Annotated in this window: 48 protein-coding genes and 1 pseudogene (2 of these 49 cut by a window edge); 42 read left to right on the top strand and 7 right to left on the bottom strand. The window is 28.1% G+C overall.

The features are described from left to right. From AVBRAN9331_RS00550 to AVBRAN9331_RS00465, 18 genes are all read left to right on the top strand, one after another. Positions 1-399: the final stretch of a flavocytochrome c gene (locus AVBRAN9331_RS00550; protein WP_336612208.1), read on the top strand. It extends 1,089 nt beyond the left edge of the window; the window shows 399 of its 1,488 coding nt (coding positions 1,090-1,488); its start codon lies beyond the left edge, outside the window; the stop codon is at positions 397-399. Further along, positions 400-744 (top strand): cytochrome c3 family protein, encoded by a 345-nt coding sequence (locus AVBRAN9331_RS00545; RefSeq protein WP_336612207.1) that lies wholly within the window; start codon positions 400-402, stop codon positions 742-744. Beyond that, positions 741-1,256: a cytochrome c3 family protein gene (locus tag AVBRAN9331_RS00540; protein ID WP_214115838.1), complete on the top strand. Its 516-nt coding sequence runs from the start codon at positions 741-743 to the stop codon at positions 1,254-1,256. Before AVBRAN9331_RS00545 ends, AVBRAN9331_RS00540 begins: the two co-directional genes overlap by 4 nt. Then, the gene (locus AVBRAN9331_RS00535; RefSeq protein ID WP_214115837.1) at positions 1,253-1,912 is read left to right on the top strand and encodes a response regulator transcription factor; all 660 of its coding nucleotides are present in this window, start codon (positions 1,253-1,255) and stop codon (positions 1,910-1,912) included. The genes AVBRAN9331_RS00540 and AVBRAN9331_RS00535 overlap by 4 nt, the downstream gene beginning before the upstream one ends. After that, complete coding sequence (locus AVBRAN9331_RS00530) at positions 1,875-3,506, top strand: sensor histidine kinase (RefSeq protein ID WP_336612206.1); 1,632 nt, start codon at positions 1,875-1,877, stop codon at positions 3,504-3,506. Before AVBRAN9331_RS00535 ends, AVBRAN9331_RS00530 begins: the two co-directional genes overlap by 38 nt. Continuing rightward, entirely contained in the window at positions 3,499-4,731 is a 1,233-nt protein-coding gene (locus tag AVBRAN9331_RS00525) for an FAD-binding protein (protein WP_336612205.1), read from the top strand. Before AVBRAN9331_RS00530 ends, AVBRAN9331_RS00525 begins: the two co-directional genes overlap by 8 nt. A 44-nt stretch (positions 4,732-4,775) precedes the next feature. Then, entirely contained in the window at positions 4,776-5,129 is a 354-nt protein-coding gene (locus AVBRAN9331_RS00520; RefSeq protein ID WP_336612204.1) for a diacylglycerol kinase, read from the top strand. After that, on the top strand, positions 5,126-5,851 hold the full coding sequence (locus tag AVBRAN9331_RS00515) for a Nif3-like dinuclear metal center hexameric protein (RefSeq protein WP_214115833.1): 726 nt from the start codon (positions 5,126-5,128) through the stop codon (positions 5,849-5,851). Before AVBRAN9331_RS00520 ends, AVBRAN9331_RS00515 begins: the two co-directional genes overlap by 4 nt. Positions 5,852-5,860: 9 nt before the next feature. After that, positions 5,861-6,565: a zinc ribbon domain-containing protein gene (locus tag AVBRAN9331_RS00510; protein WP_214115832.1), complete on the top strand. Its 705-nt coding sequence runs from the start codon at positions 5,861-5,863 to the stop codon at positions 6,563-6,565. A 68-nt stretch (positions 6,566-6,633) separates the two neighbouring features. Then, entirely contained in the window at positions 6,634-7,713 is a 1,080-nt protein-coding gene (locus tag AVBRAN9331_RS00505) for a glycosyltransferase N-terminal domain-containing protein (RefSeq protein ID WP_336612203.1), read from the top strand. Beyond that, positions 7,700-8,458 (top strand): pseudouridine synthase family protein, encoded by a 759-nt coding sequence (locus AVBRAN9331_RS00500; protein WP_214115830.1) that lies wholly within the window; start codon positions 7,700-7,702, stop codon positions 8,456-8,458. Before AVBRAN9331_RS00505 ends, AVBRAN9331_RS00500 begins: the two co-directional genes overlap by 14 nt. Before the next feature lie 147 nt (positions 8,459-8,605). Continuing rightward, entirely contained in the window at positions 8,606-9,049 is a 444-nt protein-coding gene (fabZ, locus tag AVBRAN9331_RS00495) for a 3-hydroxyacyl-ACP dehydratase FabZ (protein ID WP_214115829.1), read from the top strand. Then, positions 9,046-9,837, top strand: a complete 792-nt coding sequence (gene lpxA, locus AVBRAN9331_RS00490; RefSeq protein ID WP_214150290.1) for an acyl-ACP--UDP-N-acetylglucosamine O-acyltransferase — start codon at positions 9,046-9,048, stop codon at positions 9,835-9,837. The genes fabZ and lpxA overlap by 4 nt, the downstream gene beginning before the upstream one ends. After that, positions 9,827-11,041, top strand: coding sequence for an ATP-dependent Clp protease ATP-binding subunit ClpX (clpX, locus tag AVBRAN9331_RS00485; protein ID WP_214115827.1), 1,215 nt, complete (start codon positions 9,827-9,829; stop codon positions 11,039-11,041). Before lpxA ends, clpX begins: the two co-directional genes overlap by 11 nt. Further along, complete coding sequence (locus AVBRAN9331_RS00480; protein ID WP_214115826.1) at positions 11,038-12,075, top strand: rod shape-determining protein; 1,038 nt, start codon at positions 11,038-11,040, stop codon at positions 12,073-12,075. Before clpX ends, AVBRAN9331_RS00480 begins: the two co-directional genes overlap by 4 nt. Next, complete coding sequence (gene mreC, locus AVBRAN9331_RS00475) at positions 12,068-12,838, top strand: rod shape-determining protein MreC (protein WP_336612202.1); 771 nt, start codon at positions 12,068-12,070, stop codon at positions 12,836-12,838. The genes AVBRAN9331_RS00480 and mreC overlap by 8 nt, the downstream gene beginning before the upstream one ends. Positions 12,839-12,923: 85 nt before the next feature. After that, complete coding sequence (locus AVBRAN9331_RS00470) at positions 12,924-13,301, top strand: NINE protein (RefSeq protein WP_214115824.1); 378 nt, start codon at positions 12,924-12,926, stop codon at positions 13,299-13,301. Between the two features lie 4 nt (positions 13,302-13,305). Beyond that, positions 13,306-13,899, top strand: a complete 594-nt coding sequence (locus AVBRAN9331_RS00465; protein ID WP_336612201.1) for a hypothetical protein — start codon at positions 13,306-13,308, stop codon at positions 13,897-13,899. Between the two features lie 364 nt (positions 13,900-14,263). Here the strand turns inward: AVBRAN9331_RS00465 and AVBRAN9331_RS00460 are convergent, their stop codons facing one another. From AVBRAN9331_RS00460 to AVBRAN9331_RS00445, 4 genes are read right to left on the bottom strand one after another with little or no spacing between them, the layout of a single operon-like run. Further along, positions 14,264-14,497, bottom strand: a complete 234-nt coding sequence (locus AVBRAN9331_RS00460; protein ID WP_336612200.1) for a hypothetical protein — start codon at positions 14,495-14,497, stop codon at positions 14,264-14,266. Next, positions 14,494-15,426, bottom strand: a complete 933-nt coding sequence (gene trxB, locus AVBRAN9331_RS00455) for a thioredoxin-disulfide reductase (RefSeq protein ID WP_336612199.1) — start codon at positions 15,424-15,426, stop codon at positions 14,494-14,496. The genes AVBRAN9331_RS00460 and trxB overlap by 4 nt, the downstream gene beginning before the upstream one ends. Before the next feature lie 49 nt (positions 15,427-15,475). Then, positions 15,476-17,176, bottom strand: a complete 1,701-nt coding sequence (locus AVBRAN9331_RS00450; protein WP_336612198.1) for a phosphoethanolamine transferase — start codon at positions 17,174-17,176, stop codon at positions 15,476-15,478. Then, positions 17,166-17,885 carry a TerC family protein gene (locus tag AVBRAN9331_RS00445; protein ID WP_336612197.1) on the bottom strand — a complete coding sequence of 240 codons (720 nt, stop codon included), beginning with the start codon at positions 17,883-17,885 and terminating at the stop codon, positions 17,166-17,168. Before AVBRAN9331_RS00445 ends, AVBRAN9331_RS00450 begins: the two co-directional genes overlap by 11 nt. Before the next feature lie 61 nt (positions 17,886-17,946). Between AVBRAN9331_RS00445 and aspA the strand changes: the two genes are divergently transcribed. The 14 genes and pseudogenes from aspA to AVBRAN9331_RS00375 all read left to right on the top strand — a co-directional run bounded on the left by aspA (position 17,947) and on the right by AVBRAN9331_RS00375 (position 34,332). After that, complete coding sequence (gene aspA, locus AVBRAN9331_RS00440) at positions 17,947-19,347, top strand: aspartate ammonia-lyase (RefSeq protein ID WP_336609594.1); 1,401 nt, start codon at positions 17,947-17,949, stop codon at positions 19,345-19,347. Positions 19,348-20,434: 1,087 nt separating this feature from the next. Further along, positions 20,435-22,483, top strand: a pseudogene (ccsA, locus tag AVBRAN9331_RS00435) (cytochrome c biogenesis protein CcsA); the annotation flags it as partial. Next, on the top strand, positions 22,480-22,920 hold the full coding sequence (locus AVBRAN9331_RS00430; RefSeq protein WP_214115802.1) for a hypothetical protein: 441 nt from the start codon (positions 22,480-22,482) through the stop codon (positions 22,918-22,920). The pseudogene ccsA and the gene AVBRAN9331_RS00430, both read left to right, overlap by 4 nt. Further along, positions 22,921-23,964 (top strand): LptF/LptG family permease, encoded by a 1,044-nt coding sequence (locus AVBRAN9331_RS00425; protein ID WP_214115801.1) that lies wholly within the window; start codon positions 22,921-22,923, stop codon positions 23,962-23,964. Between the two features lie 18 nt (positions 23,965-23,982). Continuing rightward, the gene (lysA, locus tag AVBRAN9331_RS00420) at positions 23,983-25,194 is read left to right on the top strand and encodes a diaminopimelate decarboxylase (RefSeq protein ID WP_214115800.1); all 1,212 of its coding nucleotides are present in this window, start codon (positions 23,983-23,985) and stop codon (positions 25,192-25,194) included. Positions 25,195-25,198: 4 nt separating this feature from the next. Then, complete coding sequence (gene pheA / locus AVBRAN9331_RS00415) at positions 25,199-26,263, top strand: prephenate dehydratase (protein WP_214116008.1); 1,065 nt, start codon at positions 25,199-25,201, stop codon at positions 26,261-26,263. Further along, positions 26,260-27,948 (top strand): flagellar basal-body MS-ring/collar protein FliF, encoded by a 1,689-nt coding sequence (gene fliF / locus AVBRAN9331_RS00410; protein WP_214115799.1) that lies wholly within the window; start codon positions 26,260-26,262, stop codon positions 27,946-27,948. The genes pheA and fliF overlap by 4 nt, the downstream gene beginning before the upstream one ends. Beyond that, positions 27,948-28,976, top strand: a complete 1,029-nt coding sequence (gene fliG, locus AVBRAN9331_RS00405; protein WP_214115798.1) for a flagellar motor switch protein FliG — start codon at positions 27,948-27,950, stop codon at positions 28,974-28,976. Before fliF ends, fliG begins: the two co-directional genes overlap by 1 nt. Next, positions 28,976-29,758, top strand: a complete 783-nt coding sequence (locus AVBRAN9331_RS00400; protein ID WP_214119882.1) for a FliH/SctL family protein — start codon at positions 28,976-28,978, stop codon at positions 29,756-29,758. The genes fliG and AVBRAN9331_RS00400 overlap by 1 nt, the downstream gene beginning before the upstream one ends. Further along, entirely contained in the window at positions 29,748-31,553 is a 1,806-nt protein-coding gene (dxs, locus tag AVBRAN9331_RS00395; protein WP_336612196.1) for a 1-deoxy-D-xylulose-5-phosphate synthase, read from the top strand. The genes AVBRAN9331_RS00400 and dxs overlap by 11 nt, the downstream gene beginning before the upstream one ends. After that, the gene (locus tag AVBRAN9331_RS00390; protein ID WP_214115795.1) at positions 31,550-32,059 is read left to right on the top strand and encodes a phosphorylase family protein; all 510 of its coding nucleotides are present in this window, start codon (positions 31,550-31,552) and stop codon (positions 32,057-32,059) included. Before dxs ends, AVBRAN9331_RS00390 begins: the two co-directional genes overlap by 4 nt. After that, the gene (rlmN, locus tag AVBRAN9331_RS00385) at positions 32,056-33,120 is read left to right on the top strand and encodes a 23S rRNA (adenine(2503)-C(2))-methyltransferase RlmN (RefSeq protein WP_214115794.1); all 1,065 of its coding nucleotides are present in this window, start codon (positions 32,056-32,058) and stop codon (positions 33,118-33,120) included. Before AVBRAN9331_RS00390 ends, rlmN begins: the two co-directional genes overlap by 4 nt. Next, entirely contained in the window at positions 33,101-33,958 is an 858-nt protein-coding gene (locus tag AVBRAN9331_RS00380; protein ID WP_214115793.1) for a helix-turn-helix transcriptional regulator, read from the top strand. The genes rlmN and AVBRAN9331_RS00380 overlap by 20 nt, the downstream gene beginning before the upstream one ends. Beyond that, on the top strand, positions 33,958-34,332 hold the full coding sequence (locus tag AVBRAN9331_RS00375) for a hypothetical protein (protein WP_336612195.1): 375 nt from the start codon (positions 33,958-33,960) through the stop codon (positions 34,330-34,332). Before AVBRAN9331_RS00380 ends, AVBRAN9331_RS00375 begins: the two co-directional genes overlap by 1 nt. Before the next feature lie 4 nt (positions 34,333-34,336). On the opposite strand, the gene AVBRAN9331_RS00370 is transcribed toward AVBRAN9331_RS00375, so the two are convergent. Then, positions 34,337-35,107, bottom strand: a complete 771-nt coding sequence (locus AVBRAN9331_RS00370; protein ID WP_336612194.1) for a DUF5718 family protein — start codon at positions 35,105-35,107, stop codon at positions 34,337-34,339. 95 nt (positions 35,108-35,202) lie between these two features. Between AVBRAN9331_RS00370 and AVBRAN9331_RS00365 the strand changes: the two genes are divergently transcribed. Next, positions 35,203-39,321 carry a hypothetical protein gene (locus AVBRAN9331_RS00365; RefSeq protein ID WP_336612193.1) on the top strand — a complete coding sequence of 1,373 codons (4,119 nt, stop codon included), beginning with the start codon at positions 35,203-35,205 and terminating at the stop codon, positions 39,319-39,321. A 32-nt stretch (positions 39,322-39,353) separates the two neighbouring features. Here AVBRAN9331_RS00365 and AVBRAN9331_RS00360 read toward each other — a convergent pair whose 3' ends face one another. After that, entirely contained in the window at positions 39,354-40,433 is a 1,080-nt protein-coding gene (locus AVBRAN9331_RS00360) for an Mrp/NBP35 family ATP-binding protein (RefSeq protein WP_214149760.1), read from the bottom strand. Between the two features lie 51 nt (positions 40,434-40,484). Here AVBRAN9331_RS00360 and AVBRAN9331_RS00355 point away from each other — a divergent pair, with 51 nt between their 5' ends. The 8 genes from AVBRAN9331_RS00355 to ychF are packed head-to-tail and all read left to right on the top strand — an operon-like array spanning position 40,485 to position 46,333. Next, positions 40,485-41,390, top strand: a complete 906-nt coding sequence (locus tag AVBRAN9331_RS00355) for a lipoprotein N-acyltransferase Lnb domain-containing protein (protein ID WP_336612192.1) — start codon at positions 40,485-40,487, stop codon at positions 41,388-41,390. Between the two features lie 8 nt (positions 41,391-41,398). Beyond that, entirely contained in the window at positions 41,399-41,836 is a 438-nt protein-coding gene (gene smpB / locus AVBRAN9331_RS00350; protein ID WP_336612191.1) for an SsrA-binding protein SmpB, read from the top strand. A gap of 32 nt (positions 41,837-41,868) precedes the next feature. Next, positions 41,869-42,309 carry an RpiB/LacA/LacB family sugar-phosphate isomerase gene (locus tag AVBRAN9331_RS00345; RefSeq protein ID WP_336606870.1) on the top strand — a complete coding sequence of 147 codons (441 nt, stop codon included), beginning with the start codon at positions 41,869-41,871 and terminating at the stop codon, positions 42,307-42,309. Continuing rightward, entirely contained in the window at positions 42,310-42,642 is a 333-nt protein-coding gene (locus AVBRAN9331_RS00340) for a hypothetical protein (protein ID WP_214115786.1), read from the top strand. Beyond that, on the top strand, positions 42,636-43,184 hold the full coding sequence (apt, locus tag AVBRAN9331_RS00335; protein ID WP_442862231.1) for an adenine phosphoribosyltransferase: 549 nt from the start codon (positions 42,636-42,638) through the stop codon (positions 43,182-43,184). Before AVBRAN9331_RS00340 ends, apt begins: the two co-directional genes overlap by 7 nt. 2 nt (positions 43,185-43,186) lie before the next feature. Further along, the gene (locus tag AVBRAN9331_RS00330) at positions 43,187-43,837 is read left to right on the top strand and encodes a DedA family protein (protein ID WP_250325095.1); all 651 of its coding nucleotides are present in this window, start codon (positions 43,187-43,189) and stop codon (positions 43,835-43,837) included. Further along, on the top strand, positions 43,821-45,233 hold the full coding sequence (locus tag AVBRAN9331_RS00325; RefSeq protein WP_336612190.1) for a leucyl aminopeptidase: 1,413 nt from the start codon (positions 43,821-43,823) through the stop codon (positions 45,231-45,233). Before AVBRAN9331_RS00330 ends, AVBRAN9331_RS00325 begins: the two co-directional genes overlap by 17 nt. After that, entirely contained in the window at positions 45,230-46,333 is a 1,104-nt protein-coding gene (ychF, locus tag AVBRAN9331_RS00320) for a redox-regulated ATPase YchF (protein ID WP_214119875.1), read from the top strand. The genes AVBRAN9331_RS00325 and ychF overlap by 4 nt, the downstream gene beginning before the upstream one ends. A gap of 326 nt (positions 46,334-46,659) precedes the next feature. Here the strand turns inward: ychF and AVBRAN9331_RS00315 are convergent, their stop codons facing one another. After that, the gene (locus tag AVBRAN9331_RS00315; protein ID WP_336612189.1) at positions 46,660-54,906 is read right to left on the bottom strand and encodes a hypothetical protein; all 8,247 of its coding nucleotides are present in this window, start codon (positions 54,904-54,906) and stop codon (positions 46,660-46,662) included. A 436-nt stretch (positions 54,907-55,342) separates the two neighbouring features. Here AVBRAN9331_RS00315 and AVBRAN9331_RS00310 point away from each other — a divergent pair, with 436 nt between their 5' ends. Beyond that, positions 55,343-57,671, top strand: partial view of a molybdopterin-dependent oxidoreductase gene (locus AVBRAN9331_RS00310; RefSeq protein WP_336612188.1) — the 5' portion only. It continues 65 nt past the right edge of the window; 2,329 of the gene's 2,394 nt are visible here — the first part of the coding sequence; the start codon lies at positions 55,343-55,345; the stop codon falls past the right edge of the window.

The raw sequence follows: 57,671 nt of genomic DNA, 5'->3' as shown, positions 1-57,671 counted from the left end.
AAAATGAAGAAATTTGATAGCCTAAGTGATTTAGCTAATAATTTTAAGCTTAATGAAAATGATTTATCAAATACAATGCAAGATTATGAAACAGGCATTTCAAATAATAAAGATGAGTTTAAAAAAGATTTAAGTAAGATTAAAAATTCTAGTATGAGTAAAGCACCTTTTTATGCAATGACAGCTGCACCAGGTCTTAGTTATACTCCAGGTGGTGTTTATGCTGATATAAATATGAGAGTTTTAAATATTAGTAACTATGAGCCAATTAAAGGGCTTTACGCGATTGGTGAGGCAACTGGTGGTGTTCATGGACAATCAAGGCTTACTAGTTGTTCTATTCCTGATTGTATGACTTCAGGAATTGCTTGTGCGAAAGATATTTTAAAAGGAGTATAAATGCAAAAATTATTAATGATTTTGATATTAAGTATTTTTGCATTAGGCAATGAATTTTCAATAAAACCACACCATGTTGATGTGAAATTAAAATGCACAGATTGTCATAAAGAAGCAAATGAAAAAGATTATAAAGCACTTGATTCTAATTCATGTCTAAGTTGTCATGGAAGTAAAGAGAAATTAGCAAAAAGGCTTGATTTTTTAAAAGGTAAAAACCCGCATAATAGTATTCATGATAATGCGAATTTAAATTGTTACACCTGTCATAATGAGCATAAGCCATCATTTAATATGTGTAATACTTGCCATAATACTAAAACTTGGATGAAGGAGATAAAATGAAAAAAACTATTATTTTTGTTTCATCTATTGTGGTTTTAACTTTAATTTTTGTGTTTTTATCTCATAAAGCTATACAAATGACTGGCGATGATAAATTTTGTGCGAGTTGTCATGTAATGCAACCGATGAAGGAAGCTTATATTAAAGATGTTCATAGTGGTAATAATAATTTAGGTATTAAAGCAAATTGTGTTGATTGTCATTTGCCACACGATAATATAGTAAATTATCTAAGCACAAAAGCTTATAATGGCATTAAAGAATTTAGTATCACTGCTATTGGAGCTGATGAAAAGATAGATTGGTATGAAAAACTCAATCATAAAAAAGATTATGTTTATGATAGTGGATGCTTAAAATGTCATCAAGATATTACTAAAATTAATTCTAAAAATGAAATGCAAAATACAATGCATAAAAGATATTTAGATTACGCAAATGAATTAAAATGTGTAAGTTGTCATACCCATGTAGGTCATGATGGTTTAAGGGGTAAATTAGATAAAAAATGAAAAAATACACAATTTTATATGCAGAAGATGATTTAAATCTAGCAAGTCAAGTTATTGATTTGCTAGAACTACTTGATTTTAATGTGCTTTATGCTAAAGATGGCTTAAGTGCTTTAGATATATATTTGGCTAAAAAGCCTGATATATTATTACTTGATATTTCTATGCCAAAACTTGATGGTTTAAATTTATTAGAAAATATAAGAAATTCTGATAATAAAATTCCTGCTATTATGATTACAGCTTTAAGTGATAAACAAACTTTATTAAGTGCAGTTGAGCTTAATATTTGCAAGTATTTAATAAAACCTTTTGATAGGATTAAACTTGAAGATGCTTTAAAAAAGGCTATAAAAAGTATTAATAATAAAATTAAATTAAGCAATAATATATATTTAGATATTGATTTAAATGAGTTATTAATAAATGATGAGATTATTAAGCTTAGCAAAAAAGAATTTTTATTGCTTGAAATTTTGTTAAAAAGTAGTCCTAACATTGTAGATATTTATAAGATTTGCGATTATGTATATAATGATTATGATGTAAGTTCTGATGCTATTAAATCACTCATTAAAAATCTTAGAAAGAAATTAGGCGATAAAGGTATAATTCATAATGCAAATTCTCGTGGATACTATATCAAAATTACTTAATATAAGCATTCGCAAAAAAGCTTTTATATTTGTTTTAACTTTGATTATTTTTTTATGTTTTATTTTGAATTTTTTATATATTTCTTGGCATAAAAATTATTTATTTCAAAACAAAAATAGTTTTAATGATAGGTTTATTTATTTTTATAATGATTTTTTAAATAATTTATTAAACAATACGCTTAGTATTAGTTATGAATTTGGTTCTAATTTAGATTATTTAAAAAATGATGAAAAGCTAAATAAATTAAATAAATTATTTTTAAATCTAAGCTCAAATGAGGCGTATTTAAAGGATATTAAATTATTTATTTTAAAAGAAAATATTTGCATAGAAAAAGATAAAATAAAATTAAATTGCCAATATGATTTTAATAATCAAACAGATATTTTACTTAGATTAAATACCGAACCAGTTTATTTAATTAATTTAAAAATAAATGAAAATTATGCGATTACTTATACAATAAGTGCAAAAAAATTATTAGATAATTTAAAAATTCAAGATGATTTTTTAGCTGCTTTAAAGTATGAAAATGAGTATTTTTATAATGAATTTGATTGGCAAAATAAAACTAAACTTTTAAAAAATGATGAAGATATAATTAAATTAGATGATAAATATTATTTAAGTAATGAAATTATTTTAAATGATAGATTTTTAATATTGATTAAAAAAGATATTACAAAAGATTATAAAACTCATTTACATATAATAAAAAAGGCTTTTATAATTAGTGTGGTTTTGGTATTTTTTGCTTTTATTGGGGTATATTTTGTTTTAGGATTTTTAATTAATAAATTATTAAAAACCGAAGAAAAACTAAGAAAATTAAATGCAAATTTACAAGAAGAAGTAAAAAATCAAGTTGAAATAATTAAGGCTAAATTAGATGAAAATACACAAAAAGAACAATTGCTAAATCATCAATCAAAATTAGCTGCATTAGGTGAAATGATAGCTTGTATAGCTCATGAATATAGACAGCCATTAGCAACTTTAGGTGCAATTTCTAGTTATCTTGAGATTAGTTTAGAAAAACAAAAAATTGATGATAAGTTTCATCAAAAATTAAAAGAGATAAATCCTATTTTAAATTATATGTCAAAAACTATTGATGAATTTTATGATTTTTATAAGACAAAGCAAGAAAAAAGCTCTTTTTATGTTTATGAAGCTATTTTAAATTCTTTAACGATTTGTAATGCAAGCCTTACAAGGAATGCAATTAATACTACTTTAAGACTTGATAAGAATTTAAAAATAAATTCATATAAAAATAGTTTAGCTCATGCAATAATCAATCTTATTACAAATGCAAAAGATGCTTTAGTTAATATAAAAAATCCTTATATTATAATTAATCTTTATGCTTATAAAAATAATATTTACATTAGTATAAAAGATAATGGAATAGGGGTTAAAAAGGATTTAGAAGAAGAAATTTTTAAACCTTATTTTAGCACGAAAAATGGTTCAGGGCTTGGGCTTTTTATGATAAAAAATATTTTAAATAGCGAGTTAAATGCTGATGTATTTTTAAAAACTAGAAAAATTGGAGCTAATTTTTATATTAGGATTGCTTATGAATGAGTTGTTTTGTTTAATTGTAGGTAGTGGTATTAGTGGTTTAACATTGGCGAATTTATTGGTTAAACAAGATATTTTATTAATTGAGCAAGATGATGAATTAGGCGGAGCTAAGAGTTATTTAAATTTTGCTGCTAGTAATTCATCTTTTCAGCAACTAGCAAATATAAAAGATGATAAATTTTATGATGATTTGATTTCTTATTCAACTAATTATGCTGATTTTACTTTATTAAAAGAGCTTAGTGAAAAATCAGCACAAGCTACTCAACTTTTAAAAAGTTTTGGGGTTGAATTTGAATTAGCTATATCAAATAGCTTAAATCATTCAGTTCCTAGAGAATTACACCCTTTAAAAAATGCTAAAGAAAGTGTGATAAATCCATTAATCAACAGATTGCTTAGTAAAAATGTAAATATATTAACTAAGGCTAAATTAATTGATTTTGATAATGGTATTGCAAGTATTTTACATAAAGATGAAATCATAAAAATTAAGGTTAAAAATATAGCTTTTTGCACTGGTGGATTTGCAAACGATAAAGAATTTATAAAAATTCATTATCCACTAGCTTATTATGCTAAAACTATGTCTAAGAACAATTCAAATTCTTTAAAGATTTTATTAAAAAATGGAGCAATCCCAACTCAATTAAGTCTAATGAGATTTGCTTTTGTTTTGCCTATGGATATTTTTAAATATGGAATTTTAATTAATTCTGATTTTAAAAGATTTGTTAGAGAAGATAGCTCAAGGCAAGATTTAGCAATAGCGATTTTAAATGAAATTAAAAATAATAAATTAGTTAAATTACTCCTAGATAATCACGGAATAAATTATATAAATGATACAAGTATATTTTACAAATACTATTCTTTAGAAGAAATTGATAAAAGATTAATTAATTGCGTTGATGAATATAATAGCTATTTTGGTAATAGGATTGATAAATTGGGTAAAAATCTTAATAATATTTCTATTAAAGCAATTAATAAGCCTATGTTTTATTTGGCTAATGTAGATGTTTATTTAAACTATACTTTAGGTGGGGTTAAATCAGATATATTTGCAAGAGTAGTTGATATGGATACTAATACAGCTAAGAATAATATGTTTGCTATAGGAGAAGTTAGTTCTATGTTTGGAGAAGCAAGGCTTAGTGGAGCTGCTAGCATAGCTTGTGTTGTATTTGCTATGAATGCTAGTAAATTTATGCTATCAATTTGAAAGTATTAATAATTTTTTTATAATCTAGCTAAATAGGAGAAAATATGAAGAAGAAATACTCATTTTTTAAAAACGCAAGTTATGCTTTAGCAGGGGTTAAAAGAGCTTTAAATGAAAGTGCTTTTAGGATAGAATTTGCAATAGGAATTTGCTTTATTTTATTTGCTTTATTTTATCCTTTTTCTTTATTTGAAAAGGCATTTTTAATAGGTGTTATTATTTTAGTATTTGCTGCTGAATGCTTTAATACCGCTATTGAGAGCGTTGTGGATTTGGCAACTTCAAAATACCATAAACTTGCAAAAGATGCAAAAGACTTAGGCTCTGCTGGAGTATTTTTTACTATTTTAATAGCTGTTTTAACTTGGTTTAGCGTTTTATATAAGGAATTTTTATGAAAATAAGTGAGATTTATAAGATTTTAGATGAATTAAGTCCTTTTAATACCCAAGAAAGTTGGGATAATAGTGGGTTAATTTTAAGTAATGATGATAGTTGCGAAAGGATTTACCTTAGCCTTGATTTAGATTTTAATCAAGTAAAATCATTTTTACCAAATTCATTGATTATTACTCATCATCCTTTGATTTTTAAGGGTATTAAAAGTATTAAAAATGATTATGCTGGTAATATTTTAAAAGAATTAATCAAAAAAAATTGTGCTTTAATTTCTATGCATACGAATTATGATTTAAGTCATTTAAATAGATATTTTTGTGAAAAGTTTTTAGGCTTAGAAATAATTGAAAGCGATGGGTTTTTAGCTTATGCTAAGAATAATTTTAAAGATATTTATGAATTGGCTGATTTTTTAAAGGCTAAATTAAACTTAAAAAAAATATCAATATCTTTAGCAAAAGAAATAATTCAAACTGATTTAATAGGAATTTGCACGGGTTCTGGAATTTCATTGGCTAGTGAGCTTAAGAGTAATATATTTTTAACAGGAGATATTAAATATCACGACGCTTTAGCTCTTAGTGAAAATAATATAAGTTTAATCGATATTAAGCATTATGAAAGTGAGATTTGTTTTGCTAATTCTTTAGCGAGTAATTTGCAAAAATTACCGATAGAGATTATAATCAGCTCTTCAAAAAATCCATTTTTAGAGTATTAAGGACATACTATGAATAAACACCTATCACAATTAGTAGAGCTTTCTAAATTAGATAAAGAAATAGATAGTTTTTTACCACAAATTGAAAGTGCTAAAAGAGAAGCGAACAATTTAGAAGATAAAATTAAAAGTCTTGAGAATAAAAATTCAAAATTAGAAGAAAGCATAAAAGAAATTAGTGAGAGTAAAGTAAAAGTAGAAAATCACATAGCTCAATTTTCAACAAAAATCAATGAAACAGCTAAAAAAATTGCTTTAGTAAAAACAGAAAAAGAAGCAAATGCTTTAAAATTAGAAGAAGAAATCGCAAGAGAGCAATTAGAAGCTGCAAATGAAGAAATATCAAAATTAGAAAAAATAGTAGATAATAAAAAAGAAGAAATTAAAGAAAATCAAAAAGAAATTACTAAATTAAATGATGATTTAACTATAGCAATAGCTAATCAAAAATCAGCACTTGATGCTATTGAAGAAAAAAGAAAAGAAATTTATGTAAGAAAAGATAAGTTAGCTAGCGAAATTGATAGCAAAGTTTTCGGATTTTATGAAAAAATTAGAAAATGGGCTAAGAATACTGCAGTAGTTCCTGTTAAAAAACAAGCTTGCTATGGTTGTTTTATGCAACTAAATAGCAAAACTTTTAGTGCAGTTTTAAAAAGTGAAGAGATTAATAACTGCCCACATTGTGGAAGAATTTTATACATAGAAGAGTAATTTTTATAATTTAAAAAATGTATTTTTTTTATATTCTTGTTTCTATTTTAATTTATCCTTTATTCTTATTGGCTTTAATTCCTTTAAGTTTTAAGGATAAATATTCTAAACTTTATCAAAAATTTTTACCATTCAAAAAGCATAAAATAGCAGATATTCATTTTCATTTTGCAAGTTATGGAGAAGCTGTCGCTTTAGGCGAGTTGATTAAATATTATAAAAATAAAGGTTTTAAAATATTACTTACTTGCTCATCAAAAACAGGGCTTATGAAAGCAAAAGAATTTGATGACAATGCTTTTTTACTACCTTATGAGCCATTATTATATTTATGGCTTAAACCTGCTAAGACTTTAATAGTATTTGAAGCAGAATTGTGGTTGGCTTTACTTAAAATATATAAAGATTTTGATAAAAATACTATTTTATTAAACGCTAGAATGAAAGAAAATAGCTTTAAAAATTATAAAAAATTTAGTTTTTATTATGCAAAAATATTTTCATATTTTGATTTAATCCTTGCTCAAAGTAATGAAGATAAAGAAAGATTAGAATATTTTAATGCTAAAAATATAGAAGTTTTTACAAATATAAAGATTACAAATAAGCCAATAGTTACTAAGCAATTAAGCAAAAATAAAGAAATAATTTTAATTGCAAGCACTCACGAAAATGAAGAAGAAATAATTTTAAATAAATTAGATAAAAATTTTTTAAAAGATAAATGTCTAATAATAGCACCAAGACACCCTGAAAGATTTCACAAGGTTGAAAAATTACTTTATAATAAAGGCTTTAACATTGTAAAATATAGCAATGATTGTGATGGATATTTAAAAAGTGAAGTATTTTTGCTAGATACTTTAGGAGAATTAATTAATTTTTATTCAATTAGTGATTATGTGATTTTGGGTGGTTCTTATGTTAAAATAGGCGGACACAATTTCGCCGAAGCTGCGTTTTTTGGCTGCAAAATCACTTCAGGAACTAATGTGTTTTCTCAATACTCAAGCCTAAAATGTATAGAAAATATAAAAATTAGTGATGATATTGATTTTACAAATGTTAAAAATGCTAAAATCAAAAACGAATATACTTTCAACGCATTATGCGAAATATTAGATAGGAAAATAAATGAAACAAGATAAAGCATATAAATTATTAGCAATTCAAGAAGGAATTTCAAATTCAGCTGCTAAAGAATTAATAGATTTAGGTTTAGTAATGCACGGGGGCAAAAGATTAGAGATTGCAAGGGGTCTTATGCCTGTTAATACTATTTTTAAACTTGCAAAACCAGAGCTTAGCGTATTGTTTGAAGATGATAATTTATTAGCTATTAATAAGCCAATTGGTATTGCGAGCGAACATATTAAAAATAATTACACTCTTTTAAATAGACTTGATAAGGATACAAGTGGCATTGTATTATTTGCTAAAAATGAAGAGTTTTTAAAGGCTGCAAAAAACGAATATAAAAAAGAAAAAGTGCAAAAACTCTACCTAGCAATTACTAATAAAATAGTAAGCGAAGGAATGGAGATTGATGAGCCGATTTTAACCATAAAAGGCAAAAGTGCATTTAGCAAAATTAGTAATAGTGAAAACGCAAAATATGCTTATACTAAAATAGAGCCTTTAATTATAGAAGGTAAAAAAACCTTATTAAAAGTGCAAATTGCAACAGGTAGAACCCATCAAATAAGAGTTCATTTAAATAGCGTTGGGCTAGGAATTTTAGGCGATGTTAAATATAGTAAAATAATTAGCTCAAGGCTGATGCTTCATTGTGCTAGGACAAAAATATTTGATTATGATATAAAAACTCCTATGCCAAATGATTTTCATAAAGACTTTGAATTAAAAGGGCTTAATTTAGACTTTTTATTTTAATTTTTAATGCTTTTAAGATAGTTTTTATTTTAAAAGCATTGGAATTTTATAAATTATACTTTACCAACGATAAAGCTTATAATTATTACACTTTGTTTAATTGCTGAAATTAAAATAAATCCCTTTAAGCATAGTAAAGGAATAATAATGTTAGATGTAATGCAAATTCAAGAAATTTTACCACATAGACCACCATTTTTGTTAGTTGATAAAATCACAGAAATCAATCTTGATGAAGGTTATGTATTAGGTTATAAAAATGTTAGTATAAGTGATCAAGTATTTGCAGGACACTTTCCAGGTCATCCGATTTATCCAGGAGTTTTAATATTAGAAGGAATGGCTCAAACGGGTGGAATTTTAGCTTTTCAAAGTATGAAAGATAGTGTTGATCCTAAAAGCAAGGTAGTATATTTTACAGGAATGGAAGAAGTAAAATTCAAATCACCAGTAAGACCAGGCGATAAATTAGTATATAAAATGAGCGTTGTTAAAAACCGTGGAGCAATGTGGGTGTTTAGTGGCGAGGCTTATGTAGATGATACATTATGCACTCAAGCAATTTTAAAAGCGATGATAGTAGATAAATGATTTCAGATTTAGCAATAATAGAAAATGGTGCAAAAATAGGCAAAAATGTTAACATTGAGCCTTTTGCATATATAGGAAGTAATGTAGAAATTGGTGATAATTGCATTATTAAAAGTGGTGCAAGAATTTTAGGAAATACAAAAATAGGAAATAATTGCAAGATTTTTTCTTATGCTATTTTAGGTGATATTCCACAAGATATTTCTTATAAAAACGATGATTTTTCAGCTTTAATAATAGGTGATAACACAACTATTCGTGAGTTTTGCACTATAAATTGTGGCACACAAAAAGGCGATGGATACACAAGAGTTGGAAATAATAATTTCATAATGGCTTATGTTCATATTGCACACGATTGCACCTTAGCTGATAATATAATTTTAGCAAACAATGTAACCTTAGCAGGGCATGTTGAAGTTGGCTCATTTAGTGTGATTGGCGGACTTACTCCGGTTCATCAATGGGTTAAAATAGGCGATTATTGTATGCTTGGAGGTGCTTCAGCATTATCTCAAGATTTACCACATTTTTGTCTAGCTGAAGGTAATCGTGCTTATGTTAGAAGTCTTAATTTAGTAGGGCTTAGAAGACATTTAGAAAAAGATAAAATAAATGAATTAAGTGAAGCATTTAGTAAGATTTTTAGAAGCAAAACAGGGCTAATTAGCGATAGAGCAAAAGCTTTATATGAGAGTTCAAATTCTGCCGAAGTTGTTAAATTATGCTCGTTTATTTTAAATACAAAGCGTGGAATTCCAGTGAAAGGAAATGATAATGAGCAATAATATTTGTAGTTTTTGTGGCAAATCTTATCCGTTTGACCTACTTTCAAATGGTAAAAATAATACAATTTGTCCTACTTGTGCTGGTGTTATATTTAAAATGTATGATGCTAAAAATAAAGAATTAGCAGTAGATGAGGTAGCTGATAGTTTAAAAGATATAAGTTCAAAAGCTTTAAAATCTCATTTGGATAATTATGTAATAGGTCAAGATAGAGCAAAAAAGGTTTTAAGCGTAAGCGTTCATAATCATTATAAAAGGCTTATGAGTAATGCTGATGAGAGTGATGTGGAATTAGCAAAATCAAATGTTTTATTAGTAGGACCTACAGGAAGTGGTAAGACACTTTTAGCTCAAACTATGGCAAAAGCACTTGATATTCCTATAGCAATTTGCGATGCTACGAGTTTAACTGAAGCTGGGTATGTAGGAGAAGATGTTGAAAATATCTTAACAAGACTTTTACAAGCAGCTGATTATAATGTTGAGCGCGCAGAATGTGGGATAATTTTCATTGATGAAATTGATAAAATTGCAAGAAAGGGAGAAAACCGCTCAATTACAAGAGATGTAAGTGGAGAAGGCGTTCAGCAAGCATTGCTTAAGATAATAGAAGGTAGCGTTGTAAATGTCCCACCACAAGGCGGTAGAAAACACCCAAATCAAGAATTTATTCAAGTTGATACTTCAAATATTTTATTTATTTGTGGTGGTGCTTTTGATGGAATTGAAGAGATTTTAAAGCAAAAGCAAGGCGAGAATGTAATGGGTTTTGATACTACTAGCGTTAAACTTAGTGAAGATGAATTGTATTCACATATTGAGCCTGATGATTTGATTAAATTTGGTCTAATTCCTGAATTAGTTGGAAGATTGCACGCAATTGCAAGTCTTAATGAAATTAGCGAAGAAGATATGGTAAGAATTTTAATTGAGCCAAAAAATTCAATAATCAAGCAATATCAAAAGATTTTTGAATTTGATGGTGTTAAATTAGAATTTGATAAAGACGCGCTTTTAGCTATTGCTAAAAAAGCTCTTGATAGAAAAACAGGAGCAAGAGGTCTTCGTGGGATATTAGAGCAATTATTACTTGATTTAATGTTTGATTTAGATAAATATGAAGGTTATGAAATCGTTATAAATAAAGATTTTGTTAATGGCGAAGGCGATGCTATTTTTTTAAAAATTAAGGATAATAAATGATACTAGACCATTTAATAGGGTTATTTTCAAGTGATATGGGTATTGATTTAGGCACAGCAAATACTCTTGTATTGGTAAAAGATAAGGGTGTAGTAATTGATGAGCCAAGTGTTGTAGCAGTTCAACATACAAAATATGGAAAGAGCAAAATTTTAGCAGTTGGTAAAGAAGCTAAAGAAATGCTAGGCAAAACTCCTAGTGATATTCAAGCAATTCGCCCTATGAGAGATGGGGTTATAGCTGATTTTGATATGACTGAAAAAATGATTAGATATTTTATTGAAAAAACACATAAAAGAAAGAGTTTTTTACGCCCTAGAATATTAATATCAGTTCCTTATGGTCTAACTCAAGTTGAAAGAAAAGCAGTTCGCGAAAGTGCTTTGAGTGCTGGTGCAAGAGAAGTGTATTTGGTTGAAGAGCCAATGGCTGCAGCAATTGGTGCAAATCTTCCCGTGCAAGAACCTGTAGGCTCATTAGTAGTTGATATTGGTGGTGGAACTACTGAAATAGGAGTTATTACTCTAGGTGGTCTTCATACTGCAAAAAGTATTAGAACAGCAGGAGATAAGTTAGATAGTTCAATTGTAAATTATGTAAAAGAAAAATACAATCTAATAATAGGCGAAAGAACTAGCGAAGATATTAAAATCCAAGTTGGTTCAGCTATTCAATTACCTGAAGAATTAACTATAGTTGTTAAAGGAAAAGACCAAGTAAAAGGGCTTTTAAGTAAGGTTGAGCTAAGTAGCGAAGATATTCGTGAAGCTATAAAAGAGCCTTTAAAAGAAATTGCTGATGCGCTTAAGTTCGTATTAGAAAATACAAAACCAGAACTTGCAGGCGATATTGTAGAAAATGGTATAGTGTTAACTGGTGGTGGAGCATTAATCCGTGGAATTGATAAATATTTAAGCGATATTGTAAAATTACCTGTTTATGTTGCTGATGAGCCACTTCATGCAGTAGCAAGAGGAACTGGAAAAATACTTGAAGAGATTTCTTTACTAAGACAAATAGTAAATGATGAATAAATTTAAATTATTACTCCTAATATGCGTTTTGCTTACATCTTCTTATTATTTTGTAGCAGATGTTAAAAACGCTGTTTTAGGGGTTAATGATTTTGTTTTAAATAAGCTTTATAATGCTTATGATTACACCAAACAAAATATTACTAAATATTTTAATCAAGTAAATCAGATAGATGAATTAAGCACAGAAAATAAAAAGCTAAAACAATACAAATTCTTATATGATAATTTGGTTATAGAATATAACAATCTTGCAAAAGCCCATAATCTTAAAAAATATGAATTTGAATTAGCCTTAACTAGGGTATTATCTTATGAAAAAATTGGAAGTTTAACTAAATTTTGGATGAGTTATGATGGTATAAAGCCTGATATTACTTATGGTTTGATATATGATAATAATGCAGTGGGGATTATGTATTCAAATAATAATAGAGCTTATGCACTTAGTTTAAATGATGAAAAATGTGTTTTTTCTGTGGTTGTTGGGGAAAATAAAACTCCTGCTATTTTACAAGGTAGTAAAAATTCAATTTATGTTAATTTCGTTACTGATTATAAAGAATTAAATATAGGAGATTTGGTTTATACGAGTGGAAAGGATTTGATTTTTCCAGAGGGTATTTATGTTGGAAAAGTAGTAAAAATCATAGATGAAGCTGGATATAAAAGAGCTATTTTAGAAGATACAAAAACTCTTAGCCCTTATAGATATGTTTATATGGTAAGTGCTAAAGAGAACTTACAAGAAATTAAAAATTAAAATCTTAAATTATTTTTTATTAATTTACCCTTTGTTAATAGGGGGGGGTGTAGAATAATTACTTCATTTTAAAAAAGGAGTAATTATGGATAAGAGTTCCATTTTAATGTTGCTTGATAATAAAATTTCAAGTGAGCAAAAGTTTATGCTAAATGATAAACTTGATAATTTAAGCGAAGAAAAATATAAAAACCTTCCACTAATCCCATTAAAAAGCCCAATTTTAGCAGCAGTTTTAGGATTTTTCTTCGGAGTTTGGGGTGTTGATAGATTTTATCAAGGAAATATGCTTTTAGGATTTTTAAAAATAGGTCTATTTTTAATAGGCTTAGCTTCGACACTTATATTTATCGGAGTTTTTATTTTATGGGCTTTATATATTTATGTATTAGTTGATATATATTTTGTATATAAAGCAGTTCAAAAAGACAATTACACAAAAATATTACAAATAATAGGATGATTTTATGAAAACAGATTTTTTAATTTCTAACAAAGGTCAAGAATTAATCAAAAACGAAGAAGAATTGAGAGTAAAGTTGAGTGAATTTGTAGGAGAATTGCCAAATGCTGCAATAGTTGATGAATTAAGCAATGCGGCAAAATACTATACAAATAATGGCGAATCAAATACAGCAAGATATTCTTTTAGACTAAAAGATATATGCCTTCCTACATTATTGTTTAGTTATTTTAGCTATGCGTTGCGTTCTATGTGGATTTATGCAGGAATTGTTTATGGGGCAATTGTGGTTTTATCTTTTTTTGGTTATTTTTATTTTAAACCAAAGGGTTTGTCAAATTCTTTTGATTTTTCTTATATTAGTTATGTTTTAATTTATGTGATTATAAGCGTTTTAACAAGCGCAACTTATAGATATTTTTTATTAAAAGAATTTTTCACTAAATACGAATTAACACCTATTAGCAAACCTAGAAAACCCATAAATATTTTAATAGCTATTGGATTTATTATTGCTTTATTGTTAGTTATAAAATTAATTAGCCTTTTTATTGTAGGTGCTAGTGTAATGGCTATTGGTGGCGTAACTAGATGGTAAGAATAGGAATTTAAAATTCCTATTTTATATAGCTTAAAGATTTTTTAAGCTTTTTTAATCTTTCTAAATCTTTATGCTTTAATTTTAATAAAGTATCAAATAATTGAGTATGTAAAGCTTGTAATTCTACTAATTCATCTTTACTTAGAGTATCTAGCCAATTGCTATTAATTTTTTCTTCTAACTCATTGGCTAAACTTTCTAATTTTAATTAAACCTAGAAAACCCATAAATATTTTAATAGCTATTGGATTTATTATTGCTTTATTGTTAGTTATAAAATTAATTAGCCTTTTTATTGTAGGTGCTAGTGTAATGGCTATTGGTGGTGTAACTAGATGGTAAGAATAGGAATTTAAAATTCCTATTTTATATAGCTTAAAGATTTTTTAAGCTTTTTTAATCTTTCTAAATCTTTATGCTTTAATTTTAATAAAGTATCAATTAATTGAGTATGTAAAGCTTGTAATTCTACTAATTCATCTTTACTTAGAGTATCTAGCCAACCGCTATTAATTTTATCTTCTAGCTCATTGGCTAAACTTTCTAATTCGTAAAAATCTTCATTAACTAATGCTAATTTGATTTTAGTTATCAATGTTTGCTCTCTAAATATGAAATTACGCCTAAAGCAGCGTTAGCACCATCAGCCGCAGCACAAACAACTTGTCTTGGGGCATCTACTCTTAAATCTCCCGCAGCAAACAAGCCTTCAACACTCGTTCTCATTTTTAAATCAACCTTAACAGCATCTCCTACCATTTCGCATAAAAATGAGCCATCAGTTTGTTTTAATACTTCATTTCTCACATCAAGTCCTACGAAAGTAAATATCCCTGGAACTGCTAAATCTTTTTTGCTACCATCATTAAATGCTATTTTAACGCCTGTAACTCCAGCATTATCTCCTACAACTTCTTCTACTTTAGCATTTAAAATAAACTCAATTTTTTCATTTTTCTTAGCTCTTTCAACGGTTGATGGAGCTGCACGAAAACCTTCTCTTCTGTGGATTAAATATACTTTAGAGCATAGATTAGCTAGATAAAGTGCTTCTTCAAGTGCGGTATCTCCACCACCTAAAACTGCTACTTCTTTTTTTCTATAAAACGCACCATCGCAAGTTGCACATGTGCTTACTCCACGACCAAAAAATTCATTTTCGCCTATAAAACCAGCTTTTTTAGGAGCTGCTCCTGTGCAAACTATAACAGCTTTAGCATCATCGCTTGAATTATCAGAGAAAATTATTTTAAAATTCTCGCCATTTTTTTCAACTCTAATTACTTCTTTTTGCTCAATTTTTAGACCAAATCTAGTGCTTTGCTCACTCCAAGGTGCCATAAAGCTAATTCCATCCATTACGGTTGCAACGCCTGGGTAATTCTCCATCTCACTTGAGCTTGTGATTTGTCCGCCTGGCATAAATTTTTCATACATTACAACATTTTTAAGCCCACCACGAGTTGCATATAATCCCGCACTAAGACCAGCAGGGCCACCACCAATAATAGCTAAATCTAACATTTTATCTCCTAATTAATAATTTTTATTATTTAATAATAACTTTATTAAGTTAATTATTCTTTAAAAATTTATCATAATTAATTGTATTTTCAATATTCCTTTCTCTATTTGTATTATATTTATTATTTATTAAACTACGTTCTGAGATAAATTCATCTGTTTTTATCCCTGCTATATCACAAATTAAATGTATTAAATCATCAGTCATAAAAGGTAAATTTTTTGATTTTTCTAATCTTTTTATTAAATCTTCATGCAATAGTTTAAATGTATCTGAGTAAAATATAATAAAAGGTATCTCGACTGTAAGTTTATCTATGATTCCATGTCCAAATATATTATTTTTTTTACTATCTTTTAAAATTTCTCCATGATCACTTAAGTAAATAATTATACTATCTTCATCTTTAAAGATTTCAAATATTTTGCTTATTATAAAATCTGTATATAAAATTGAGTTATAGTAATTTGCAACTATTTGTTTTTCTTTGCGTTCTAATTCACTATTAATATCATTAGCTGTAAAATATTCAAATTCTTTTGAATATCTTTTAATATAATCGCTATGATTGCCTAATAAATGCACAATATAAAAACTTTTATGATTTATATATTGATTTTTATATTTATTAATAATAGGTAGTAAAAATTCATCTAATTTTTGTATTCTCATAAGAGTATCAACATTAATTTTTTTGTTAATAAAATATTCGTTATTAGCCATTTTTGATATAGGACCTGTTATATTATCATACTCTTGGTTTGAAATCCAGTTAGTGACATAATCAGATAAATTAAATAAACTTATGATGTCTAAATTATTATAAAATTTTTTATTTTTTTCTGAATCTAAATTTGAAAAATTTAATAACATACTTAATGTTTTATAAGTGAATGTATATGGTGAAATAATATCATTGAAAATAATTTTATTATTAATTTTTAAAATATTTGGAGTTGTTTGTAAAGTTTGACCGTAATCTTGATAAGCATCTCTCCTTGAGCTTTCTCCTATTATTAATATAATATTTTTTATATTATTTTCTGCTACTAGTTTTTTATGATTTTCTGCTATTTTTTTGTAGCTATCATATATTTTTTCAAATTCTATATATAAATCATCATTTACAAAAATATTTTTTACAAAACAAATTATTGGAATTGAATTTAAGCGTTCATAGTTGTTTAATTTTATGGTTCTTCTAATATCATTTAAAAAAAGCAAAATAATAGTAATGATTATTATTAAGTTGGTTTTATTTTTTACATTAAATTTAAAAGATATTTTACATATTATAATGCTAAGTATAGTAAAAATTAATACACTTATTATTGTTTTAATATTTAAATATACACTGATAAATTCTATACACTCTTGAATATTAGTGTTTGCAATTGCTATTGTGGCATTATATGAAAATAAAGTATTAAAATTTATTATTAAAATAATATTTATAATCCCTATTGTTAGTGTTAATAATACCCCCCCCCATTTTAATATTTTTGATATATAATTTACTATTAAATTATTTTTGACAAATATTTTAATTATTTTTTGAATTATATAGGCTAGTAAAAATAAAATACAAATTAGTATAAAAGTACTTACGATTATATGTTTTGTAAACTTTAAAAATTCATAACCAATATTGATATAGTTAAAAATAATTATTATAAAAATATTGCTTAGTGTAAAATATAAAAATATTCCAAAATGCTTTAAAACAAATTCAGTAAAATTATTCTTCATCTTTAGCCTTTTTTTGCAAGATATTTAGGGTTGTATTTACTATACTAAATGCTAAAGTAGTATAAATATATGCTTTATTTATATGAATATTTAAACCTTCAACTATTAAAACGCCACCAACTAAGACTAAAAATGTTAAAGCTAGAGTTTTTAATTCTTGGAATTTTTCTACTAAATCTCCAATCCATTTACTAGCAATCATCATAAACATCATAGCAATTATTACAGCTAATATCATAATACTAAGCTCATCAGCAATTCCTACCGCAGTAATTACACTATCTAAAGAAAAAATTATATCAATTAAAGCAATTTCAATTATTACAACAAAGAAATTTGAACTAGCCTTAAAATTACTATTATCACTATGCTCGTTTTTTTGCATTGATATTAGTTCTTTAATTGATTTAATTATTAAAAATATTCCCCCACCAATTAAGACAATATCTCTACCGCTAAAATCTTGACCTAAGATATTAAATAAAGGTTTTGTAAGTTTAACAAGCCAAAAGATACTAAATAAAAGTGCTATACGAGTTAGCATAGCAAAACCAAGTCCTAAAATACGGCCTTTATTTTGAAGGTGTTTTGGTAATTTACTTACTAAAATAGTAAGAAAAATAATATTATCTATACCTAAAACTATCTCAAGTAATACTAAAGTTACGAAAGATAATATGCCTTCTGAAGTGAAAATCCATTCAAACATAATTGTCCTTTTTATTGATTAAAAAATGCTATCCTAACCGAAATTTTTTAAAGGAGATTAAATGAGATTAGAACACGATTTTTTAGGTGAACTTGAAATTGCTGATGATATTTATTATGGAGTTCAGACCTTAAGAGCAGTGCAAAATTTTGACATTTCAGGAAAGCGTTTAAAGGACTTTCCAAGACTAATTATATCTTTTGCGAAAGTAAAAAAAGCAGCAGCTTTAGCTAATTATGAATTAGGCTTAATTAATGAAGAGATTAAAAACGCTATTTGTTTTGCTTGTGATGAATTAATAGCTGGAAAATACAAAGACCAATTTGTTGTAGATATGATACAAGGTGGTGCAGGAACTTCTACAAATATGAATGCAAATGAAGTTATAGCAAATATTGCGTTAGAAAAATTAGGGCATAAAAAAGGTGAGTATGAGTATTGCCATCCAAATGACCATGTGAATTTATCTCAAAGCACAAATGATGCTTATCCAACATCTTTAAGAGTTGCTTTATATGATTATTTAAGCGATTTAATGAAAGCTATGAATTATTTAAAAGCAGCTTATGAAAGAAAAGCAATTGAGTTTAAAGATATTATAAAAATGGGAAGAACCCAGCTTCAAGACGCAGTTCCGATGACTTTAGGAAGAGAATTTAAAACTTTTGCTGTAATGCTTGGCGAAGATATACAAAGAGTTAGCGAAGCAAGAAGCTTAATTTTAGAAATTAACTTGGGTGCAACTGCTATTGGAACAGGAATTAATTCTCATCCTGATTATCCACCAATCGTTGCAAAACACCTTCAATACATAACAGGTGCAAATTTTGTAATAGCAGATGATTTAATAGAAGCTACACAAGATACAGGAGCTTTTGTTCAAATTAGTGGAGTTTTAAAAAGAGTTGCAACAAAATTAAGTAAAGTTTGTAATGATTTAAGATTACTTTCTAGTGGTCCAAAATGTGGCTTAAATGAAATTAACTTACCAAAAATGCAACCAGGCTCATCAATTATGCCAGGTAAGGTAAATCCAGTTATCCCTGAAGTAGTAAATCAAGTGTGTTATTATGTAATTGGTGCTGATGTTAGCGTTACTTTAGCTTGCGAGGGAGGACAATTACAATTAAATGTATTTGAACCACTTGCAGCATATAGTTTATTAAATAGTATTTGTATGCTTGAGCGTTCTATGAAGACTTTAGCTGATAAATGTGTAGATGGTATCACAGCAAATAAACAAATATGCGAAGATTTTGTGATGAATAGTATAGGAATTGTAACCGCACTAAATCCTTATATAGGTTATGAAAATAGTGCAAGTATTGCAAAAGTTGCATTGCAAACGGGTGCAAGAGTTTATGATTTAGTTTTAGAGCGTAAATTAATGGATAAAGAAAAGCTTGATAAGATTTTAAGCCCTGAGTTTATGTTAAAGCCACATATGGGAGAAATTAAATAATATTTTGAAATAGGAATTTTAAATTCCTATTTCTTTAAAAAGTAATAGATAATAATTTAATCTAAATAATAAAAATTATTATTTATTGCTTTTGTTTAAATTTAGCTAATTTTTTTTAGTTAAAATTTATCTTTAACAATCACAAGGAATAACAATGTATAAGATGATATCAAGTATGAAATTAAGCATAATTTTGTTTTTGTTGTTTGCTTTTGCTAGTGGTTTAGCAACTTTTATAGAAAGCAAATATGGAACTCCTACAGCTTGGGCTTTAATATATGCTAGCTGGTGGTTTGCTGCTATTCAGGTATTGCTAGGAATTAATTTATTTTTTGCAATATTTAGATATAAAATGTATGAAAAATTACCGCTTTTTATATTCCATCTTAGTTTTTTATTTATGCTACTTGGCTCGGCACTTACTAGGTATTATGGATTTGAAGGATATATTCATATAAGAGAAAATGAAACTTCAAATATAGTAAGCTCAAGAGAAGCATTTTTTAGTATTTCTGCTATGAAAGATAATAAATACTATTCAAGCGATGAGTTTAAATATATAAGCGTAATAGGTCATAATGATGTAGATATTAACTTAGATTTAGATGGCAAAATAGCTAATTTAAAATTAGAAAAAGTTATTTTACACGCAAAACCAGCTTATAAAGAAGAAATAGGCGGAAAACCTTTTGTGTTATTAAATGTTTCAGGAGAGCAAGGCTCAAGTGCATTAGCCCTTGATGAAGGTAGATTTGTTGTATTAGGAGAAGTTGTAATAGCAAATAAAAAAGCTATTTCAATGAATGCTAAGCTTTTAGAATTTAACGAAAACAAAATTAAAGCGAATTTTGATTTAGAAATATTTGATGTTAAAAATAAGAAAAATATAAAATTATTAGCTGATAATGAATTTAGCCTTGATGATGGAATGGTAATTTCATTTGAAAATTACAAAATTGGATTTGATAAATTTTACAAAAACGGCGTTAAATACTACGAAGATAGCAAAGATAGCGAGTATCCAAATGCTTATTTAGTAAAAGTAACTTATGATAATGATAGTTTATACGCATATTTATTTGAAGGAGAAGGGCAAAAAATCACTCTAGCAAATCAAACTTTTAGCATATCTTATACTGCTAAATTACTTGAATTACCATTTAGCTTTACTTTAAACAAATTTGAATTAGAGCGTTATATGGCTTCAAATTCTCCGAAATCTTATGCAAGTTATATTAGAATAAATGATGATGAAAGTAAGGATTATAAGATTTATATGAATAATGTATTAGACCATAAAGGTTATAGATTTTATCAAAGCTCATACGATAAAGATGAGCTAGGAACTATTTTAAGTGTAAATCAAGACCCAGGCAAAATACCAACTTATATTGGATATTTATTATTAGGTATAGGATTATTTTTAAACTTAATTTACAAAAACTCACGCTTTATGATTTTAACAAAACGCTTAGCAAAAATGAGTTCATTAGTGCTTTTACTTAGTGCTTTAACTCCGCTTTTACATTCTGATGACATTAATGAAGCTATAGATAATGCTAATAAAAATCTAGCCCCAGTTAGCCTAGAAGAGCATGTAAAAGAATTAAGCGTTTTACCAGTTCAAAAAGACAATGGAAGAATAGCTCCATTTGGCTCATTAGCACTTGATTTAGTAAATAAAATTCATAAAACAAGCACTTATCAAGGCAAAGATGCAACAGAGCTTTTAATATGGATTATGAGTGATTTTAAAGACTTTTCTAAAGAAAAATTTATTTATCTAAGCAATCAAGAAATAAGAGATTTTTTAAATCTTGGCAAGGGTAAATATGCTAGTTTTTACGATTTTTTTCCAAATAATGTATATGCTTTAAAAGATGAAGTTGATAAGGCTTTAAGAACCAATCCAAACAAGCGTGGAACTTATGAAAAAGAATTATTAAAAGTTGATGAGCGTTTAAATCTTTTATATTACGCTTCTTTAGGTGGTTATGTAAGAGCTAGTTTTGAAGATGGTAAAGCTTTAAATGTCTTAGAAACTAGCAAACCTGATTTAAAAGCTTATTTTTTATCATTAATAAATGCAAATAAAGACAATAATTATGCTTTAAGCTCAAAGATTTTAAATGAGATTAAGGCAAGTCAAGGAACTAATATTGATGAAGCAAAATTTAAATTAGAAATCGCTTTTGATAAGGTAGGGATTTTTACAAAATTAAGCCCTGTTTATTTATTAGGTGGTTTAGTGCTATTAATTTTAGTATTTTCAAGAATGATTAGTGGTAAAACAAGTCTAAAAACTGCCTTTAAAATAGTTTATTATCTAAATATTTTAGTTTTCATAGTTCATACAATTGCACTTGCTATTAGGGGATATTTAAGTGGTCATGCACCTTGGTCAAATTCTTATGAAAGTTTATTGTATATTTCTTGGGCATTAAGCTTAAGTGGTATTGTATTTTCTAAAAAAAGTCCTATTTCATTATCGCTTACATCAATTCTTGCAGCTATTGTTTTAATGGTAGCTCATCTTAGTTCAATTGACCCACAAATAGGCAATCTCGCACCTGTTTTACAAAGTTATTGGCTAACAATTCATGTTAGTATCATAACTGCTAGTTATGGATTTTTAGGTCTATGTGCTTTACTTGGAATTTTTGTATTAGTTTTATTTATTATGTTAGGAAAAAATAAAAAGCTAAATGAAAGAATAAAATCAAATATAAAAGAAGCTACAATGATTAACGAAATGGCTATGATTTTAGGCTTATCATTGCTTACTTTAGGTAATTTCTTAGGTGGTGTTTGGGCTAATGAATCTTGGGGAAGATATTGGGGCTGGGATAGTAAAGAAACTTGGGCTTTAGTATCTATTTTAGTTTATGCTGCAGTTTTACACATTAGAATGATTAAAGGAATAAATAATCAATTTACATTTGCAGTATGCTCTATGTTTGCATATTTGAGTATTATTATGACTTATTTTGGAGTGAATTACTTTTTAACAGGTATGCACTCATATGCTGCAGGAGAAGCTGCTAGCGTGCCTATTTATGCTTACATTAGCGTAGGAGTTATGGCGTTATTAGCGATTGTTGCAAGTAAAAATAAAAAGGAAGCAGAACTTTTATGAGAGATAATGTATTTATAATTGTCGGTGTAGTAGCTTTTTTAGTAATTATTGCTCTAGTTTTTTATTTTATAATCAAGAGCTCAAAAAATAAAGAAAATCAAATTCTTACACAAGAAAAGCAAGAAGTAGTCAAGAAAGTAAATGCTTTAGATGATTTGATAAAAGCAGCAAAGAGTGCAAAAACTCCAGCTGCTTTAAATAAAGTAGTTTTAGCGTTTTTACAAAGTCAAAGTCTTGAAAATAGAGCAAGTCTTACAACTTTAAGTGAAGATGCTAAAAAAAAATTAGGATTTATTAGTGTTGTTTGTGCTAACAAATGTGCTGAAGCAAAATTAATTGCTTTTTTAAATCACGAATTGGGTAAAAAATATCCAAGTTACAAAAGAGAAATAGATTTATATGAGAATTTAGGACTTGCAAGAAGAAGGATGAAGTAATTGAATAAACTTTATTTTAGGTATCTTGCTAGCCTTTATCTTAAAAATTGTTTAATTTTTATTATTGCTTTTGTAGGATTTTATTTATTTATAGATATTTTAATTAATTATAAAAAGCTGCATTTAAATACCAATATATTCTTATTATATATTGTATATACAATGCTTACAGCTTTTTATTATATATTGCCAATAGCTTTAATACTTGCTATGATTTTTACAAAAATATCTCTTATTAAAAAAAATGAATTTATAGCGTTTTATTCTTTAGGGCTTAGCAAAAATGCAAGTGTTAAGCCTATAATGTTTATAAGTTTAATAATAAGTTTTATCGCAATTTTTTTAAACTATACAAATATTGCTTATGCAGAAAACTATAAAAGCAATATTTTAAAATACGGATATTTAAGCAAAGAACAAATGGATTTGTTTTTTAAATATCAAGATGATTATATTTATATAAAAAGCTATGATAAATCTACAATGAATGATATTAAAATTATCAAAAAAACAAACAATGAAATATCTAAAATCATATTAGCAAAAAGAGCAAATTTTATTGATAATAATTGGGTTTTAGAAGACGCAAAAGTTATGGAATTTAAATTAGGAAATAATTTTGATGATACCTTTATAATTAATCAAAATTTAGAAAAAGAAATGATTTTAAAAGATTTTAACCCAAGTTTGCTTGATAATTTAGGCACTGATGATAGTTCTTTAAAAGACGCATTTTTTTATCTTAATAATTTTGAAGCTAATAAAAACATAGCAAGAGCTAGTATTTATAAGCAAAGTATATTTTTATTATATGCTCCATTTTTTATGCTTATAATTTTTTACAATATTCCTATTATGCCAAGATATAATGATTTAAATATCTATGCTTTAACATATACAAGTTTATCTTTATTAGTTTATGGAGTTTTATTTTTGCTATTAAGATTTGCTAGTAATGGTAGTATAAATCCTGAACTAGCTATTCTTTTGCCAATAAGTATAATTATTGTATATTCATTAATGAAGTTTAATAAAAATAAGTGATTATAAAAGGAGCAAAAAATGGACTTTTTAAAACTTGCAAATGGTATTAATACACCTTTTTATTTGTATGATTTTAACGAGATTGAAAATAGATTTAATAGTATTAAAAAAGCATTTAGTGGAGCTAAAAATAATATTTTTTACGCGGTTAAGGCTAATTCAAATTTATCTTTATTAAAGTTTTTAGCGAATTTAGATAGTGGATTTGATTGTGTTAGTGCAAATGAGATTAGAAGAGCTTTAAAAGTAGGTGCTAAACCTTATAAAATAATTTTTAGTGGGGTTGGTAAAAGTGCAAGTGAATTAGAATTTGCAATAGAGCAAAAAATACTTTATATAAATGTAGAAAGTAGTGCTGAATTAGAGCTTTTAGAAAGTATTGCAAAGAGCAAAAACCAAGTAGTAAATATAAGTATTCGTGTAAATCCTAATATAGATGCAAAAACTCATCCTTATATTTCAACAGGTCTTAAAGAAAACAAATTCGGAGTTAGTCTAGATAATGCTAGGGCTATGTTTTTAAAAGCACATAAATCAGATTATTTAAATCCAGTAGGAGTTCATTTTCATATAGGTTCAAATATCTTAGAATTAAGTAGTATTATCCAAGCTGCTATTTTGGTAGAAAAATTTATAAAAGAGCTAAATACCGCAGGGCTAAATATTAAGTTTTTTGATATTGGTGGCGGAGTTGGTATCAAATACAAAAATGATGAAATCGAGCCTAATTTAGATGAGTTTGCACATATGATTAAAAATATTGCAAAAGCACAAGATTTGACAATTTGCTGTGAGCCAGGTCGCTATATTGTAGGAAATGCAGGTTATTTAGTAAGCAAGGTTTTATATGAAAAAATTAACGAAGGAAAAAGATTTGTAATATGCGATGCTTCTATGTGTGAACTAATTCGCCCAAGTTTATACGAAGCATATCACGAGATTTTAAGCTTTCCTAGTGTAAATAAGCTAAACGAAAGTAGTAAGGCTGATTTAGTTGGTGGAGTTTGTGAAAGTGGAGATTTCTTAGCAAAAGATATAGTTTTACCACCTTTAATGGCAAATGATTTAGTAGTTATTAAAAGTTCAGGAGCTTACGGATTTGTAATGAGCTCAAATTATAATTCAAGAACAAAGGTTGCTGAATATTCTTTATACAACAATGAGTTAAAATTAATAAATAAAGCTCAAAGTTTTGATGAATTAATAGCTAATGAATTATCTTGTTTGTGAGTATATTATGAATTTAGAAGAAATTAGACAAAATATAAATAAAATTGATGATGAAATAATTAAATTATTAAATCAAAGAATGGAATTTGTAAAGCAAGTTGGTATTTTAAAGCATAATGAAGGTAGTCCAATTTATCGTCCTGTAAGAGAAAACGAGATAATAAATAGACTAAGTGAAAACAGCAAAGGCTTATTAGAAAAAGACGCAATTAAAGCAATTTATCAAGAGATTTTTGCAATTTCAAGAAATCTTGAATTACCACAAAGAGTTGCGTTTTTAGGTCCAATTGGCACTTATACTCATCAAGCAGCAAGATTATGGTTTGGAGCACTTAGTGAATATATTGAGATTGCTACTATTGAAGATGTTTTTGTTAGTTTAAATAACGATGAAGTATCTTATGCAGTAGTTCCTATAGAAAACAATACAGAAGGTGGAGTTGGAGCTACTCTTGATTGTCTTGCAAAATACGATGATATTTTGATTTTTGCTGAAAATTATTTAGATATTCATCATTCATTCGCAAGCACAACTGATGATATAAGAGATATTAAAGTGATTTTTTCTCATCCACAAGGCTATAATCAGTGCAAAAAATTCTTAGAAGCTCATAATATTTTAGACATTGAGTTTGTCCCTACAAAAAGCACAGCCGCTGCTGCAAAATTAGCAAAAGATACGCCAAACTCAGCTGCAATTTGCTCAAAAATTGCAGCAAAATTAAGCGATTTGCCTTTAATGTTTGAATGTATTGAAGATAATAAGGCAAATAAAACTAGATTTTTAGTGCTTAGCAAACATTCTTGCGAAAAATCAAGCAATTCTAAAACATCAATTCTAGCAAATACAGCACATAAAGCAGGTGCTTTAGTTGATTTGCTTAATGAGTTTAAAGAAGCAAATATCAACTTAACTAAAATTGAATCAAGACCTTTAAAGAAAAAAGAATTTGAATATAGTTTTTTTATTGATTTTGACGGACATATTGATGATTTGAATGTGCAAAAAATCTTAAAAAATAAAACAAATATAAAATGGCTTGGCTCATATTTAAAGAATGATAAATGATTAAGCAATTTTTACAAGGAATAGGCAAGTTCTATTCGGGTTTAGAAAAAAAACAAAAACTAACTATATTAGCAGCCATTATTGCAACCGTTGCTTTTATAGTTTTTTTACTTGTATATAATTCTGGTAATAATAAAAACTACTCTGGATATTCTGTTTTATTTGATGAATTAGATACTAAAAATTCAGCTGCAGTTGTGTCAATATTAGAAAAAAATCAGATAAATTATATTTTAAAAGATGAAAGCACCATTTTAGTTCCAAGTGCTGATGTTTATAAGCAGCGTTTAGAAGTGGCAAGTGCTGGAATTTTAAAGGATAATAAAGTAGGTTTTGAGATTTTTGATAAACAAGAATTTGGAGCTACTGATGAAGAACAAAAAATCAAGTTTAAAAGAGCTTTAGAAGGCGAATTAGCAAGAACAATTGAGAGCCTAAATCCTATTAATAAAGCTGCAGTTCATATTGCTTTTGGTAAAGAATCTTTATTTGTAAAAGAAAAAGAGCCACCAACAGCTTCAGTAGTTTTAAATATTAAAATGGGTATGAAATTAGGTCAAAAGCAAGTTTTAGGGATTAAAAATTTAATAGCATCATCAGTAGCTGGTTTAAGTGTTGAGAATGTTAAAATAATTGACCAAAATGGAGTTAATTTAGGTGCTGATGAAGTAGGGCTTGATGTAGATGAATTAAACGCACAAATAAATTATAAAAAAGAATATGAAAATTCATTAGAGCAAAAGATTATAAATGTTTTAGCACCTGTTCTTGGTGGTTGGGATAGAGTTGTTGCTAGAGTTAATGCTGATTTTAATTTTGATAAGGCAAATAGTCAAAGTGAAGTGTTTGACCCAAATTCAGTCGCTAGAAGTGAGCAAAGTTTAGAAGAGAAAAAAGAAGGCAAAAAAGGTAAAGAAGTAGGCGGAGTGCCAGGAGCAATATCAAATATTGGACCTGTTCAAGGCATTGAAGATGGAGAAAATAAAGAAAGTTATAGCAAAAATCAAAGCACAATTAATTATGAAATATCTAAAAAAATTACAACCATCAAAGGTCAATTTGCAACCTTAAATAGAATTAGTGCAGCAGTAGTAGTAGATGGAAAATACGAAATTGATGAAAATGGCGAAGTAAAATATGTAGCAATTAGCGATGATGAGCTTAAAAAATTACAAGGTTTGGTAAAAAACGCAATAGGATTTAATGATACTAGAGGAGATAGTGTTAGTGTTGATAATATTAGATTTAATAATATTAAAGCTCCAGTTCCACCATCAATTAAAATTACTAATTTCTTAGAAAGCTATATAATGCCGTTTATCCCACCTGCAAAATATATTTTTGCTATGGTGTTAATGTTTATATTTTATAAAAAGGTTATATCTCCGTTTATTAAGAAAATGCTTGAGGATAAGGTATTTACACCTGAAGAATTAGAAGAAATTAGGCGTGAAGAAGGTGCTGATGATGAAGAAGATGCGATAGAAAAATACCAACAAGCTAAGAAAAGAGTTGAAGAACAACTTGGAATTGACGCTGGATTTAGTGAAGATGAATTACAATATGATATTTTACTTGAAAAATTAAAAACTATTAGCACAGAAAAAAGTGATGAGGTTGCTATGCTATTTAAAAGTTTATTAAAAAACGATGCTGAATTTAATCAATCTCAAAAGGAAATGTAATGGCAAATTTAAGCAACGAACAAAAAAGCTTATATAATGATTTAAGTATTTTAGAAAAAATTGCAATATTTTTGGTTCTAATGGGAGAAGAGCCAAGCACACTAATATTTTCAAATCTTGATACAGATATGGTAATTGAAATCACAAAATATATTGCAAGTGCAAAGCAAGTCGATAGAGCAGTAGCTACTGCTGTATTAGAAGAATTTCACGCTTTACTTAAGTCAAATCAGTATATTAAAAATGGTGGTTTGGAATTTGCTAAAGAGATTTTATACAATACTTATGGGATTGAAGAAGCTGAAAAAATCTTATCAAAATTAGCAAAAACTTTAGATGGAAATCAAGCATTTTCTTATCTTAGCAATATTAAACCTCAACAATTAGCTGACTTTATCGTAAATGAATATCCACAAACAATAGCTTTAATTATTGCACATATGGAGCCTACTAGAGCAGCTGAGACTTTAGAGTTTTTTGAAGATAATTTAAGAAGTGAAGTAATCCATAGAATTGCTACTTTAGGTGATATTAGCCCAAGTATTATTAAAAGAGTTTCAACCGTTTTAGAGAGTAAATTACAATCTCTTACATCTTATAAAGTTGAAGTTGGAGGGACTAGAGCAGTTGCTGAAGTGCTTAATCGTCTAGGTCAAAAATCAAGCAAATCAACTATTGCATATTTAGAGCAAACTGATGAAAAACTTGCAACTACTATTAAAGATATGATGTTTACTTTTGATGATATTACTAAATTAGGCACAACAGCAATTAGAGAGATATTAAAAGTAGCTGATAAAAAAGATTTAATGATAGCTTTAAAAGGAAGCACGGAAGATTTAAAAGGTATGTTTTTATCTAATATGAGCCAAAGAGCAGCAGAGAGTTTTAATGAAGAAATGGGATTTTTAGGTGCTGTTAGGGTAAAAGATGTAGAAGAAGCACAAAGAAAAATCGTTGAAGTTGTTCAAAAGCTTAATGAAAGCGGAGTAATACAATTAGGCGAAAGTGATGAGATGATAGAATGATGAAAACTATTATTGATAATAAAGCCAAAGAGCATCATATTCAAAATTATAAATTTAAAATTCTAAGTTCATTTGACACTGATACAAGTGAAGAGCAGCTTAGTGAGGTTATTGAAACTCCACAAGAAATAAAAGAAGAGCCTGTAATAATTAAAGAAATTACTCCGCCACCACCACCGCCACCAAATCCAATCAATGAAGAAATGCTTAAAAAAATGGAAACTTTAAGCGATAATGTAGTAAAACTTCAAATGAAACTTGAAAAACAAGAAGAAGAATTTGAAAAAAGACTTTTAAATGAGATTGAAATAGCTAAAAAAAACGCTTATGAAGAAGGTTTAAACGCAGGTAAATCTCAAAATGAAGATAAAATAAACGAGCTTAGTATAAATGTATCAAATAGTATTAAAAAGCTTGAAAATAAATGCCAAGAATTAAGTGATTTTTGTGAAAAAACAAAAAGCGATTTAAACGAAGCTGCTTATTTAATAGCTAAAGAAGTAGTAAATAAAGAGCTAGAAACAAGTTCAGCAAAAATTGCTCTAGCTTATGCAAATACGATAATGCAAGGAATTGATAAAAGTATTAAGATTAAAATCAGCGTAAATCCTAAGGATTTTGATTATTTAAATAAAGAATTAAGCTCAAATAGGATTGAAATCTTAGCTGATGATGCTATTAATAAGGGTTGTTTGATTATTAATTCAGATACATTAAATACTCAAATTAACTTAAAAGAAAGATTAGCACAAGCAAGGAGTATGATATTAGATGAAGCGTAAAATTGAAAATATCAAAAGCCTTAATGAAAACGAATTAAAAGAATTATGTAGTGATATAAGAGCTACAATCATTGAGCAAGTTAGCAAAAACGGCGGTCATTTATCGTCTAATTTAGGCGTGGTTGAACTAAGCGTTGTTCTTCATCATTTATTTGATATAAAGGAAAATCCTTTAATTTTTGATGTATCTCATCAATGCTACGCACATAAAATATTAACAAATAGGAATTTAGAAAATCTAAGACAATTTAATGGAATTAGTGGTTATACCGAGCCAAATGAGAGTGAGTATGATTTTTTTATAGCAGGGCATTCATCTACTTCAATATCTATTGCAACGGGGGTTGCAAAGGCTTTTAGTCTTAATAAAAAAGATGCAATTCCAATTGCTATTATTGGTGATGGGGCGATGGGCTGTGGATTAGCTTATGAAGCTTTAAATGAATTAGGAGATAGAAAATATCCAAGTATTATTATCTTAAATGATAATAAAATGAGTATTAGTAAGCCTATTGGTGCAGTTTCAAGATTTTTATCAAAAAGTTTATCAAGTCCAATTTATCAAAAATTTAAAAAAGGCGTTGAAGCAATGCTTGAATACTTGCCTGAAGGTGCTAGATATACTGCAAAAAGATTTGAAGATGGATTTAAATTAATCACTCCTGCTGGAATGTTTTTTGAAGAATTAGGACTTGAATATATTGGCCCAATTGATGGGCATAATATTGCTGATTTAATAACTGCATTAAATCTAGCAAAAAGTCTTAAAAAGCCTGTATTATTGCATATTCAAACAATCAAAGGCTATGGTTATGAGTATTCTTTAAATGATGAGGGTAGTTGGCACGGAGTTGGAGCTTTTGATATAAAAACAGGTAAGAGTTTAAGTAGTTCAAAAAAACCTAGTGCAACGGCAATTTTTAGTGATATTTTAGATGAACTAGCAAGTAAAAATGAAAAAATAGTAGGTCTTAGTGCAGCTATGCCAAGTGGCACTGGAATTGATAAATTAATAGCAAAATATCCTAATAGATTTTATGATGTAGGAATAGCAGAAGCTCACGCAGTAACTTCAATGGCAGCTATGAGTAAATGTGGTTTTATGCCTGTTGTAGCTATTTATTCAACTTTTTTGCAAAGAGCTTATGATAGTTTAATTCACGATTGTGCAATACTTAATCTTAATATGGTTTTTGCACTTGATCGTGCAGGGATTGTAGGAAATGATGGCAAAACTCATCAAGGAGCTTTTGATATTTCATATATATCTTGCATACCTAATTTTAAAATTTGTGCCCCAACGAATGCTAAAAGTTTTAAATTATTGCTTGAATACGCTACAAGTAAAGTTGGGTTAATTGCTATTCGCTATCCAAGGGGAAGTTTTGCTTTAGATGAGAGCTATGAGCCAAGCTTAAAAACTCATTTTATTAAAAATGTAAATTCTAATATAAGCTTTTTAGGTTTTGGAGAAGGCGTTGCAAAAGCTTTAGCAGTTAGTGAAGAAATCAATGCAAATGTAATTGATTTAGTATTTGCTAAACCACTTGATAAAGAGTTTTTATTAAATCTTGCTAAGAGTTCAAAAGAATGGCATATTTTTAGCGAAAGTGCAAAAATAGGCGGATTAAATTCTATAATTTCTAGCTTTTTAAAAGAATATGATTTAGACATTAAATTAATATCTTATGAATATGAAGATGAGTTTATAACTCACGGAAATACAAATGAAGTTATGCAAAGCTTAGGGCTTGATGCAAAAAGTATTATAAATAAAATTAAAGGCAATAAATGATAGTTAGTGCAGGAATAAGTGAGATTTATGATTACGCAGAGCCTATTGGATTAGGTAGTAATTGCGCTATAAAACTTAGCGAATTAATACTTAAAAAGCAGCCAAAAAGATTGATTTTTATAGGTTCAATGGGGCTTTATACTAAAGAAATTGAGCTTTTTAGCGTAAATGAGTTTAAAAGTGCTGTAAATATTGAATTAGCTATGTTAGATGATTTAGTTTATACCCCTATGAAAACTAATGAAGTTTCTAATTTAAATTCTTCTAATTATATTTGTAAAAATTACGAATACGCTAAGAAAATGAATGAAAAATACGGGATATTAGGCGAAAATATGGAGTGTTTTAGTTTTTTTGCGACTGCTAATTATTATAAAATCCCAGCTAGTGCAATTTTAGTAGCGACTAATTATTGTGATGAATTCGCACACGAAGAATATATAAAAAACATAGCAAAAGCTAATGAAATACTAGAAAATTACTTAGAAAACAAAGGACTTTTATGAAAGAATTATTAGATTTTTTACCAGAAGAATACAACCTTAGTCCAAAATATCTAAATAATGAATTAGCAAAATTTGTATATCAAAAATATATAAATGATTTTAGCGAAGCTACAAGTTTATCAAAAGCTCTAAGAGAGCAATTAAAAAATGAATTTAACATTATGCCACTTAGCTTAAAAATAGCTCAAACAAGCATTGATGGGAGTATTAAATTCTTATTTTCCTTGCACGATAATCACACAATAGAAAGCGTTTTGCTACCTATGAAAAAAGAAAGAATAGAAAATGGTGTGAAAAAAAGTGCAAAATACACTATTTGTATAAGTAGCCAAGTAGGTTGCAAAAGTGGTTGTGCCTTTTGTTTAACGGGTAAAAGTGGGCTTATTAGAAATCTTAGCACAGCTGAAATAGTAGCTCAAGTATTATTTATCAAAAAATACGCAAAAATTCCTTATGAGCAAGGTATTAATATAGTTTTTATGGGTATGGGAGAGCCACTTGATAATTTAAAAGCAGTTAGCAAGGCTATTAAAATCTTTTCTCATAATGATACTCTAGCAATATCACCACGCCGTCAAACAATCTCAACAAGTGGTCTTGCAAAGCAAATTGAAGAATTAGGCAAGATGAATTTAGGTGTATTACTTGCAATTTCGCTTCACGCTGTAAATGATACTTTAAGAGATGAATTAATGCCTATTAATAAGGCTTATAATATTGAAAGCGTTTTAAATGCGGTAAGGAATTTCCCAATAGATGCTAGAAAAAGAGTGTTATTTGAATATTTATGTTTAGGTGGGATTAATGATGATTTAAGCCACGCAAAGGCTTTAGTAAAATTACTACATGGAATAAAAGCTAAGATAAATTTAATTTATTTTAACCCACACGAAGGCAGTATCTATAAACGCCCAAGTGAAGAAAAAGTAATTGCTTTTAGAGATTATTTACAAGCACACGGACAAAACGCTACCATTAGACAAAGCAAAGGTCTTGATATTAGTGCAGCGTGCGGGCAATTAAGAAATAACGAGGATGAAAATGCAAAAACCATCATATAGAATAGCTCAAATATTAGTAAGACTTTATAATGAAGAGATATTAAATAAGCACGATTTAGCTGAAGAATTTGGAGTAAATGCTAAGACTATTCAGCGTGATATTAATGAAAGATTATCAAAATTACCAATAATTGCTAGAAGAAATGGGGATTATAGTTTAGATAAAGCTTATATCAAAAGCAATCACGAAGAGATTAGAAAACTTATAAAAATATTTGATATTACTATGCTTCCAACAAGGCTTAGCGATGAGTTTTTAAACAATCTTTTTACTCAAAAAGAACTACCAATTACTAATATTAAAAATAACGAAATTGATGATATTAGTAGTGTTTATGAGAGCTTAACTAATGCAATTTTAAATAAGGTAAAAATTAAAATAACTTATAATGCAAAAGAAAGAATTCTAATGCCTTATAAATTAGTAAATCATCAAGATATTTGGTATTTATTAGCTTGTGAAGAAGCTGAACTTAAAAGCTTTACTTTATATAAAATCAAAAATTTATTAATCACACAAGAAGAATTCATCCCAAATGAAAGCACACAAGAGCTGATTAACAATAATTCAAGTAGTTTTATATCAAATAATATTACAAATGTTATTTTAGAATTAGATTGTGTTGCTAAAGAATATTTTTTAAAAAGAGCAATATTAAAAAATCAAAGAATAATCTCAAGCCATTTAGACAAAATCATAATAGAAACAGAAACAAGCTATGAAGATGAGATTATTAGGCTGGTTTTTAAGTGGATTCCACATATTAAAATTCTTGAGCCAAAAAGCTTAGCAAATGAGTGCAAGGCTAGAATTAAAGAATATTTAAAGAATATATAATGCAAAAGCAAAAGATATTTGAAATAATTTGTAATGAGTGCAAAGAAAAGCAAATTAGCATAGTAAATATTGAAGGATTTAGCATAATAAACGAAGAGATTTTTTGTCTAAAAAGCTCAAATAAGATTTCTTATAATGATTTAAGATATATTGATTTTGCTTATATTTTATTAGAAATTAACACTAAAAATAGTTTAATAAATGCTTTTAGTATAGCTGCAAAATTAGTAAGCGATGATTATGAAGAACATAAAGAATTATTAAAAAAATGCTTTTTGCTCTTAGATGATACAACACATTTTAAAGACTTTGAAAAATGCTTAATAATGTTGCAATTAAAAGAAAGTTACGATAAGTTAGAAGATAAATTCTAGTAAATTATTTACTAGAATTATTGCTTTTTACTATTTGATGAAGGCAAGAGCCATCTTTAACATTTATAAATTCATCATTTTTAGAAATAGCTACAAATATTTCATCATTATTTTTTAAATAGTGTTTTTCTCCAAAAGGGGTATAAGATAAAGCACCTAAACATATCAATAAATTTGCAGGCTTACTAGATATTAAAGGTCTTATATCTTCAAGGGTTGCTATGTCTATTTGATTATTTATAGTATCAATTAGCCAAGTGATTAATGTATTTGAATAATAAAAATAATTTTTTATATAATCTTCGTTTGCGTATTTTATTATCTCATTATCTCTTTTTAAATAGCAGTGGATTTTATAATCATTTAATTCATCAAGATTATTTAAAGGAACTAAATTCCCAATACCTTTACTAGCAGTTGAGAAGTTCTTTTTAGAAGATATTTTATTTTCATTTACTCTTTTACTAGCGTCATTAAACGCTGCATAAAATTGTGGTTTTAAATCACTTAGTTTATCATTTTCATAAAAAGCTTTAAAAATTACACATAATTCAGGCTCAATTTGAACAAAATCTCCATCTAAAATAAGCTCATTTTCACTAATACAAAATCTCTTTAAATATTCTTTATCACTATCTTTAGAGTAGAATGGAAACACACCTTTAGGTGCAAAATCACTTGTATGTAATTCAGTAAAATCTTTAGCTTCGTTAGCTTGATTTAAATGATTAGGAACATTTCCTATCACACCTAAGCATAAATAGTCTTTAAACATTATTTTTCCTTAAATTGAAATATTTTTATAATTTATAGCATTAATTGATAAGTTTTATGTAAAATAAATATACTTTTTTTATTTTAGGAGAAAATATGAAAAAAACGATATTTCTATCCCTATGTGCGATAAGTGTATTGCACGGGAGTATGGTAACAACAGAAAATAAAATTAAAGGTATTTTTATTGGAAATGTTGATAATGCGTATGGTGCTGCACATACTAAACTTGAATTAATACAAGACTTTTATAACTATGGTCGTGATAATGCAATCATTGGTTGTCTTCACGGAAGACCTGGTAGTGATGCTTGGGCTTATTATGATTGTGCTTCTTTAATGCAAGTGTATAGTTATAAAGATGGTAGCGGAAATCCTGAAGCAGATAATGCAAATTATAGAGATAATGTGTATTGTATGGTTGATGGTAGTAGTGATTTAGGAACAAATAAAATTCCAAATGCTAGTGAGTTTATTGCAAATATTAATAAAGCTAATCTTGATAAAGGATTATATGTTTCAAAAGATAAGATAAGCCCAAGTATTAAATATGATACTACCATATATCAATACAACTTAGGAAATTATCAAGAATCATATAAAGATTTTGGCGTAAATACTACAGGTAGATTATTAGTAGTTGCTAACAATCAAAAAGAATACAATCCATTTAGTTTTTATCTAAGCGATAATATTAATCTTGGCTCTTTTCCTAATGATTTTAAAAACTTCGTAAATCAAAATCTAGGTATACAAAATGGACAAATGATACCAGGAACAGGTTCAAAACGCTCTAATATGTATCAAAGTTGGGCTCTTTTAGCTCAAAGAACAATATCAGGTGGTAATGATAGAGGTCCTTGGTGTAATCAGATTTATAACTGGGATAATCGTAATTTTAAAAATGGTAAAGGTTGTGGTTCTAGTGATTGGAATAGTTTAAGCGCTCATGGAAAATATGTTAGATTTTTCCATTCTTTATGGGGTTTAGGCTATCAATTTAGAGCTTCTACTGCTAGTGACCATGTTTACGATATGAGAACAGGTATGGCTCAATATGGTGGGATAAAAAATGAATATGGTCAAGTAGTTCCTTTTGGAATTAGTGGAGACCTTTATGGTTCTGCAGAATTTAGAGGGGATGATACCTATGTTAGACATTATCCGGAAGGCTATAAAAGAGATTTGTATTATCAAACTTATAATCTAAGAAAAATAACTGAAGCAATTACTTTAAAAAATATAAGCTTATATGGAACTAATGAGTTTAATAATAAAGATAATGTGTTTCCTTTTTTTAATAAGAATTTAGATCAAGGTATTAATAATTCTAATGCTTTTGGTAATAATAATAAGATAGGAAAATGTTATTTTATTAATTTACAATATTATGGAAGTAAAAATCAAAATGGTTATGCAAAGTTTGAAGCTATGCAATCTAGCAAATTATTATGGAATAAACCAGCTAATGAGTTTTTACAAAACTATATAAGTAGTTTAGATGGTAAATATGCAATCGCTAATTACTCAATAGATAGAAGCAATATTTATACTAGAGCAACTTCTGGTGAAGAGCATATATTTACTTTAAATACTAGACCTACAAGTTTTAGATATGATGATGCGAAAAAATACGGCAATTCTTCAAATGGCAAAATTGGTGCTAGATATTATTTACATTTTTATCCTGACGCTGATGGAGCTAAAACTACTGAAATTGATAAAAATTTAGTTCCTAGAAAAGCAAAAGTTGAAAATTTACCAAGTAGCTTTAATGATAAAGAATTTTATGTTGTAACAGAGCTTAAATACGGAGTAAATAATAATGCTCAATTATCATTTACATACGAAGGCGTTGATTTAGACTTTAATAGATTAGGCTTTGAAAATAAACAAGAATGCGATATAAGTAGTGGTAAAAACTGCTCTAATATGAAATTTAAATTTAAAGATTTTAAATACAAAACTTATAAATTAAGCAAAACTGATGGTGGCTTTAGAGTAATTAGCGAAGATAGTGAAAAGAATGGCTATTTTTCAAGTGAATACACAACTGATGTTATGGCATTAAGAGTTGATGAAGGGTTATTAGATGCAATTAAGTATAAATCTGGTGAATCAATACTATTAGAACTTACACTTGATAGAGGTTTTTATGCTGATGATAGACCATTTTTTGAAACCAATTCAAATACTATTATTAATGCTAAATCATCAGGTAAGTTCTATGTAATTATTAGTGATATTAATTTTAATGCTAGTAATGTAGATTTTGGTTCTATTTGGAATAAACAAGACCCTGATAAAATGCCTGTATTAAACAGCACTAGCACAGGTTTTAATCCTACGACTGCAAATACTAGAATAGCTGGAAAACCTGTTTATTTAGGTATTCAAAGTGCAAAATCATCAAATAAATTAAATAATATTGACAATTTTGTAACTTTTGATGTAATAGATGCAAATACTAATAAAATAATTAAATCAGCAAATCTTACTTATTATGATAATGGAACAAGTAAAGTTAATATTAGTCACGAAAATGATTATTTAGTAGGTAATCCAATATTTACTCAAACAGGATTTAGTGGTGCTTATCCGTTTTATAATGGCGTTGTTAGAATTGATGATTTAAAAGTAGGTAGATATAAAGTATGCTATACAATATATTCTAAATCTCAAGTTCAAGAAGAAATCAATAAAAATAATAACAATAAAGACGCTAAAAGCCTAATTGAAGTGCCTGTTAAAGCTAGAAATTGCACTAATGATTTTAGTTTAAGACCTGCTTTAGTTGAATACACTACAAGCACTACATTTACAGCTGGAGAAAATGCTCTTGCGGGTGGAAAAGTAGCAGTATTTAATGCAGGATTAAAAGATGCTGATGATAAGCTAATAGTAACAAATGAAGAATTTGCTTTAACAAAAACTACTTTAAGTGTAGAAGATAGTCAAGGTAAAAATTATGATTTTAGTTTAAATGCAACTAATAAAAATACTATATCTGATAGCAATGAAGTTGCGTTTGTAAAAGACAATAATAATACCTATAAAATCAATGACGCAGTTGTAAATTTCCCATTATCAACTGATGCAAAACTTAAATTATACGAAGGTAAATTCACAAAACCAGATAGTATTAAAGGTTTATGTAATGCAAATGCTGTCAATAATAAAGTAGATGAATATGGAAAAGTAGGTTGTTTAATTGATAGTAAAAGTGCTATAAGTATTAATTTTGCTAGCACTAAGGAATATGTTTTAAGAACTCCTATAATAAACAATGCCTTTACAGATGAAAAAACATTCTTTAAGAGTGAAGTAGGCGATAATAATAGCTTAAAGATTTATTATGTATTTAATAATTTAGGTGCTAAGGATACAAATAGCTTAAATTATGTATATCATAAATTTAGCAAAGACCATAATCTTGAGTATGAATTAAATTTTGATAATACTGATAAACAAGCTAAAGATAGATATTTAGTAAATATTGATGAAAATTATACGGATAAAAGCTTTAATACTACAATTAATGGTGCAAATCAAATTCTAGTAGATAGAGTTATCGTTACAAAAGATAAGTTAAATAAAGATTTTGATAAAAAATTAGAAGATTTATATAATGATACAAAAACAAATAACATTAATGCTGTTATAGCTGGATTTGCTGCACCAAAAGATAAAATATCTGTAGATTTAGAATTAGCTTACACTAAATACAAAAAAACTCCAGATAATAAAACAATAGATACTAATGCAAGTTTAGCTAAGCCAAGTGTTGCTGAGTTTTCATTATTAAAATCATCAAAAGTTTCTTTAGATGGAGCTAGCACTAATTTAGCTAATGAATACTCATTTATCTTTACTAATGTTACTTATAAAGATAATAAAGTAACAAATACTGACAAAATTACTTTAAATCCTACAACAGATTTAGAGCTTTATTATTTAAATAAGAAAAACGAAAGAACAAAAATACCTTTAAAGAGTTCTTTATATGATAAAGACGCTAGTGCTATTATTAATGAATTATCATTTAATGCTGAATATGGTTCAAGCTTTTTTAAAAATCCAAAAACAGGCGAAGTAACTATCACGCTAACACCTGATAATGCTAAAAAGCAATACATTAAAGAAGTAATTAATCTTAATAATACAAGTGATTTACATGGTGGTAAGTTCAGTTTAGAATTTACAAATGCTAAGTAATTTTAAGAAGGGTTTAAAAACCCTTCTTTTTATTAATGACAAGCCGGAGTGTTTGTCGTTGGTTGAATACTAGAATTATCAGCTTTAGTAGTGTTTAAAAACTCAATTAATTTAAATGCAGCTTCTTCATATCTTTTTGCTACTATTGAATTTGGCTCACACATAGAAATAGGCTTACCACTATCTCCACCCGTTCTAATTGATAAATCAATAGGAATACAAGCTAAAACAGAGCAATCATATTCATGAGCTAAATTAAGCGCTCCACCTTTACCAAAAATCTCATGCTCAACATCGCAATTAGGACAAATAAAGCCACTCATATTCTCAATCACACCAGCTACAGGTATATTTAATTTATTAAACATATCTAAAGCTCTTTTACTATCATCAAGGCTTACTGCTTGTGGGGTGCTAACGCAAACTCCCGCACTAACAGGCACGCTTTGAGCTAGAGTAATTTGTGCATCACCTGTTCCTGGAGGCATATCAAGTAATAATACATCAAGCTCACTCCATAACACATCGCATAAAAGCTGCTCAATTGCTTTCATAACCATAGAGCCTCTCCACATTAATCCTTGTCCTTCTTCAATTAAAATTCCCATACTCATAAACTCAATTCCATAAGCTTTAACAGGACGGATTTTATTGCCTACTACTACAGGTTTTTCGTTTTCAGCACCAAGCATTCTTGGCATATTAGGACCATATATATCAGCATCTAGCACTCCTACTTTTTTACCAAGTTTTGCAAGTGATAATGCTAGATTTAGAGTAGTTGTGCTTTTGCCAACTCCGCCTTTTCCACTACTAATCATTACAAAATGCTTAATTTGTGGAGCTAGATTTTTGATTTTTGGTCTTTTTACTTCTGGCTCTTCTAATTTTGGTTGAATGATTTTAAGCTCAAGTTTATAATGATTATTTCTAGCTATTGCTTCACATTCATTTCTAATAGCATTTGCTATTTGCTCACTTGCAGCTGGAATTTCAATATCCATTAGGATAATATCTCCTGCTAATTCGCACCTTTTTACAAAACCAAAACTTACAATATCCTTTTGAAAATTAGGATATTTGACATTTTTGAATAGTTCAATTATTTCCATTTTTTCTCCTTTTTTTACCTTTTATGCTAACAAAAAAAGTAAAATAATAAGATGAAATTTGTATTTTTATTAATTATTAGTATTTTTTTAAGAGCAAGTGATATTAGTGTTTGTTATGTAAGTGATAGCTACAAGCGACTTGATACTATGTTTGGGCATATATTTTTAGCTTATAACAATAAAGCGGCTAGTTTTAATCTAAATAGTAATTTAAATATTAAAGATAATTTATCAGCACTTTTTGGAGTAGAAGGCATTATGCAAATTTTGCCTAAGGATAAATTAATTAAGTTTTATGAAGATGATGAAAGACAAGTAAAATGCTATCCGCTTAATTTAGATGATAGCCAAGAAGCCAATCTATCAGCTTTATTTTACGAAGATGAGATTTATGATACTTATACATTTTTGCATAAAAATTGCTCATCAGCTTTAAGTATGTATGCCAAAAACTATGGTGTTAATCTTAAATCAAGCCTAATTCCAATTCGTTTTGTATCGCTTAATACTGATTATAAAAAGAACTTTCATAAAGTAGGATTATTTTATGAATATGATAAAAAAAATAGCCTTGATTTTGAGATAAGTATTCTTAGTCTAAATGATAAATTATCTCATAGTTTAAATATATTAAACTTTAATAAAAACTACATTAGCCCTATAAAAATTAGAGAATACGAAAAGATTAGCTATGAATTTGAATTAGGAATTAGATATAAAAAGGCTAGGGTGTTTGCTAATTTTTTCTTAGGGTATTATTATGAAGGTTTTTTTATAGGGGCTAATAATTACGGCTTAAACATAGGTTATTTAAAGGATTTTGATAATTTTGGTATAAAAATTAGTGCTGATAAAAAACATATAAATCTTAATACTTATTTTGATTATAAAAATTATCGTTTAAGTTTAATTGCTAATCAAAATTACGCTAAAATCGGTCTTATATACTCATTTTAAGGATAATAATGAAAAGCGTTGCAGAGAATAAAAAAGCAAGATTTGAATATAGCATAATTGATACTTATGAATGTGGTTTTTCCTTATTAGGTAGCGAAGTTGTAGCTGTAAGACACGGCAAAATCAATTTAAAAGATTCTTTTGTAAGGATAATCAAAGGTGAAGCTTGGCTACTTGATAGCCACATAGGTCATATGAATACGGCGAATAAATACTTCACTCACGAAGATAGAAGAGCTAGGAAATTATTGCTTCATCGTGCAGAAATTGATAAATTAATAGGTAAAATCAGCACAGATGGATTTACTTTAGTAATACTAAATTGTTATTTTAAGCGTGGGATTTTGAAAGGAACTCTAGCTTTAGCAAAAGGAAAAAATCTTCACGACAAGCGTCAAGCAATCAAAGAAAGAGATTTAAAACGAGAAGCAAGAGCGTATTATTAATTAACTCTTAAATATTAAACTAAAATTATTTTATATTAAGGAAAAATATGAGAATTTATTTTGCAAACGACCACGCAGCAACTAAGTTAAAGTTTAGTTTGATTGAATACTTTAGTAAAGAATACGAATGTATAAATCTTGGTTGTGATAGTGATGATAGTGTGGATTATCCTGATTATGCTAATAAATTAGCAAATGAGCTTAAAAACGATACAAATGCAATAGGTGTTATTATTTGTGGAAGTGGTATAGGAATTAGCATAGCGGCAAATCGTCATAAGCATATTCGTGCAGCACTTTGTCATTGCGAAGATTATGCAAGATTAGCAAGAGAACATAATGATGCTAATGTTATATCTTTAGGCGCTAGATTTGTTGATTTTGAACTTGCAAAAAATTTAATCATAACCTTTATAAATACCCCATTTCTTGGTGGAAGACACGAAAATAGAGTAAAAAAATTAGGGCAATAAATGTTATTTATTTGGATGGTTATTACTGCTTTAGTTTGTATATGTATTTATTTTTTAGTGATGACTTATTATTATAAATCATTACTTAATAAAGAAAGAGCCTCAAAAGAGTTTTTAAAAACTAATTTTGATGATACAGAAGTAGTTATGAGAAAGCTACAAACACAACTTCAACGCTCTTTAGGAAATATAGATGTATTAAATGAAGAATTAGATAAGGTAAAAAGTGAATTAACAAGCCTTAGGACAAGAAATTCTCAATATCGCTTAGAAAATAATAAATTAAACACAAAAATCAAAGAATTAGAAGCAAAAATTGAAAGCTTATTATAAGGATTAATATGAATATAGAAAAATTATTAAATGAGAAGATAAAAAGATACCCAAACTACCCAAAAGAAGGAATTGTATTTGCAGATATTACCACACTTTTAGCAGATAAAGAAGGTTGGCAAGTTTTAATAAATCACTTAAAAGATAAATATAAAGATGAAGAATTTGATTTTTTAGTAGGAGCTGAAAGTCGTGGCTTTATTTTTGCTGCTGCATTAGGAGCTATTTTAAATATCCCTTTTGTTCCAATTAGAAAGAAAAACAAACTCCCAGGAGAGCTATTAAGTATTGAATATGATTTAGAATACGGCAAAGATAAAATAGAGATGAAAAAGGACGCATTTTTAGGTAAAAAAGATGTAAAAGTTCTTTTTATGGATGATTTATTAGCAACGGGTGGCACTAGCATTGCTTGTATGAAATTATTAAAATTAGCAGGTGCTAAAGAGATTAAGAGTTGTTTTTTAATAGATATAAATATCGGTGGATATAAAGCTTTAAAAGAGCATTGTGATGATATTTATTGCATTTTAAAGGATTAGCAATGGATATGATAATTAATTTTATAAATTCCTTTTTTGCTGACCCTGAGGGGGTTTTAACTTCCTTATTTAGAGATAAAATCGTAATTGCTAGTATTATTATATTTTTATGGTGCACGCTAGAAGGCGAAACTGCATTAATACTAGCAGGACTTGCAGCTCACGGAGAGCATATTCATATAGGACTTATCACATTTATAGCAGGTTGTGGGGGATTTTTGGGCGATCAGATATATTTTTATATAGGAAGATACTCAAAAAGCTATATTAGAAAAAAGCTAAAAACACAAAGGCGAAAATTTGCAGTAGCACAGATTTTACTTCAAAAATACGGCTGGCCTATAATATTTATTCAACGCTATATGTATGGCTTTAGAACCGTTATTCCTATGAGTATAGGGCTTACTAATTATAGTGCAAAGAAATTTGCAATAATTAATTTTATTTCAGCTCAAGTATGGGCTGCTATTACTATTTTTATAGTGTATATTTTTGGCGAGCATATATGGGAGATTATTAATTGGGCGAAAGACCATTGGTATTTGGCAGGAATTTTAGTTGTAGGATTTTTATGCTTAATTTTATATGCTTTTAAAAGTTTAGAAAATAAATTATTAAGTAAGAAAGGTAAAAAAAATGAAAGTAGTATTTAATGAAAAAAATACTGATTTTAAAGTTTGTTTGATACAAAACAAAGATTTAAGTAGATTTGATGATAAAGAATTTTTTGAAATAAATGATTATAAAGGAGTTGGAGCGATTTGCAACCTAGCTAAAAGAACGCTTTATGTTGGCTTAAATGATGAATTAACTTATGCTAGTTTTATAGCTAGTTTAGGTAGTGCGATTAAGAGCATTAAGAGCTTAAATATAAAAAGCATTAGCCTTGAATTTATTAATCTTGGTTGTGAGTTTTATAGTGCTTATGCTCATATTTATGCTGTTATTTCATCTTTATATGAGTTTAACAAATATCATAAAGAGCCTAAGAATTCTAAAATAGAATTAATAAGCCTTGAAACACAACAAAACGATGATATTCAACAAGGCGTTGAGCTAGGTAAAGTATTAGCAAATGCTTGTGAAGATGTAAAAAATATAGTAAATGAAATTCCAAGCACTTATAATCAACTTAGTTTTGAAAAAGACGCTTTAAAATTAGCTAAAGAATTTGATTTAGAATGCAATGTTTATAGCGATGATTATTTACAAAAAGAAGGAATGAACGCATTTTTAGCAGTAAATCGTGCAAGTAGTTATCCTGCAAAATTAATCCACTTAGCTTGCAAACCACAAAACGCTATTAAAAAAATAGTTTATGTAGGAAAAGGACTTGTATACGATACAGGTGGGCTAAGTCTTAAACCAGCTGATTATATGCTAACTATGAAAGCTGATAAGAGTGGTGCGGCTGCTGTTTTAGGTATTTTAAAAGCAGCTAGTATGTTAAAACTACCTTATGAAATACACGGAATTATAGGTGCAGCACAAAACTGCATAAGCGAAAAATCATATATGCCTGATGATGTATTAATTTCAAGAGAAGGTGTAAGTATAGAAGTAAGAAATACTGATGCTGAAGGAAGATTGGTTTTAGCAGATTGCTTGAGTTTTGCTCAAGATTTAAAGCCTGATTTATTAATAGATTTAGCTACTTTAACAGGTGCTTGTGTGGTTGGGCTTAGCGAATATACAAGTGGTATTATGGGATATAATGAAGACTTGCAAAACGAGTTTTATAACAATTCAAAAAGAAGTGGCGAATATACTTGCGTTTTACACTTTAACCCACACATTAAAGAGCTTATCAAAAGTAAAATAGCTGATGTTAGCAATACAGGTAGCTCAAGATATGGTGGAGCTATTAGTGCAGGAATGTTTTTAGGTGAGTTTATTAGAAAAGAATATAAAGACAAATGGTTGCATTTAGACATTGCTGGACCTGCTTATGTAGAAAAAGTGTGGGGCGAGAATGCTTATGGAGCAAGTGCAGCTGGAGTTAGAATGAATATTATAAACTTACTTAGAATGGCAAGGAGTGCAAAATGAGCCTTAGCGTAGGTATTGTTGGACTTCCTAATGTTGGTAAAAGCACGACTTTTAATGCTTTAACAAAGGCAGCAAACGCTCAAGCAGCAAATTATCCATTTTGCACCATTGAGCCAAATAAAGCTATAGTTGAAGTTCCTGATGAGAGATTAAAAGTCTTAGCAAATATAGTAAATCCTGAAAGAATAATGCACTCAATGATAGAATTTGTAGATATTGCAGGTCTTGTAAAGGGTGCTAGCAAAGGCGAAGGTTTAGGTAATAAATTCTTAGCAAATATTCGTGAAACTGATTTGATTTTACATATAGTAAGATGTTTTGATGATGAGAATATCACTCATGTTGAAGGTGGGGTTGACCCGTTAAGAGATATAGAAATCATAAATCTTGAATTAATCTTAGCTGATATTGAACAACTTAATAAAAAGCTTGATAGACTTAGCAAAGAAGCAAGAGCAAATCTTAAAGGTGCTAAAGAATGCCTTGAATTAGCACAGGATTTATTAAAACACCTAGAAGATGGCAAATTAGCTAGTGAATATGCAAATCGTGATAGTGAAGCTTTTATAACTTTAAATAAAGAATTAAGATTACTTAGTGCTAAAGAAGTAATTTATGGCGTTAATGTAAGCGAAGATGAATTATTAGATGATAATGATTATGTAAAAAAGGTGCGTGAATATGCAGCCAAATCAAATCATAGTGTTTTAAAATTATGTGCTAAGCTTGAAGAAGATTTGGTTGGAATGGACGAAGCTGAAGCTAATGAGTTTTTAAAAGAATTAGGCGTAAATGAAAGCGGTTTAGCAGCTATTATTAGGACAAGTTTTGCTAAGCTTAATTTGATTTCTTATTTTACTTGCGGGGTTAAAGAAGTTAGGTCTTGGACTATTCATAAAGGTTATAAAGCTCCTAAGGCTGCAAGTGTAATTCATAATGATTTTGAAAAAGGCTTTATCAAGGCTGAAGTAATTAGCTATGATGATTTTGTAAATTGCGGTGGCGAAGCAAAAGCTAAAGAAGCAGGTAAATTACGCTTAGAAGGTAAAGATTACGAAGTAATTGACGGCGATATAATGCACTTTAGATTTAATGTATAAATCTTATTAGCAAGGCTTAAAAGTCTTGCTAATCTTTTAAAAATCCTTTTTATTTATAGAATTTAGAAAAGATAAAAATTTTTATAAGCAAACTTAAAATACTCAAATAAAAAATTAAAAGACAAATTAAAAATCTTTATAAGTTAAAAATATTATTGATTGAAGATAAATCAAATACAATTAAAAGTCTTGCTAATCTTTTAAAAATCCTTTTTTATTTATAGAATTTAGAAAAGCTAAAAATCTTTATAAGTTAAAAATATTAAAAGCATTGTTGATTGAAGATAAATCAAACAAGACTTAAAAAAGCCTTGCTTGATTTTAGATTAGAAATTATAAGAAAATCCTAAGTTTATATTGTAGTTATTATTAAAGTGATTTGTAATGCTCTTAGCAAAATCTAAATTAATGTTAGTATTAGCACTAGGTTTATAATCAGCTCCGAATTTGATTTCAAATCCTCTATCTTGAACCCTTTCAAAATAATAAGTCATACCATCATTAGCACTATTACTTGGACTTTCGTTTAAGTCTTTAATATAAGCAAATTCAGTATTTAAACCTACTTTATCATTGATTTTAGCACCAGCTTTAATACCTGCTTTTGCAGTATATTGAGCTGCTTGTTCTGTTTGAATTCCTAATACTGCTCCATCAATATTTACTTTTGGATAGCGAGTAGCTATTAATTTAACATTAGGTTCTACATAATAATCAGAGCCAAATCTTTGTCCTACTTTAACTTTTGCTTGCCATAAATTATCATATCTTGTAGTATTTATCATCGCTAAATCACTCTTATAATTACCCTTTAAAGTTAGTAAATTTAAGTCATAATCAACGAAAAATCCCGAATTAAAATTCGTGCTAGCATAAAGTCCAATGCCAGTTATTCCAACATCAGTGCTTAATGCTTTATTAGCTTTTAGTTTTGCTTTAGAAGCTTTTATACCATAAGCTACATCAAGATTTTTTAAAGATACTTTATTATCTACTCCGACATTAACTCTGCTACCTTTTAAATTATTTGAATCTGTTTCAAAATAACCATAATCAGAATTTATCCAAAAACCTTTATTTTTATCATCATTTCTTAAGTAATTAAATCTTAAGTCATTATCATCAATATAATATCTAGCAACATAATATGGTGTATACATTATGTTTTTAATCGCACTTGTAACAGCTGGGTCAAGATATTCTAAAGTCAATAAATCCTTATCATCAGCACTAACCTTACCAAAGCCTTTTAAAGCTTCTTTATCTATTTCTAAATTAGACCTAATGCTATCTTTATTAATTATTGGGTCTTTATCTGTTAAACCTAAACTCCATACTCCATCTTTACCTATTTCATCAAAGCTTAAAACCTTAGTATTATAAGTAGCTAAAACGGTTTTATAAGTTACTTTAAAATAAGCTTTATCTTTTTCATTATCTTCTTTTTTACCATTTACAATAGCAATAGGAACTCTTGTATTTATTAACTTACTTAAGTTCGTATTGTATAAAACGATTTCATTATTTTCTCCTAAAGCTTCTTTATTTACTATGATAGGACCACTGAATTTATCTTCTAAACTAGTATCAATTCCACCACCATAAATATAAAACTTAGAATTATTAGCATTTAGAGTATTAGTTACAACTTGTGCTTGAATGTGTGAATTATCCACTATTAAATTATCAGCTCTAATTCCACCTATACCATTGCTATTTGTATTAGTAGCTCTTATTGTTGAATTTTTGATTGTATAAGTGCTATTTTTTAAATCGTTTGTCTTATCATAAGTATTTGTAGCCAAATCATCAATGCTTGATATAGGTTTAGTTCCTGTAATTTCTATAAAGGCATTATCAGCATTTAGCGTATTTGTTTTAAATGTGTTTGCAGTGAAATTACCTGAAATCTCTGAATGATTATGCACTAAAATATCTTTATTAAAGGTATTATTTAAGTTCGCATTTATATTGCATTGTTCTACATTGTTATTATAAATTCCATTGCTAGTTTTTAATGTCCCACACTTACTATTGTCATATTTAATAGCAGCATTAATAATAGAATTATTTACATTCAATTCTGAATTATTTGTAATATCTTCGCTTATATTTTTAACATTTGTAAGACTTAAAATACCGCCATCATCATTTGTAATTTTGGTTGCTAATTCGCCTATATTATTAAAGTCTAATTTAGATTTATCCCCATTATTTTTAATACTTGTTCCAGCGATTTTATCAGTATTATTAATGCTTAAATCTCCGCCATTTTGATTTGTAATATTATTAAATGATTTAATATTATCTAATACCACTTTAATAGCTTCATTTACTAAATCTTTCATAGAAGCATTGCTTAATTTAGTATTTCCATTGCCTTTTAGTGTTAATTCATCATTAAATGTTGAATTATTTAAATTATTTGTCCCACCATCTATTGTAGTTTTATTGTTAAATTGTGAGCCATTATCTTTTACATTCTTAGCTATAACTTCGCCATCAAATGTAGTTTGATTAGAATCTAGGCAATCTACTTCTACTTTTCCTTTAAGAGTTGTCGTGCTATCTGGTTTAAAACAAGCTTTATTTCCTTTAACGCTTATATCATTTTTTAAAGTTGAATTACTTACTTTAAATTCCCCACTAGCATTTAATTTAGCGTCTAATTTAGACTTATCATCAATATTTTTAATATCCAAATTATTTGCATTAAATGTAACATCTTTGCCTATATTAACACCATTTTTACCATCAATATTGCTTAAGCCTGTGCTAGTGATTGTAACAGGAGTTGTATCATCGCTACAAATACTAGCTTTGTTATTTAAATCCAAATCCTTAGTATCAATGCTAGAGCAAACTTTAGCATTATTAGTTAATGTGGTTTTTCCATTATTTGCAGTGATTATTGCGTCTTTTCCTTTAAACTCCCCACCACTAATAGTAATATTCCCAGAATTTGAAGTAGCTTTAATATTATTTGATTTAGTGTTGTTTAAATTAATATCATTATTTGCATTTAATTTCGTATTATCTTTTATAGTTGCATTAGTTACATTGATATTTTTATCTGCTTTTAAATCAGCATTAACTTGCGTAGGCTCGCTTCCTTTGATTGTGATATTTTCTTTTGAAGTTAGTTTAGAATTAATCTTGCTTGGATTATTCTTATCATCTGAAGTTACAACAATATCTTTTATAGCATTAATTGTCGCATCAATTACGCTATTTGCTATATTTGCCATTCCTTGCAAGATAATATTAGAACTCTTATCATCTTTACCTATTTGAGAATTATTAGCATTAAGATTATTAGCATTTACATTGCTTGAGTTCAATGTAGCATTTGTAGCTGTAATATTATTAGCTTTATTAATATCTGCATTTATCGTTGTATCTTTTCCTAAAGTAATATCATTAGCATTTTTTATAGTAGAGTTAATGGTGGTTTTCTTATTAGCAGCAGGTGGTTCTGGACTAATTCCATCATGCACTCCTAGATTTTGAGCGTCATTGCTTAAGATTATATTACCTGCTACATCAATATTTCCGCCAGCAACTTCAGCCCCATTTGCAATTAGTAGCGTTCCACTAGGATTTTTGCTAGTTAAATCTCCTTTTATAGTAGCATTATCAATTGTAGCATTGTTAAAATTACTATCTGCATTAATCACTGCACCTCTTCTAGCTACTAATTCATTAGTTTCTATTGCTTTATTAATTGTAGTAGTTGTGTTATTAGCACAAGAGCCACCACCTATTATATCTACTCTACCGCTACTATTAATATTTGAATTAACAATAGAGCCATTTTGCACGGTAACTAAATTAGTTCCTTTAATTAAACCATTATTAGTAGTAGAGCAATCTATTAAGGCTTTATTTGTAAATAATTCTCCTAAAACATTTACAACTGATTGTTTAGTAGCTGAAAAATCACTAGAATTACCATTTGTTAAAGTTATGCTAGATGAACTTATATCAGTATTTTTTGCATTTAGAGTATTTGTTTTTATGTTTTTAGAATTTGTAATGCTTAATTTCTCATCAGCTTTAATTAAATTAGCATTAATTCCTTTAGCAACTTGTGTATTTAAGATATTAGTATTTTTAGCACTGATAGTATCTCCAGTAAATTTAACATCATCTAAAGTTAAATCATTTAAGCGTTTGCTAGTATCATTACCTATATTTGCACTAGCTAAATCTACATTTTTAAGACTTAATGTATCATCTACATTTGCTGCATTTATATTAGAATTACTAATCGTAGAATTAGCAATTTTTAAATTCCCATCAATTCTAACATCATTATTTTTATTAGCATCTTTATTTTGAATGTTTAATTTTTCTAAAAGCATATCTTGAGCTAATTGTAATAATGTTTTATTAGCTTTGATTGTAGTTTCTTTTGAATTGTCTAATTTAGAATTAATGAAATTAACTTCATTAGAAGTTAGATTTCCCGATAAATTAGCGTCTTTTATAGTAGTAGTGCTTTTGATATTTACATTACCACTAAGTGTAGCTTGATTTCTTACTTCTAAATTATCAGTATTTTCAATTGACGCTAATACTTTTGTATCTTTTCCATCTATTATGATTTTACCACCATTAGTATTTGTGCTAAGCTTTGTGCCTTCGTTGATTACGCTTTTGTTTTGTAAGGTTATTGTATTAGCATTTATGGTAGCATTTTCTGTTGTTGAATTATCAATCGTTATATCTTTAGCTTTTAAGCCACCTTGTATAGTTGAGCCATTATTTACTTGTATATCATTAATAGCATTGATTTGTGAGTTTGTTTTAGTGCTACTATCGTTTAAAGTAACGCTATTAGCATTTACAACACCACTTTCTCCTAAAATAGCTTTGCTTTCAAATTCTGCTGTAGTAGTTATTGTAGAATTAGCATTTAATGTAGCACCATCTTTTACAAGCAATTTATTAGCATTAATTGTCCCTTTTATATCGGTTTCTTGAGTATCTGTTACAGGAGCGTTATCCATAAGCATTTTATTACTTAAAATAACGCTTCCACTATTTGTTATAAACTTAGCATTTTCATCTGACTTAGCTCCATATCCTAAGAGTATATCACTATTTTTAGATTCTAATTCTCCGTTTATAGTCCCCCAATATGCTTGGATTTTATTATTTGCCTTAATTGTTGCAGTTTTTTCTACATTTGCATTTAATAAATCCACACTATCATCTATATCTAAAATACCTTTTATATTTCCACTTCCTATTCTTGCACTATTTGCTTTGATTGTTTTATCTGCATTTAAGGTAGCATCACTATACATATTTAAAAATCCACTTGCATTTATATTGGCATTGATTATTGTATTTGTTTCATAAATGTCTATATTTTTAACATTTATAATATCTGCATTTAGCTTACTTCCATAAGATATTTTTGCATCACCACCTATATCAAGGGCTGAATTAATTTCGCTATTATTTTCTATATCTACATTGCCAGTTGATTTAAAGCTATTTCCATTATAAGTTGAGTTTTGAAAATAAGCTCCGTCTGTATTGATATTTGCACCACTAACACTTGCATTAGTAGATTTAAAATAATTACTTGTAAATTCTCCACCACTAACATTAGTTTTGTCTTTACCTAATTCTCCAATATTAATAGAATTTGTGCTAGTAAATACTCCACCATTTACATTGCTACCTGATTTAACATATATATCATTTGCATTTAATTCTCCGCTACTTACATTACCACCAGAATTAATGTTTATAGTGTTATTTGCAGTGATTTTACCACCACTTACATTGCCACTAATATCAGCTTGATTTGTAGCGTTTAGCTCTGATGAGCCACTTATATTTCCGTTTTGATTTAATTTAATATTAGTAGCTTTGTGAGTTCCTTTGCTTACATTTGCACCACTTTCAATGATGATATCAGCTCCTGCTATGGTATTGCCTTGTATATTAGACTTGCCTTTATAAGTAACATTATTAAACTTACTTTCTAAATTAGCGTTTTCGCTTGTGTTTGAACTATCTAGCGTAATGTTTCCGCTTTCAGCTATGATTTTACCCGATTGGATATTTGAGTTATTGTTAATATTTACATTTTCATTAGCTTTAAGTGTTCCAGAAAGTATATTTGAATTGTTAGTAATATTGATATTTTTACCATTTATGTTCTTTGCATTACTATCTGTATTATCTAAAGTTACACCGCCTTGAGTTGATGTTACTTCTGTTTTTGACATTAAGGCTTTATCGGTTTTATTATCCTTAATTGTTATATCGCTACCACTTTTTAAGGTTACTAAATCTAGCTTAGAATTGGTTATATTTATTTTATTTCCACTTTGAGTAGACCAAATACCACCATCTGTAGTGTTGTTTGAAGTAAGATTTGAATTAGTAATATCAATTGTTGAATTTGCTTTACCTACAACTATATGCTCAAAATTAACATTAGAATTATCTATCTTAACATTACTATTTGTGCTTATTCTTCCGTTAGTAGTTACAGAGCTTTTCTCTATTGTAAGATTATCAGCGTTTATTCTATCCCCACTTATATTTGCATTATCTGTGATAGTTAGTTTTTGTATAGCGTGTGTTGAAGTGCCACCCGTTGTTCCTATATTAACATCAGTATATTTACCACCTTTGATATTAATTCCACCTGTTGTGCTGCCTTTTTCTTGTCCTATATCAGAATTACTCGCAGTAACATTTACAAGGTTTAGAGTTTTATCTTTACCACCTATTATATTAACAGCGTTTTTGCTAGTTCCAACGATTGTAGTGCCTGTTATGGTTGTATTATCTCTAGTAAAAGTAGCAGCATTATTATCTTTTGTATTTATCGTGCCATTTAGTAAATTAGAATTTATATTAAAGCCAGCTGAATTGATATTAATTGTATTATTAGTGCCGGTAGTTTCATTAGTTGCGTCACCTAATATTACACTCCCACCATTGTGAGTAATGGTATTGCCACTTGTATTGCCATTAATATTTAAAGCCCCACTATCGCTTATAATAGTTGAATTATTAACTTCTTTTGTAGTTAAAGTCCCACCTTTGCTATTTATAGTTGAGTTATCTTTAACATTATTAACGCTTAATTTTCCATTAGCATTACTATTAATAGTTGAGCCTATAACATCGCCTGATATAGTTAAATTACCATCTGTATTACTATTAATAATTGAGTTATTTGTAACATTTTTAACTTGGATTGTAGCACCATCACTATTGATAGTTGAGCTATCTATATTGTTTGTTACCTTTAAAGTCCCGCTAGTTCCATCAATTGTAGAACCTACTACATCATTTTTAACATCAATAGTCCCACCATTATTTTTAATAGTTGAGTTAGTTATATTTTGATTTACTGTAAGATTTCCACTTTTTTCACTATTTATAATTGAATTAGCAGTAATATTATCAGCAGTTATATTTGCACCTTTACTATTAATTGTAGATTTATTTGTGATATTTCCCGCAGTTAAAGTTCCACTATCGCCTTCAATTGTTGAATTGTCAATATTGCTATTTACTTTAATAGTCGCACCTTTACTATTGATAGTAGATTTATTTGTGATATTTCCCGCAGTAATATTTCCACTTGTGCCATTTACTACTGAATTATTAATTTCATTTGTAACAGTTAAATTCCCATTGCTTTCACTATTTATAATTGAATTAGCCGTAATACTATCAGCAGTAATAGTCGCACCTTTGCTATTGATAGTAGATTTATTTGTGATATTTCCCGCAGTTAAATTCCCACCATTTCCATTGATTGTTGAGCCATTAATTTCATTTGTAACATTAATAGTTCCACCAGTTTCGCTATTGATGATGGAATTATTATTGATATTTTTAGAAGTTAGAGTTCCGCCTTTGCTATTAATAGTTGTAGATGAAATAGTTTCAGCTTTTAGATTGCCTTTGCTATTTTCTAACTTAGAAGTAGAAGAGCCATTACCTTCTAAGGTATTTAATGTCATTTCTCCCCATTTGTTTTGTAAAAATGTATTTTCTAATTTCGTATTACCTTTTACTATAAATGTTGCACCATTATCATTTACTAGATAGGTATTATTACCTATTAGATTGCCTTCTACAATTAATGATGCTTTTAGATTTTGCATATAGATACCATCTTTACTTTTAAGCTCTGTTTCATTTAAGCTACTAGCATTGTTAATATCCCCATTAATAGTAAAATCTTTTTTGACTGTCATCGAGCTATCAAAATTCATCCATAAGGTGCTTCTATCTTCTCTATTTTGCTGACCTGTATTTATGTGTTTTGTGCTATCAATAGTGAAATTATTAAATGTCCCATTAAAACCATGTATTGGGTGAAAATCCCCACCACCACTCATAGTAAAGTTAGTAGTTTCAGCACTTGTTCCATTGGTAAAAGTTATACTTTTTATATTTGTTTGGTTAACACTACTATATTTATCATCTATATTCTCAATAGTTAAAACTTCTTTGTCAAAAGTCGCTGCTTGAACTGAACTAATTATCGTAAATGCTAGTAATGACATTCTTATGGTCTTATTCATATGAAATCCTTAAAAAGTTGCTTGATTTTTATTAATGCTAAAAAATTGATATAAATCAAGGTATTATATTTATAAATTGAAAAAACAAAGCTTAAAAAATGATAATTTTGCAACAATTTTTGCTAAATTTTTCGCAATAAAATACTTAAATATTACAAGTTTTCTAATAGTAATTTAGTTGTATTTAAAATGCTTTATATATTGTTGTAGTAGATAAAATATTAATTTATAAAAATTTAATATTTATTATTAAATATTTAAAATCTTAAATATAAATTAATTTTTATTAGTAAATATAAAAATATATATTTTATAATTTTTCTTAAGAATTTCATTTTCAAATTCTAATTATTCAAAGAAGACTAAAAATACCTTATAACTTTATGATAATACTTACTATATAAAATGTTCTTTTATATTTTAAAAAGGAGAAATTATGGCAATTTCAAGAAGAACATTCCTTAAAGGTTCAGCAATTACAGCTAGTGCGATTACTTGTCCTTTGAGTGCTGATACAAATTTTTATGATATCAAGCAAATCCCACACGCTACACATTTTGGTGCATTTACAGCCGAAGTAAATAGCGAAGGAAAAATAATCAATCTTATCCCACACGAAAGTGATAAAAACCCAAGCGTAATCACTAAAGCTATCATAGATAGAACATATTCAGATACAAGGGTAAAATATCCAAGTGTTAGAAAAAGTTTTTTAGAAGGTAAAAATCGCCCTGATTTAAGGGGTCGTGAGCCTTTCGTTCGTGTTAGTTGGGATATAGTGCTTGATTTATTATATAAAAAGCTTAAAGCTACAAAACCTGAAAATATCTTTAACGCAAGTTATGGTGGATGGGGTCATGTTGGCTTACTTCATAATTGTAACGCAGTTGCAGGTAGATTTTTTAACACCGTTTTAGGTGGAGCAATAGGCACTGATGGAGAGTATAGTAACGGAGCAGCGGGTAAAGTAAATACTGCTATAGCAGGGGATTTAGAAGTTTATAGTTTGCAAACAAATTACGAGCAAATGATTAAAAACTGCGAAGTTTATGTAATGTGGGGTTGTGATATTTACAAGGATAATCAAATAGATTTTAAGGTAGCTAATCGTGAGAATGATAGTTGGCTTAAAAAATACGCAGCTAGTAATATAAAATTTATTAACATTGACCCACAATACACAAAAGCGGCAGAAATTACAAAGGCTGAATGGATAAAAATCGTCCCAAATACCGATGTTGCAATGATACTTGGAATGTGCCATTATTTATATACAAGTGGAAAATACGATAAAGAATTTATAGCTAAATACACAGATGGATTTGATAAATTTTTACCATATTTACTAGGTAAAACTGATGGAGTAGAAAAAACTCCTGAATGGGCGGCTAAGATTTGTGGAATTGATGCGACTAAGATTAAAGAATTATGCGATTTATTCGTTAGTAAAAGAACATTTTTAGCAGGTAACTGGGCAAATCAAAGAGCACATCACGGCGAACAAGCTGACTGGGCTATCATAACTTTAGCTTGTATGATTGGTCAAGTTGGACTTGCAGGTGGTGGATTTGGCTTTTCTATGCATTATTGCTCGGCTGGTGGAGCGTTTAGTGGAGCATTACTTCCTGTTGGATTGCCACAAGGAAAAAATAGCGTAAATATAAATATCCCTGCAAGTCGTGTAAGCGAAGCTATCCTAAATCCAAATAAAACTATCAATTTTAAAGGCAAAACCTTTACATATCCAGAGATTAAAATGTTTTATGTAGCAGGTGCTAGTGTTTTAGGTCATCATCCAAATACTAATGAATTAATTCATGCTTTAAGACAACTTGAAACAATAGTTGTTCATGAGCCTTGGTGGACGCCGATGGCAAAAATGGCTGATATAGTAATCCCAGCTACAACAACACTTGAGCGTGATGATATAAGTTTTGGTGGTTCATATTCGCAAGATTGGGTGTATGCTATGAAAAAAGTAATCGAGCCTGTGTATGAAAGCCGCAATGATTATGATATTTTCTATGAATTAGCAAAAAGATTTGGCGAAAGAGAATTGGCTAAGTTTAGTGGTGGCAAGAAAGACCATTTAGAATGGATAAGAAGTTTTTATGAGAAGAGTGATTGTATAAATGAAATGGAATTTGATGAGTTTTGGGAGAAAGGCTCACTTCATTTTGAAATTCCAAAAGAAGCTTATGAATTTGTTCGCCACGCTGATTTTAGAAAAGACCCAGTGAATAATAAATTAGCAACAGAAAGTGGAAAATTCCAAATCTATTCACAAAAATTTGCTGATTATAATTTACCTGATTTTAAAGGTCATATAACTTGGTTTGAACCGGCTGAATATTTAGGAAATCAAGAATTAAGCAAAAAATATCCATTCCATTTATTAAGCCCACACCCAAGATATAGAATTCATTCTCAACTTGATAATACTTGGGTAAGAGAGCTTTACAAAATCCAAGGTCGTGAGCCTGTAGTAATTAATACTGAAGATGCTAAAAAGCTTGGTATTAAGCACGGCGAAGTGGTAGAAGTATATAATAATCGTGGTAGATTATTAGCTGGTGCATTTGTAAGTGATGATATTAGAAGTGGCGTTGTAGCTATTCAAGAAGGTGCTTGGTATGACCCTGAAGATGATAAAGACAATGCAAGATGCAATCAAGGTCATGTAAATGTGCTTACTTCATCTCGCCCAACTTCTCAAATGGCACAAGCAACAAGCGTAAATACTTGCTTAGTAGCGATTAGAAAGC

It is taken from the genome of Campylobacter sp. RM9331 (assembly GCF_020137685.1).
Lineage (GTDB): Bacteria > Campylobacterota > Campylobacteria > Campylobacterales > Campylobacteraceae > Campylobacter_E.
Note: the sequence above shows the minus strand (reverse complement) of the source record. Positions and strands in the feature narration are given on the sequence as shown.

What these genes read in the sequence shown, in the direction of transcription:
- AVBRAN9331_RS00545 (WP_336612207.1), top strand. Translation starts at nt 400, where the DNA reads ATGCAAAAATTATTAATGATTTTGATATTAAGTATTTTTGCATTAGGC.
- AVBRAN9331_RS00540 (WP_214115838.1), top strand. Translation starts at nt 741, where the DNA reads ATGAAAAAAACTATTATTTTTGTTTCATCTATTGTGGTTTTAACTTTA.
- AVBRAN9331_RS00535 (WP_214115837.1), top strand. Translation starts at nt 1,253, where the DNA reads ATGAAAAAATACACAATTTTATATGCAGAAGATGATTTAAATCTAGCA.
- AVBRAN9331_RS00530 (WP_336612206.1), top strand. Translation starts at nt 1,875, where the DNA reads ATGCAAATTCTCGTGGATACTATATCAAAATTACTTAATATAAGCATT.
- AVBRAN9331_RS00525 (WP_336612205.1), top strand. Translation starts at nt 3,499, where the DNA reads ATGAATGAGTTGTTTTGTTTAATTGTAGGTAGTGGTATTAGTGGTTTA.
- AVBRAN9331_RS00520 (WP_336612204.1), top strand. Translation starts at nt 4,776, where the DNA reads ATGAAGAAGAAATACTCATTTTTTAAAAACGCAAGTTATGCTTTAGCA.
- AVBRAN9331_RS00515 (WP_214115833.1), top strand. Translation starts at nt 5,126, where the DNA reads ATGAAAATAAGTGAGATTTATAAGATTTTAGATGAATTAAGTCCTTTT.
- AVBRAN9331_RS00510 (WP_214115832.1), top strand. Translation starts at nt 5,861, where the DNA reads ATGAATAAACACCTATCACAATTAGTAGAGCTTTCTAAATTAGATAAA.
- AVBRAN9331_RS00500 (WP_214115830.1), top strand. Translation starts at nt 7,700, where the DNA reads ATGAAACAAGATAAAGCATATAAATTATTAGCAATTCAAGAAGGAATT.
- fabZ (WP_214115829.1), top strand. Translation starts at nt 8,606, where the DNA reads ATGTTAGATGTAATGCAAATTCAAGAAATTTTACCACATAGACCACCA.
- lpxA (WP_214150290.1), top strand. Translation starts at nt 9,046, where the DNA reads ATGATTTCAGATTTAGCAATAATAGAAAATGGTGCAAAAATAGGCAAA.
- clpX (WP_214115827.1), top strand. Translation starts at nt 9,827, where the DNA reads ATGAGCAATAATATTTGTAGTTTTTGTGGCAAATCTTATCCGTTTGAC.
- AVBRAN9331_RS00480 (WP_214115826.1), top strand. Translation starts at nt 11,038, where the DNA reads ATGATACTAGACCATTTAATAGGGTTATTTTCAAGTGATATGGGTATT.
- mreC (WP_336612202.1), top strand. Translation starts at nt 12,068, where the DNA reads ATGAATAAATTTAAATTATTACTCCTAATATGCGTTTTGCTTACATCT.
- AVBRAN9331_RS00470 (WP_214115824.1), top strand. Translation starts at nt 12,924, where the DNA reads ATGGATAAGAGTTCCATTTTAATGTTGCTTGATAATAAAATTTCAAGT.
- AVBRAN9331_RS00465 (WP_336612201.1), top strand. Translation starts at nt 13,306, where the DNA reads ATGAAAACAGATTTTTTAATTTCTAACAAAGGTCAAGAATTAATCAAA.
- trxB (WP_336612199.1), bottom strand. Translation starts at nt 15,426, where the DNA reads ATGTTAGATTTAGCTATTATTGGTGGTGGCCCTGCTGGTCTTAGTGCG.
- AVBRAN9331_RS00450 (WP_336612198.1), bottom strand. Translation starts at nt 17,176, where the DNA reads ATGAAGAATAATTTTACTGAATTTGTTTTAAAGCATTTTGGAATATTT.
- AVBRAN9331_RS00445 (WP_336612197.1), bottom strand. Translation starts at nt 17,885, where the DNA reads ATGTTTGAATGGATTTTCACTTCAGAAGGCATATTATCTTTCGTAACT.
- aspA (WP_336609594.1), top strand. Translation starts at nt 17,947, where the DNA reads ATGAGATTAGAACACGATTTTTTAGGTGAACTTGAAATTGCTGATGAT.
- AVBRAN9331_RS00430 (WP_214115802.1), top strand. Translation starts at nt 22,480, where the DNA reads ATGAGAGATAATGTATTTATAATTGTCGGTGTAGTAGCTTTTTTAGTA.
- lysA (WP_214115800.1), top strand. Translation starts at nt 23,983, where the DNA reads ATGGACTTTTTAAAACTTGCAAATGGTATTAATACACCTTTTTATTTG.
- fliF (WP_214115799.1), top strand. Translation starts at nt 26,260, where the DNA reads ATGATTAAGCAATTTTTACAAGGAATAGGCAAGTTCTATTCGGGTTTA.
- fliG (WP_214115798.1), top strand. Translation starts at nt 27,948, where the DNA reads ATGGCAAATTTAAGCAACGAACAAAAAAGCTTATATAATGATTTAAGT.
- AVBRAN9331_RS00400 (WP_214119882.1), top strand. Translation starts at nt 28,976, where the DNA reads ATGAAAACTATTATTGATAATAAAGCCAAAGAGCATCATATTCAAAAT.
- dxs (WP_336612196.1), top strand. Translation starts at nt 29,748, where the DNA reads ATGAAGCGTAAAATTGAAAATATCAAAAGCCTTAATGAAAACGAATTA.
- AVBRAN9331_RS00390 (WP_214115795.1), top strand. Translation starts at nt 31,550, where the DNA reads ATGATAGTTAGTGCAGGAATAAGTGAGATTTATGATTACGCAGAGCCT.
- rlmN (WP_214115794.1), top strand. Translation starts at nt 32,056, where the DNA reads ATGAAAGAATTATTAGATTTTTTACCAGAAGAATACAACCTTAGTCCA.
- AVBRAN9331_RS00380 (WP_214115793.1), top strand. Translation starts at nt 33,101, where the DNA reads ATGCAAAAACCATCATATAGAATAGCTCAAATATTAGTAAGACTTTAT.
- AVBRAN9331_RS00375 (WP_336612195.1), top strand. Translation starts at nt 33,958, where the DNA reads ATGCAAAAGCAAAAGATATTTGAAATAATTTGTAATGAGTGCAAAGAA.
- AVBRAN9331_RS00370 (WP_336612194.1), bottom strand. Translation starts at nt 35,107, where the DNA reads ATGTTTAAAGACTATTTATGCTTAGGTGTGATAGGAAATGTTCCTAAT.
- AVBRAN9331_RS00365 (WP_336612193.1), top strand. Translation starts at nt 35,203, where the DNA reads ATGAAAAAAACGATATTTCTATCCCTATGTGCGATAAGTGTATTGCAC.
- AVBRAN9331_RS00360 (WP_214149760.1), bottom strand. Translation starts at nt 40,433, where the DNA reads ATGGAAATAATTGAACTATTCAAAAATGTCAAATATCCTAATTTTCAA.
- AVBRAN9331_RS00355 (WP_336612192.1), top strand. Translation starts at nt 40,485, where the DNA reads ATGAAATTTGTATTTTTATTAATTATTAGTATTTTTTTAAGAGCAAGT.
- smpB (WP_336612191.1), top strand. Translation starts at nt 41,399, where the DNA reads ATGAAAAGCGTTGCAGAGAATAAAAAAGCAAGATTTGAATATAGCATA.
- AVBRAN9331_RS00340 (WP_214115786.1), top strand. Translation starts at nt 42,310, where the DNA reads ATGTTATTTATTTGGATGGTTATTACTGCTTTAGTTTGTATATGTATT.
- AVBRAN9331_RS00330 (WP_250325095.1), top strand. Translation starts at nt 43,187, where the DNA reads ATGGATATGATAATTAATTTTATAAATTCCTTTTTTGCTGACCCTGAG.
- AVBRAN9331_RS00325 (WP_336612190.1), top strand. Translation starts at nt 43,821, where the DNA reads ATGAAAGTAGTATTTAATGAAAAAAATACTGATTTTAAAGTTTGTTTG.
- ychF (WP_214119875.1), top strand. Translation starts at nt 45,230, where the DNA reads ATGAGCCTTAGCGTAGGTATTGTTGGACTTCCTAATGTTGGTAAAAGC.
- AVBRAN9331_RS00315 (WP_336612189.1), bottom strand. Translation starts at nt 54,906, where the DNA reads ATGAATAAGACCATAAGAATGTCATTACTAGCATTTACGATAATTAGT.